Annotated in this window: 47 protein-coding genes and 1 riboswitch (1 of these 48 cut by a window edge); of the genes, 21 read left to right on the forward strand and 26 right to left on the reverse strand. The window is 73.9% G+C overall.

Annotated elements, in window-relative coordinates; all coding sequences use genetic code 11:
• Positions 1-214: 214 nt before the first annotated feature.
• Complete coding sequence (locus ACIPYS_RS16800) at positions 215-1,525, reverse strand: extracellular solute-binding protein (RefSeq protein ID WP_093859289.1); 1,311 nt, start codon at positions 1,523-1,525, stop codon at positions 215-217.
• Positions 1,526-1,845: 320 nt separating this feature from the next.
• Here ACIPYS_RS16800 and ACIPYS_RS16805 point away from each other — a divergent pair, with 320 nt between their 5' ends.
• The 3 genes from ACIPYS_RS16805 to ACIPYS_RS16815 all read left to right on the forward strand — a co-directional run bounded on the left by ACIPYS_RS16805 (position 1,846) and on the right by ACIPYS_RS16815 (position 5,712).
• The gene (locus ACIPYS_RS16805; protein WP_093859290.1) at positions 1,846-2,670 is read left to right on the forward strand and encodes an IclR family transcriptional regulator; all 825 of its coding nucleotides are present in this window, start codon (positions 1,846-1,848) and stop codon (positions 2,668-2,670) included.
• A gap of 249 nt (positions 2,671-2,919) precedes the next feature.
• Positions 2,920-3,651, forward strand: a complete 732-nt coding sequence (locus tag ACIPYS_RS16810; RefSeq protein WP_400746855.1) for an alpha/beta hydrolase family protein — start codon at positions 2,920-2,922, stop codon at positions 3,649-3,651.
• 402 nt (positions 3,652-4,053) lie between these two features.
• Positions 4,054-5,712, forward strand: coding sequence for an alpha/beta hydrolase (locus tag ACIPYS_RS16815; protein WP_400746857.1), 1,659 nt, complete (start codon positions 4,054-4,056; stop codon positions 5,710-5,712).
• A gap of 235 nt (positions 5,713-5,947) precedes the next feature.
• Here the strand turns inward: ACIPYS_RS16815 and ACIPYS_RS16820 are convergent, their stop codons facing one another.
• The 4 genes from ACIPYS_RS16820 to ACIPYS_RS16835 form a co-directional block, all read right to left on the reverse strand.
• On the reverse strand, positions 5,948-10,675 hold the full coding sequence (locus tag ACIPYS_RS16820) for a caspase family protein (protein WP_400746859.1): 4,728 nt from the start codon (positions 10,673-10,675) through the stop codon (positions 5,948-5,950).
• A 137-nt stretch (positions 10,676-10,812) separates the two neighbouring features.
• A complete protein-coding gene (locus ACIPYS_RS16825) occupies positions 10,813-11,175 on the reverse strand; it encodes a hypothetical protein (protein ID WP_400746861.1) in 363 nt (120 codons plus the stop codon).
• On the reverse strand, positions 11,172-11,726 hold the full coding sequence (locus ACIPYS_RS16830; protein WP_400746862.1) for a universal stress protein: 555 nt from the start codon (positions 11,724-11,726) through the stop codon (positions 11,172-11,174). The genes ACIPYS_RS16825 and ACIPYS_RS16830 overlap by 4 nt, the downstream gene beginning before the upstream one ends.
• A 151-nt stretch (positions 11,727-11,877) precedes the next feature.
• Entirely contained in the window at positions 11,878-12,609 is a 732-nt protein-coding gene (locus ACIPYS_RS16835; protein WP_400746864.1) for a TetR/AcrR family transcriptional regulator, read from the reverse strand.
• Between the two features lie 220 nt (positions 12,610-12,829).
• Here ACIPYS_RS16835 and ACIPYS_RS16840 point away from each other — a divergent pair, with 220 nt between their 5' ends.
• A complete protein-coding gene (locus ACIPYS_RS16840) occupies positions 12,830-13,618 on the forward strand; it encodes a substrate-binding domain-containing protein (protein WP_400746866.1) in 789 nt (262 codons plus the stop codon).
• A 64-nt stretch (positions 13,619-13,682) separates the two neighbouring features.
• Here the strand turns inward: ACIPYS_RS16840 and ACIPYS_RS16845 are convergent, their stop codons facing one another.
• Genes ACIPYS_RS16845 through nirB form a run of 3 tightly spaced genes read right to left on the reverse strand, consistent with a single transcriptional unit; the run spans position 13,683 to position 18,036 of the window.
• Positions 13,683-15,050: a nitrate/nitrite transporter gene (locus ACIPYS_RS16845; RefSeq protein ID WP_093859297.1), complete on the reverse strand. Its 1,368-nt coding sequence runs from the start codon at positions 15,048-15,050 to the stop codon at positions 13,683-13,685.
• On the reverse strand, positions 15,047-15,421 hold the full coding sequence (nirD, locus tag ACIPYS_RS16850) for a nitrite reductase small subunit NirD (RefSeq protein ID WP_093859298.1): 375 nt from the start codon (positions 15,419-15,421) through the stop codon (positions 15,047-15,049). Before nirD ends, ACIPYS_RS16845 begins: the two co-directional genes overlap by 4 nt.
• Complete coding sequence (nirB, locus tag ACIPYS_RS16855) at positions 15,418-18,036, reverse strand: nitrite reductase large subunit NirB (protein WP_400746868.1); 2,619 nt, start codon at positions 18,034-18,036, stop codon at positions 15,418-15,420. The genes nirD and nirB overlap by 4 nt, the downstream gene beginning before the upstream one ends.
• A 460-nt stretch (positions 18,037-18,496) precedes the next feature.
• Here nirB and ACIPYS_RS16860 point away from each other — a divergent pair, with 460 nt between their 5' ends.
• Both ACIPYS_RS16860 and ACIPYS_RS16865 read left to right on the forward strand, forming a co-directional pair.
• Entirely contained in the window at positions 18,497-19,642 is a 1,146-nt protein-coding gene (locus tag ACIPYS_RS16860; protein ID WP_093859300.1) for a uroporphyrinogen-III synthase, read from the forward strand.
• A 116-nt stretch (positions 19,643-19,758) separates the two neighbouring features.
• Positions 19,759-20,514 (forward strand): sirohydrochlorin chelatase, encoded by a 756-nt coding sequence (locus ACIPYS_RS16865; protein ID WP_173862012.1) that lies wholly within the window; start codon positions 19,759-19,761, stop codon positions 20,512-20,514.
• 16 nt (positions 20,515-20,530) lie between these two features.
• Here ACIPYS_RS16865 and ACIPYS_RS16870 read toward each other — a convergent pair whose 3' ends face one another.
• Positions 20,531-21,019, reverse strand: coding sequence for a hypothetical protein (locus ACIPYS_RS16870; RefSeq protein ID WP_400746871.1), 489 nt, complete (start codon positions 21,017-21,019; stop codon positions 20,531-20,533).
• Between ACIPYS_RS16870 and ACIPYS_RS16875 the strand changes: the two genes are divergently transcribed.
• The 4 genes from ACIPYS_RS16875 (at position 21,000) to ACIPYS_RS16890 (ending at position 25,322) form a co-directional block, all read left to right on the forward strand.
• Entirely contained in the window at positions 21,000-21,368 is a 369-nt protein-coding gene (locus ACIPYS_RS16875; protein ID WP_400746873.1) for a hypothetical protein, read from the forward strand. The two genes, ACIPYS_RS16870 and ACIPYS_RS16875, sit on opposite strands and share 20 nt — an antisense overlap.
• A complete protein-coding gene (locus ACIPYS_RS16880) occupies positions 21,365-22,927 on the forward strand; it encodes a carboxyl transferase domain-containing protein (RefSeq protein WP_400746875.1) in 1,563 nt (520 codons plus the stop codon). Before ACIPYS_RS16875 ends, ACIPYS_RS16880 begins: the two co-directional genes overlap by 4 nt.
• 525 nt (positions 22,928-23,452) lie before the next feature.
• A complete protein-coding gene (locus ACIPYS_RS16885) occupies positions 23,453-23,827 on the forward strand; it encodes a transglycosylase SLT domain-containing protein (protein WP_400746877.1) in 375 nt (124 codons plus the stop codon).
• A gap of 274 nt (positions 23,828-24,101) precedes the next feature.
• On the forward strand, positions 24,102-25,322 hold the full coding sequence (locus tag ACIPYS_RS16890; RefSeq protein ID WP_400746879.1) for an ROK family protein: 1,221 nt from the start codon (positions 24,102-24,104) through the stop codon (positions 25,320-25,322).
• A gap of 383 nt (positions 25,323-25,705) precedes the next feature.
• Here ACIPYS_RS16890 and ACIPYS_RS16895 read toward each other — a convergent pair whose 3' ends face one another.
• Positions 25,706-26,170 (reverse strand): HD domain-containing protein, encoded by a 465-nt coding sequence (locus tag ACIPYS_RS16895; RefSeq protein WP_173862013.1) that lies wholly within the window; start codon positions 26,168-26,170, stop codon positions 25,706-25,708.
• Between the two features lie 184 nt (positions 26,171-26,354).
• Here ACIPYS_RS16895 and ACIPYS_RS16900 point away from each other — a divergent pair, with 184 nt between their 5' ends.
• On the forward strand, positions 26,355-27,281 hold the full coding sequence (locus tag ACIPYS_RS16900; RefSeq protein ID WP_400746882.1) for an AEC family transporter: 927 nt from the start codon (positions 26,355-26,357) through the stop codon (positions 27,279-27,281).
• A gap of 9 nt (positions 27,282-27,290) precedes the next feature.
• Here ACIPYS_RS16900 and ACIPYS_RS16905 read toward each other — a convergent pair whose 3' ends face one another.
• On the reverse strand, positions 27,291-27,746 hold the full coding sequence (locus ACIPYS_RS16905) for a MarR family winged helix-turn-helix transcriptional regulator (protein ID WP_093859305.1): 456 nt from the start codon (positions 27,744-27,746) through the stop codon (positions 27,291-27,293).
• Positions 27,747-28,255: 509 nt separating this feature from the next.
• Here ACIPYS_RS16905 and ACIPYS_RS16910 point away from each other — a divergent pair.
• On the forward strand, positions 28,256-28,951 hold the full coding sequence (locus tag ACIPYS_RS16910; protein WP_093859306.1) for an alpha/beta fold hydrolase: 696 nt from the start codon (positions 28,256-28,258) through the stop codon (positions 28,949-28,951).
• Between the two features lie 49 nt (positions 28,952-29,000).
• On the opposite strand, the gene ACIPYS_RS16915 is transcribed toward ACIPYS_RS16910, so the two are convergent.
• Complete coding sequence (locus tag ACIPYS_RS16915; RefSeq protein ID WP_093859307.1) at positions 29,001-29,264, reverse strand: dsRBD fold-containing protein; 264 nt, start codon at positions 29,262-29,264, stop codon at positions 29,001-29,003.
• Positions 29,265-29,574: 310 nt separating this feature from the next.
• On the opposite strand from ACIPYS_RS16915, the gene ACIPYS_RS16920 reads away from it, so the two are divergent.
• Together ACIPYS_RS16920 and ACIPYS_RS16925 are read left to right on the forward strand one after the other, a co-directional pair.
• Positions 29,575-30,558 (forward strand): DMT family transporter, encoded by a 984-nt coding sequence (locus tag ACIPYS_RS16920; RefSeq protein ID WP_400746885.1) that lies wholly within the window; start codon positions 29,575-29,577, stop codon positions 30,556-30,558.
• Positions 30,559-30,616: 58 nt separating this feature from the next.
• Complete coding sequence (locus ACIPYS_RS16925) at positions 30,617-31,282, forward strand: DUF6629 family protein (RefSeq protein WP_400746887.1); 666 nt, start codon at positions 30,617-30,619, stop codon at positions 31,280-31,282.
• Positions 31,283-31,363: 81 nt separating this feature from the next.
• Here the strand turns inward: ACIPYS_RS16925 and ACIPYS_RS16930 are convergent, their stop codons facing one another.
• The 3 genes from ACIPYS_RS16930 to ACIPYS_RS16940 all read right to left on the reverse strand — a co-directional run bounded on the left by ACIPYS_RS16930 (position 31,364) and on the right by ACIPYS_RS16940 (position 34,580).
• On the reverse strand, positions 31,364-32,797 hold the full coding sequence (locus ACIPYS_RS16930; protein WP_400746889.1) for an MFS transporter: 1,434 nt from the start codon (positions 32,795-32,797) through the stop codon (positions 31,364-31,366).
• Entirely contained in the window at positions 32,794-33,423 is a 630-nt protein-coding gene (locus ACIPYS_RS16935) for a transcriptional regulator (protein WP_093859309.1), read from the reverse strand. The genes ACIPYS_RS16930 and ACIPYS_RS16935 overlap by 4 nt, the downstream gene beginning before the upstream one ends.
• A 125-nt stretch (positions 33,424-33,548) precedes the next feature.
• The gene (locus ACIPYS_RS16940; RefSeq protein ID WP_400746891.1) at positions 33,549-34,580 is read right to left on the reverse strand and encodes a hypothetical protein; all 1,032 of its coding nucleotides are present in this window, start codon (positions 34,578-34,580) and stop codon (positions 33,549-33,551) included.
• Positions 34,581-34,907: 327 nt separating this feature from the next.
• On the opposite strand from ACIPYS_RS16940, the gene polX reads away from it, so the two are divergent.
• Positions 34,908-36,638: a DNA polymerase/3'-5' exonuclease PolX gene (gene polX, locus ACIPYS_RS16945; RefSeq protein ID WP_400746893.1), complete on the forward strand. Its 1,731-nt coding sequence runs from the start codon at positions 34,908-34,910 to the stop codon at positions 36,636-36,638.
• 855 nt (positions 36,639-37,493) lie between these two features.
• The gene (locus ACIPYS_RS16950; RefSeq protein ID WP_093859313.1) at positions 37,494-38,288 is read left to right on the forward strand and encodes a (2Fe-2S)-binding protein; all 795 of its coding nucleotides are present in this window, start codon (positions 37,494-37,496) and stop codon (positions 38,286-38,288) included.
• 90 nt (positions 38,289-38,378) lie between these two features.
• Here the strand turns inward: ACIPYS_RS16950 and ACIPYS_RS16955 are convergent, their stop codons facing one another.
• From ACIPYS_RS16955 to ACIPYS_RS16980, 6 genes are all read right to left on the reverse strand, one after another.
• Complete coding sequence (locus tag ACIPYS_RS16955; RefSeq protein WP_400746895.1) at positions 38,379-39,302, reverse strand: hypothetical protein; 924 nt, start codon at positions 39,300-39,302, stop codon at positions 38,379-38,381.
• A gap of 376 nt (positions 39,303-39,678) precedes the next feature.
• The gene (locus tag ACIPYS_RS16960) at positions 39,679-40,848 is read right to left on the reverse strand and encodes a hypothetical protein (protein WP_400746897.1); all 1,170 of its coding nucleotides are present in this window, start codon (positions 40,846-40,848) and stop codon (positions 39,679-39,681) included.
• A gap of 162 nt (positions 40,849-41,010) precedes the next feature.
• Positions 41,011-42,651 (reverse strand): alpha-amylase family glycosyl hydrolase, encoded by a 1,641-nt coding sequence (locus ACIPYS_RS16965; protein ID WP_400746899.1) that lies wholly within the window; start codon positions 42,649-42,651, stop codon positions 41,011-41,013.
• Between the two features lie 390 nt (positions 42,652-43,041).
• Entirely contained in the window at positions 43,042-43,668 is a 627-nt protein-coding gene (locus ACIPYS_RS16970; RefSeq protein WP_093859317.1) for a bifunctional 4-hydroxy-2-oxoglutarate aldolase/2-dehydro-3-deoxy-phosphogluconate aldolase, read from the reverse strand.
• A gap of 298 nt (positions 43,669-43,966) precedes the next feature.
• On the reverse strand, positions 43,967-45,748 hold the full coding sequence (locus tag ACIPYS_RS16975) for an amidohydrolase family protein (RefSeq protein ID WP_400746902.1): 1,782 nt from the start codon (positions 45,746-45,748) through the stop codon (positions 43,967-43,969).
• Entirely contained in the window at positions 45,748-47,157 is a 1,410-nt protein-coding gene (locus tag ACIPYS_RS16980; RefSeq protein ID WP_400746904.1) for an amino acid deaminase, read from the reverse strand. The genes ACIPYS_RS16975 and ACIPYS_RS16980 overlap by 1 nt, the downstream gene beginning before the upstream one ends.
• 356 nt (positions 47,158-47,513) lie before the next feature.
• Here ACIPYS_RS16980 and ACIPYS_RS16985 point away from each other — a divergent pair, with 356 nt between their 5' ends.
• The 4 genes from ACIPYS_RS16985 (at position 47,514) to ACIPYS_RS17000 (ending at position 50,950) form a co-directional block, all read left to right on the forward strand.
• Complete coding sequence (locus ACIPYS_RS16985) at positions 47,514-48,728, forward strand: sugar kinase (RefSeq protein WP_400746906.1); 1,215 nt, start codon at positions 47,514-47,516, stop codon at positions 48,726-48,728.
• The gene (locus ACIPYS_RS16990; RefSeq protein WP_093859320.1) at positions 48,725-49,474 is read left to right on the forward strand and encodes an IclR family transcriptional regulator; all 750 of its coding nucleotides are present in this window, start codon (positions 48,725-48,727) and stop codon (positions 49,472-49,474) included. The genes ACIPYS_RS16985 and ACIPYS_RS16990 overlap by 4 nt, the downstream gene beginning before the upstream one ends.
• Before the next feature lie 158 nt (positions 49,475-49,632).
• Positions 49,633-50,049, forward strand: a complete 417-nt coding sequence (locus ACIPYS_RS16995; RefSeq protein WP_266273182.1) for a RidA family protein — start codon at positions 49,633-49,635, stop codon at positions 50,047-50,049.
• 178 nt (positions 50,050-50,227) lie between these two features.
• Positions 50,228-50,950, forward strand: coding sequence for a DUF2470 domain-containing protein (locus ACIPYS_RS17000; protein WP_400746909.1), 723 nt, complete (start codon positions 50,228-50,230; stop codon positions 50,948-50,950).
• A 280-nt stretch (positions 50,951-51,230) separates the two neighbouring features.
• Here the strand turns inward: ACIPYS_RS17000 and ACIPYS_RS17005 are convergent, their stop codons facing one another.
• A complete protein-coding gene (locus ACIPYS_RS17005; protein WP_400746911.1) occupies positions 51,231-52,268 on the reverse strand; it encodes a peptidoglycan DD-metalloendopeptidase family protein in 1,038 nt (345 codons plus the stop codon).
• Between the two features lie 3 nt (positions 52,269-52,271).
• A riboswitch (cyclic di-AMP (ydaO/yuaA leader) is annotated at positions 52,272-52,435 on the reverse strand.
• A gap of 311 nt (positions 52,436-52,746) precedes the next feature.
• Here ACIPYS_RS17005 and ACIPYS_RS17010 point away from each other — a divergent pair.
• Complete coding sequence (locus tag ACIPYS_RS17010; RefSeq protein ID WP_231978374.1) at positions 52,747-54,249, forward strand: MFS transporter; 1,503 nt, start codon at positions 52,747-52,749, stop codon at positions 54,247-54,249.
• 129 nt (positions 54,250-54,378) lie between these two features.
• Here ACIPYS_RS17010 and purB read toward each other — a convergent pair whose 3' ends face one another.
• The 4 genes from purB to ACIPYS_RS17030 all read right to left on the reverse strand — a co-directional run.
• Positions 54,379-55,818, reverse strand: a complete 1,440-nt coding sequence (gene purB, locus ACIPYS_RS17015) for an adenylosuccinate lyase (RefSeq protein ID WP_400746912.1) — start codon at positions 55,816-55,818, stop codon at positions 54,379-54,381.
• A gap of 164 nt (positions 55,819-55,982) precedes the next feature.
• A complete protein-coding gene (locus ACIPYS_RS17020; protein ID WP_093859325.1) occupies positions 55,983-56,426 on the reverse strand; it encodes a MarR family winged helix-turn-helix transcriptional regulator in 444 nt (147 codons plus the stop codon).
• A 129-nt stretch (positions 56,427-56,555) separates the two neighbouring features.
• The gene (locus ACIPYS_RS17025; protein WP_045943322.1) at positions 56,556-56,972 is read right to left on the reverse strand and encodes a DUF3037 domain-containing protein; all 417 of its coding nucleotides are present in this window, start codon (positions 56,970-56,972) and stop codon (positions 56,556-56,558) included.
• Positions 56,969-57,081, reverse strand: partial view of a HipA family kinase gene (locus ACIPYS_RS17030; RefSeq protein ID WP_400746913.1) — the 3' end only. Its footprint extends 643 nt past the window's final position; 113 of the gene's 756 nt are visible here — the last part of the coding sequence; its start codon lies beyond the right edge, outside the window; the stop codon is at positions 56,969-56,971. Before ACIPYS_RS17030 ends, ACIPYS_RS17025 begins: the two co-directional genes overlap by 4 nt.

Below are 57,081 nucleotides of genomic sequence, written 5' to 3' on the forward strand. Positions count from 1 at the left end.
TTTCTTGGTGTGTTTTGGGTTGGGCCCCCCGCGGTTAATATCCCCCGGGGGCCGGCCCCCGCCCCCCGGGGGGGGGCGGGGGGGGCGCGGGGGGGGGGCGCCCCCCCCGCGGCGCCCCGGCGCCGCCCGCTCGGGGAGGGCGGCGCCGCCGGGGCGGTCGTGGTGGGTGCGGACACGAGCGGGACCTGCTCTCTGGATTCCCCGGGGGGCGGGCTCAGCGGGCGGCGAAGGCCGAGGTGATCTGCGTGGCGGCGTCGCCCGAGGCCTTCGCCACGTCCGCCTTGCCGGTGACGACCTGCTGGAGCATGGTCGGGATGACGGCCTGCGCGTCGATCTGCGCCCAGGCCTGGTCCAGCGGGACGAAGCGGGTGCCGGCCGCGATGGTGTCGGTGAACGGCTTCAGGAAGGCGTCCTTGGCCGCGACCTTGGCGTTGACCGACTTCAGGGTCGGCAGGTTGCCCATCGCGTCGTACATCTGCTCCTGGTAGCCGGGGCTCGCCAGCAGCTGGGCGAACTGCACGGCCAGGGTGCGGTGCTTGGCCGCCTTCATCACGCCGAGGTTGTTGCCGCCGGCGAAGGCCGGGGCGATGGTGCCGGCCTTGCTCCCGGGCAGCGGGACGACGGCGTACTTGTCCTTGGCCGCACCCGCGTCCACCTTGCTGCGGCTGGAGTTGGGCAGGATCGCCATGGCGGCCTTGCCGGCCGCGAACAGGTCGACGGTCTTGCCGCCGGTGAGGTCGGCGCACTGCTGCGCCGGGCAGCCGGCCTCGTCGAACAGGTCGGTGTAGCGCTTCACCCCGGCCTGCGAGGCGGCCGAGTTGATCGCCGCCTTGAACTTGTCGCCGTCCTTGGCGGCGATGTCGCCGCCCGCGTCCCAGACGAAGGGCAGCGCGCCGAAGGTGTACTTGCCGCCGATCGCGATGCCGAAGGTGTCGGAGTGCGCGGCGTGGATCTTCCGGGTGGCGGCGACCAGTTCGTCGTAGGAGGTCGGCGCGGCCAGTCCGGCCTCGGTGAACAGGTCGGTGCGGTAGTACAGCGCGCGCACGCCGACCCACCACGGGAGGCCGTAGGTCTTGCCGTCGAGCACGGAGGTCTTGGCGATCGCCGGGTCCAGGTCGCCCTTGTCCGCCCACTTGTCGAGGTCGGCGCCGATCTCGGCGAGACCGCCGGCCGCGACGTAGCCGGGCAGGTCGGTGTTCCCGAACTCGACCAGGTCCGGGGCGCTGCTGGGATCGTTGAACGCGCCCTTCATCTTGGCGGCGCGGGCCGAGGCGTCGGTGTCGATGTAGCTGACGTTGACGGTGACGCCCTGGTGGGCCGACTGGAACTCGGAGACCGCCTTGGCGACCACCGCCTCCTTGGCAGCGTTGCCGGCCTCGTTGTAGAGCCAGACCTGCAGGGTGCCGGTCTTGTCGTCGGCGGCCTTCTCGCCGGCCGGGACGGCGGTGCCGGGCGAACAGGCCGCGGCGGCGAGACAGGTGGCGGCGAGGACGGCGGCCGCGGTGGTCCGTCTGACGATGCGCATGGGTGGGAAGCCTCCCCTCCCGACAGCTGCCGCCGGGACGCGCCGTCGCGGACGGGCACGTCGCAGCAGGCCCTGACCGGGGCCGATGGTGGATGTGGGGGTGGTGACGCGGGTGGGTACGGCAGTGCGGCCGCTCGTCTGGGCGGCGTCGCCTGCTCGATGCCAGGGACGTTAGGCGGGGGCGCGGACGCCCAACAAGAGCCGATTCGGGAAGTTTTGCAGTGCACAACGCTGTATCGAAAAAGCGGCCCGCATGCCCGTAGGGGGTACGGTTCGACAACCGCCGCAGTCGGACGGCGGAACGAGAGGGGAACGGACCGATGACGGAGCAGACCGCCGCCACCACCGGGAAACCGCGGAAGGCGGCGGGCGAGCGCAACCAGTCCTCGTCGCTGCGCCGCGCACTGTCCGTCCTCGGCTACGTCCGCGACCACGGCGACGGGCGCGGCGTCCCGCTCGCCCAGCTCGCCGAGGCGCTCGACCTCAACAAGTCGACCGTGCTGCGGCTGACCGGCCCGCTGCTCGACGAGCACCTGCTCGACCGCGACCGGGAGACCGGCTGGTTCCGGCTCGGCCACGGCTCGCTCCGGCTCGGCCAGGCCTACCTCTCCACCCTCGACCTGCGCAGCGTCGCCGCCGAGCACCTGCGCCGCCTCCAGCGCGAGGCCGGCGAGACCGTCCACCTGACCGTCTGGCAGGCGCCCGGCATCGTCTACCTGGACAAGGTCGAGGACGAGACCAACGTCCGGATGGCCTCCCGGGTCGGCAGCCGGGCCCCCGCCTACTGCACCGCCACCGGAAAGGCGATCCTGGCCTGGCTCCCCGAGGAGGCGGTCACCGAGGTGGTCGCGGCCGGGCTGCGTCCGGTCACCGCCTGGACCATCTCCGACGAGCCCCGCCTGCGCGCCGACCTCGCCCGCATCCGCGCCCGCGGCTACTCCATCGACGACCGCGAGAACGAGCCCGAGGTCCGCTGCGTGGCCGCCCCGATCTTCGACCACACCGGAGAGGTCACCGCCGCCCTCTCGGTCTCCGGCCTCACCTCCCGGATGACCGCCGCCCGGGTCCGCGCCCTCGGCCCGGTGGTCGCCCAGGTAGGCCTGCGGATCTCCCGCGAACTCGGCTCCGACCGTCCGGTCGGGTGACGCGGGCGGGCCCGCAACGGCCTCAGGGCTCCGTCTCCGGCTCCGGGAAACGCGAACGGGCCCGGTACCTGCTTCAGGTACCGGGCCCGTTCGACCGTGGAGCGCCAGGCCCGGGTCGCACGGACTCTCCCCGCTGAAAGCGGGACGTGCTCTGGTAGCACCGCTGACGCCTGACGAGAGATCATTCCCTCGCGACAGGAAGAACAGTACCAGTCCGGAACACCCGCCCGAACCGCAGGAGAACCACCCATGTCCGTCACCACCCCGGCCGAGACCGTCGAGTACGCCCCCGGCCGGTTCCTGGACGTCCACCGACCCCCGGCCGGCCCCGACGGGCCCCGGCCCGTGCTCCTCCTCTGGCACGGGAAGGCACCCGACTCGCGGTTCGAACTCGCCCCGCTCGCCCGGGAGGCGGCGGCGCACGGCCTGCTGGTGCTCACCCCGGACTGGCGCTCCGACGCGGCGGACAGCGGCCGCGCCGATCTGCTGGCCTCACTGGAGTACACCCACCGGCACGCCGTCGACCACGGCGGCGACACCGCGCTCGGCCTCGTCCTGGCCGGCTGGTCGATGTCCGGCCGGGAGGCGATAGCCGTCGCCACCCGGCGCGACCTGCCCGAGGACCGCCGCCCCACCGCGGCCGTCGGCATCGCCTCCAGCTACGCCCGCCCGGCGGTCACCACCGGCGAGGCACCCCTCACCGCCCTCGCCGACCGCCCCTCCCCCGTCCCGCTGTTCCTGGTCCACGGCACCGGGGACGACCTCGTCCCCGCCGACACCACCCGGGCCCTGGACACCGCGCTGCTGACACCGGCGGCCGAGTTCCTCCAGCCCGACACCGACCACGCGGGCGTCGTCCTGACCGAGTACGACCCGGCCCTCGGGCACTGCGTCGCCGCCCGCGCACCGCACGCCGTCGAGGCCGGTCGCGCAACCGCCGCCCTGCTGGCCCGCGCCGCCGGACTCCCGGTCCGCGCCTGACGGGCACGGGCCCGGCGCCTTCCCGGGAGCCGGGCCCGGCACGGGGTACCGGGCAACGGGTACCGGGCAGCGGGCAGATGCGCGGCCGGGCCGCCGGGCCACTGGAAAACGCGAACGGCCCGGTACCTGAGGAGGTACCGGGCCGTTCGACCGTGGAGCGCCAGGCCCGGGTTGCACGGACTCTCCCCACTGAAAGTGGGACGTGCTCTGGTAGCACCGCTGACGCCTGACGAGGGATTCTGTTTCGTTCGTTTCCCTCGCGACAGGAAGAACACTACCAGCTCGGAGCAGGTGCGCCGGACCACGAACGGCCACCGCCACCGAACCACCGGGCCGTCACAGCTTCATAACGTCATGTCAGCTGAGTGGATGTGACATTGCACATATCACATCATGCTCACCATGAGAAAAGTCATCACCTTACTGTCCGCCGCCACCGCCATCGCCGTGCTCGGCGGCGCCGCCGCCGTCGGCGTCGAACCCGGGGCCGACGGGCTCGACGACCGGAGCGTGCTGTCCGACACCGGACAGGGCACCCTCGCCTGGAGCTCCTGCGAGGACCCGGCCACGCCGGCACTGCAGTGCGCGATGCTCGAAGTCCCGGTGGACTACTCCGCCCCGCGCGGCCGCAAGATCAGGATCAAGCTGAACCGGCTCCCGGCCACCGCGCCCAAGGACAAGCGCCAGGGCCCGATCCTGCTCAACCCCGGCGGCCCCGGGAACTCCGGCCTCTGGATGCCCGCCTTCATCGCCGGACAGATCCCGGCCGACGTCGCCTCCACCTACGACTGGATCGGCTTCGACCCGCGCGGCACCAACGGCAGCGAACCCCACGTCGTCTGCGACCCCGACTACTTCGACGCCGAACGCCCCGACTACCGGCCGGACCAGGGCACCGCGAAGGCCTGGCTGAAGAAGGCCGCCGGCTACGCCTCCGACTGCGCGGCCGACTGGTCCTGGCTGCTCCCCCACATGACCACCGTCGACAACGCCCGCGACATGGACAGCATCCGGCGGGCACTCGGCGAGCCGAAGATCAACTTCTACGGCGGTTCCTGGGGCACCTCACTGGGCTCCACCTACGGACAGCTCTTTCCGTCCCGGGTGCGCCGGATGGTGCTCGACAGCATCGTCGGCCCGACCACCACCTGGTACGAGCACAACAAGCTCCAGGACAAGGAGCACCAGCGCCGTTTCGAGGCGTTCACCGCCTGGACCGCCAAGGCCGACTCCGTCTACCACCTCGGCACCGACCCCGCCGACATCCAGCGCGCCTACGACCAGGTCGAGGCCGCCCTGCGGACCGAGCCGGTGGACGCCGCCCCGGCCGTGGGGAAGATCGGCCCGGCCGAGTTCGAGGACACCTTCTACGGCGGCGGCTACAACTTCCTCCGCTGGCCCCGGATGGCCACCGTGCTCTCCGCATTCGTCACCCAGCACGACACCCGGCCGCTCGCCATCGCCTACAACCGCTACGCGGCCCCCGGCGCCGACGACGGCTCCTTCCCCGCGTACAACGCCGTCCAGTGCACCGAGAACGCCTGGCCGCGCGACTGGGAGTACTGGAAGAAGGACCAGGCCGGGGTCGACGCCGTCGCGCCCTTCTACACCTACAACAACATGTGGTACAACGCCGCCTGCATGTTCTGGCCCTACGAGGGCAACCGGGCCGGCCGGCTGAAGATCACCGGCAAGGGCCTGCCGCCCGTGCTGCTCTTCCAGTCCACCGAGGACGGCGCGACCCCCTACGAGGGCGGACTCGCCATGCGCGACGCGCTGCCCAGCGCCAAGCTCGTCGTCCAGGACGGCGGCAGCTTCCACGAGATCCTGTTCCACGGCAACGCCTGCCTCGACGACACCTTCACCGCCTACCTCCGCGACGGCAGCCTGCCGAACGGCAAGGGCCGGATCGCCAAGACCTGCGCCCCCGGCGCCGAGCCCGACCCGGTCTACGTGACCCCGCCCCCGGCCGCCAAGTCCCTTTCCGGCACGACGGGTCCGACCGATGCGGCACCGCTCGCCCCGACCGACCCCGAGGCCGTCCGCGGCGTGCTCCGCTGATCCTGGGGGAGGAACGCGAACGGGCCCGGTACCTGAAGAGGTACCGGGCCCGTCCGACCGTGGAGCGCCAGGCCCGGGTTGCACGGACTCTCCCCACTGAAAGTGGGACGTGCTCTGGTAGCACCGCTGACGCCTGACGAGGGATTCTGCTTCGTTCGTTTCCCTCGCGACAGGAAGAACACTACCAGGTCGGAACGGGTGTCCGAACCACGGGGAAAGGGCGGGTGACTGGGGGTCACTCGTAGACGACGTCGCCGGCGAGCGTGAAGCCGAGGTCCTGGAGGCGGCGGGCAGTGTCGGCCGGGGAGTGCCCGCGCGCAGTCGCCCGGAGCACCTCCGCCAGCGTGAGGGGCCGGTCGGGACCGGGCCCGACACCGTCCTCCGCCCGCTCGAAGTACTCGGCTCCGTGCGCCGCGACCGTCCCTGGCGGCAGCGGATGGCCCAGCACCTCCAATCGTTCAGCGACTTCCCGGGGTTCCCTTTCGAGATCGTGGGCAGCGGCCAGTACATGCCAGATCCCTGCTCGCCGACCGGGCACCAGCCACGGTGCCTGACCGTCCCGCTGCGCACTGAGCATCAGCAGATCGCCGAACTCGACCGAACCGGACAGGACGGCACCATTGAGCAGTCGGTGGCCGTATCGCATCAACCGGGTAGCGACGTCTTCCGGCGATCGGCGCAGCTTCGCCGCAGCTGCGAGGACGTGTCCGATCGGAACCGGCCTGTCCACCGACAACCAAGGGCGACGCCAGTCAAGGTTCGTGCTGAGAACCAGACGGTCGTCAGTGTGCACCTGATCCGGCGGCACAGCACCCTCGGGCAGGAAGTGTCCCAACAACCCCAGCCGTGCGACTACTTCGGTCGGCGAACAGTTCAGCTCCTCCGCGCACCAGAGGACATGGCCCATCGACACGCTCGCGCCGACCGTGGTCAACTCGGGCTCGTCCTCCTCTTCGTTGTGAATGGCACCACGAAGGAGCACGGTTTCCCGGTAGCCGAAGACCATCGGGATTCGCACCCCGTCCGCCACCGCATGGCCGAGTTGCCGCAGTCTGGCCACAACCTCCGTCGACTCGAGGTCGAGCTGCTTCACAGCCTCCATCACATGCCAGGCCGACACCGCCTCACCGTTTCCCAGAAACGGCCCTTCAGCCATGAGATAGCGACTCAGAAGCTCGTAGTCGTTCTTCTGAAGGGAATCCGGCACAGCCGTTCCATCGAACAAGTGACCCAGTCGGGCGAGACTTTCGATCACGTCATGAGGGCTGCCGCCCGTACTGTCAGCCGCCGCCAGTACCTGCCACAGGGGAGAAGGCATTCCCGGGCTCAACCACTCGGGCTCCTGGCCCGGCTCGAGCAACAACAGGCTACTGGCAACGGGAGGTACCGGAAGCACCAGGTGCTCCGTCGAGCTGACGCCGAGCGCTTCGATTCGCCCCACCACGGTCTCCGGCGTCCGGTCCAACCTCTCGGCAGCAAAGAGGACATGCCCGAGCGGCACGGGCTCCAGGGGATCCAGCCAGGGCGGCCCACCGTCGACACGTCGACTGAGGACCGCAAGATCATCTGCGTCCACCTGGTCCGGCACCCGTTGTCCGTCCCGAAGGGCATATCCCAGCTCTGCCAACCTGGCGACCACATCCCTCGGTCGGTGACCGACCCGCCGAGCGACCCAGAGCACGTGCCCCAGGGGCACGGGTACCGCCGGATCGAGCAGACTGCCACCGTCGTCGAATCCGAACCGCTCACGGCGAGGCTCCCCGCCGTTCGACCGCAACAGAAAGTCGTCGGTAGGCCGGGCGAGAACGGGCCTGGTCCCGTGTGCCCCGGTCACGCCGGGAACGCCACCGGCCGCAGTCCAGGAGAGCATCCGCCAATTCACCACGTGCTCCGACGCCCTGGACGAACCGCTCGGGACGGGCCAGGTCCGCTGTTCGCCGCGTTCCTCCAAGAGTCGGGAGTCCCGGGGGAAGCAGCCGACGACGGTGATGTCCACCTCGTACCCGCACACCGACCACGGCCGGTACCGGTGGGAGACCGCCGCTTCCAGGATCGCATCGGCGAGCAGCGAGTGGTGTTCCACCAGAGCGGAGAGCCACTCGTGGTGGAGCATCGTGCAGCCGTCACGCAGCAGTGCCGGGATCTGCTCGTGCAGCAACCGGAGCGCATGGGCCCGGTCGTAACCAAGGGTCCGGGTGCGGTCGACGGTCAGCCTGGGCGCCCGTGTACCGCTCAGGTCGATCACGGCGCCGTAGAACCGCAGACCCGCCCAGAGCCCGTCGGCCAGGATGCCGCCCCAGGCACCGGTCCACCACACGTCGGCGCGGTCCGTGGCAGCGACCCTCACGTCCTTCCCCCGCACCGCGGTGTCGGCGTACGGATCCTCCGCGCCGAGCGGCGCGAACGGCGACAGCACGCCCGCCTCCCACTCCAGCCGCTCCTCCCCGTCCTCCGCCGTCACGTCGTACGGGGCGATCCACAGCAGCCGCCCCAGCAGCCCGGTGCACGACGGCGCCGTCCCCGGGTTCCGCAGGTGCAGCCGGACGACGGTGCCGGCGTCGTGGCCCCGGCCCAGGTTGCGGATGCGGAAGACCGAGCCCGGGCCGGCGATGTCCACCTGGAGGCGGTCGCCGGGGTGGCCGTCGCGGTCCAGGCGGCAGGTGGTGACGGAGATGTCGTCGGCCATCATGAAGTAGCTCAGCACCCCGATGCCGAAGCGGCTGTTGGGGTGGAACTCGATGCCCTCGGCCCGCCAGGCGGCCTGCTCGTCGAGGAACTCGGGCAGGTCGGCGAAGCGCATGCCCGCGTAGGAGAACACCTCGCGCAGCTCGCGCTCGCCCATGCCGATGCCGTTGTCCCGGCACTCCAGGTAGGCCTGGCCGCGCTCGTCCACGCCCCGGCGGAAGTCGATCCGGCCCGACCACCCGGGCAGGTGCGGGTCGCGGCGGCGGAGGTAGGTGGTGCGGGCGTCCCGGTAGCGGCAGGCGTCGAGGGCGTTCTGGTACAGCTCGCGGATCGCCAGCGCCTGGTCGCCGTAGAGCTGCTCCCCCATCAGGAGTTCCTGGATCCGGTCGTCCGCGAGCCGGAACCGCAGGTCGGTGGACTCGTAGATGGGTCGCCCCCGTTCGTCCGCGGCGGCGTGGACCTGGTCGGCGGTCGCGTGGACGGGCAGGTCCTGGAGCGGGGCGAGCTGGGGGTCGCCGCCGGCGTGGAGGTCGATCACGCCGAGCAGGGTGTCCAGCGCGGCGGCGTGCCGGCGGAGCGCCAGACCGACCGCGGGGTGGTGGCAGGCGGCGGTGAGCACCCTGGTCCGGCCGCGCGGGTCCCAGCGGGCGCCCCGGATCGTCCCGTGCAGTTCGGCGAGGTCGACCGCGTACGAGATGCCGAGGTGTTCGACCACGACGTCCGGCAGCCGCAGCGGGTCGACGGCCAGGTGGTGCGCGACCGCGAGCAGCGCGCCGAGCAGTTCCTCCCGGACGTACTGCTCCGCCTCGGTGGCGCCGGCCAGTTGGCGGACCGGGCGGATCGCGGTGGTGTCGTAGGAGGTCCGGAGCGAACGCAGCAGGCTCGGGAGGGCGTCCAGGGCGAACAGTTCGGCGACCAGGTCCCGGTCTCCGGATGCCGTGAGGTGCTCGGTGAGCGCGCCGACCGGTCCACCCAGGGCGGTCAGGACGCTCTCGTGGTGGCCGCCCGGTCTGCCCGCCAGCCACTGGCGGAACAGCCACCAGGCGATGCCCGCCGCCCCCGCCGGGTCGCCGCCGCGCTCGGCCTGCGCGGCGCGCCGGACCAGCCGCGCGCGGCCCGTGACGAACTGCTCGTAGCCGGCCCGGAGCGGGGAGGGGGCGGCGGCCGGTGCCAGATCGGTGGGCCGCACGGCCATGGCCTCGACCGCGACCCGGTTGGCGCACGCCACGTGGGCGAACGGCGCGGCCACCAGCAGCGCCGCCTCGGCCGGGGCGAGCGCCAGCTTCTCGGCGTTGAGCACCTTGGACAGCAGCCAGCCCAGTCGGCCCGACATCCGCTCGGCGAGGTCGGTCGGCCGCCACGGGTCGTCGGCGAGGGCCCGGTCGTCGGCGGCCGCCGAGGCGGCGAGCCGCTCGACGAGGGCCGTCACGGCCGTGCGCATCGCCTCGGCGCCGGGGCCGTCCGCCACCTGCCGCCAGACCGGGTGCTCCCGGGCCCGGACCACCCAGGGATGCTCCCCCGCCGCGCCGGCGAGCTCGCGGTCGGGCCGCTCGAACAGGACGAAGCCGTCGAGGTCCCCCTCGGCGCGGACCCTGACCCGCTGGCGCGGGCACTCGTGTTCGCTCGTGAGCGCGTCCACGGCCGTCTGGAGCTGCTCCTGGAGGTCGGCGAGGGTGCTCGGACCGGTCTCGCTCGCCACCACGGTGCTGAGCGCCCGTGAGAAGAGGCTGAACGTGGTCCCGCCCGCCGTGGCGTAGCGGGCGCGTTCGCCGGGCGAGCAGGCGTAGACGTGGCAGTAGTGCCGCCTCCCGACCCGGCGGACCTTCGCCTCGGACCAGCCGACGGCGTTGCCCGGCGCCATCTCGCGCATCACGATGCCCTCGCGGCAGGCGTCGACGAGCACGGCCACGTCGCCGGCCAGGCTCTGTTCGACGTACGGGGCGAAGTCGAGCGCCAGGCACTTGCCGCGGAAGTCCCGGGCGCTGGTGAGCGCTCCCTTGGGGACCAGGTAGTCCGTGCCGTCGTGGTGGATGCCGTGGCCGCTGAGGTAGACCAGCAGCGTCTGACCGGCAGCGGCCCGCTGGAAGAAGGTCTCGACGGCGGCGTCGATGCCCTCCCGGTCCGTCTCGTCCGGCTCGTGGACGACCACCTCGTAGCCGGCCGAGGACAGTGCCTCCTCCAGTTCGGCGAGGTCGTCCCGGACGAACGGGAGGTCGGTGATGTGCTCGTCACGGTACTTCGGCACGCCGATCAGCAGTGCCCGGAAGGATCCCTTCATCGTCCGCTCGTCGTCCGCCCCGGCACGTGGATCGTCACGACCGCATGCTTCGCCTGCTCGAACAACGCGTTCCCCATCCCCAGCGGCTGTCAGCGAGACGACACATCATAGGTCGCCCGCCCCTGGCCGTCGGGGCGTCATGCGGCGAGGTCGTAGCGGCCCCCGGGGCGCGGGGCGCGCGGCGCAGCGAGGAGGGCCGCGACCAGGGCGGCCGCGGTGAGGAGGAGGACGTGCGCGGCCTCGGCGGCCGGGGCGGAGAGGTCGAGGGCACCGTGCCGGTGTTCGACGAAACCGTTGTGGAAGAGCCAGGCCGCCGGGCCGATCAGCGGGGCGGCGGAGGGCCGGGAGCGGCCGCCGACGGCGGCGCAGAGGGCGGCGTAGGCGGCGAGCGCGACCCAGGTCGGGCGGAGCTCACCGAGGACGGCGAGGGCGGGCAGCAGGACGGCGGAGGCGGTGAGGGCGAGCGCGGCCGACATCGAGGGGGCGAGGCGGGCGGTCACACCGTCACCGTGAGCCGGGTCCGGGGGTGGCGCTCCATGGCCTCCAGTTCGCGCTGGAGCGGTGGTTTCGGCACGGCCAGCACCGGGCAGGCGGCGTGCCGCACGCAGTAGGCGGTGATCGACGGACGCAGGGTGCGGGCGAGCAGGCCGCGGGGGCCGGCGCCCAGGACGAGCAGGTCGTCCGGCCGGTCGGCGCAGTGGACCAGGGCCTGCCCGGTCTCGCCGCGGACGGCGACGCTGCGCAGCCGGACGCCCGGCCGGGTGCCGCCGAAGGCCTGGTCGAGGGCCTCGCGCAGCCGGGTCGCGGCCGCGTCGCGGCAGGCGGAGAGCAGCGGCGGGCAGGGTGCGCGGCGGTAACCGAACTCGCCGCCGACCGGGGTCCAGCAGTGCACCGCGAGCACCTCGGCGTCGAGCCGACGGGCCTCGGCGACGGCGCGGTGCAGGGCGGCGAGGCTGCCGAGCGAGCCGCTGACGCCGACCACGATCCGGCCGCGGCCGTCGTCCTCCGGCGCCCCCGACCCGCTGGGGAGGGTTGTCGGCTGGTCCGCCATGGCGCTGTCCGTCCTTCCGTAGCGGTCACCGGTCGTTGGTGGCCGGTGCCGTCGGTGCCAGCCAAGCCCGGTGGAGGGGGGAGGGGCGGTTCGTTGACGGAGCTCTGACGCGGGCGGGGCCGGTCCGTACGGGTTCCTGACGCGGGGGCGGTCAAGCGGTGGGTGGCGCCTCCGCCCGCGCGTCGGCCGCCCAGAGTTCGGCGAACATCCGGTCCAACCGCTCCTCGCCGACCGGCGGGACGGGCAGCGGGTGGGCGGCCCGGACGCGGAAGCCGTCGAGCAGCAGCGCGAGGTGGCGGCGCCACAGGTCGGGGCGCAGCTCGGTGGCCACCGGCAGGGACCGGCAGAGCGCGCCGAACACGAACAGCAGGTCCGTGGTGGTGACATCCGCCCGCATGGTGCCCTGCTCCTGCGCGCGGGCGACCAGCGAGCCGACCGTCGCGGCGTTGCGCCGGCTGGTGCCGAGCAGCCCGGGGGCGGTCAGGACGGACCGGGTGACCAGGTCGTTGATCCCCCGGTCGGCGGCGACCAGTTCGAGGATCCGCTCGAAGTAGCACTCGATCGCGCTCCAGGCGTCCTCGGCGGCCAGCGCCTCGGCCCCGGCCTCGGCGACCAGGCTCGCGGCGTTCGCGAAGACCTCGCCGACCAGGGCCTGGCGGGTCGGGAAGTGCCGGTAGAGGGTGGCGTTGCCGACGCCCGCCTCCTTGGCGATCCGGTCGAGCGGGACGTCCAGCCCGTGCCGCGCGAACAGGTCGCGGGCGGTGGCGAGCAGGAGGTCGCGGTTGCGCCGCGCGTCGAGCCGCAGCCGCGCGGGGGGACGGGTACCACCACCGGGACCGCCGGAACCACCGGGACCGCCGAGACCCGTCCTGCTCACTGCCATGCCCCGACCCTAACAACGCGGGAGGGGGCCGCCCGCCCCGCCCCGGCCGGGTGGCCCGGACATCACCGGAGGAAGAACAAGTGGTGGCGGGGGGACCGAAGGACCGGGCCCGACCTGCGACGACGCCGGGCCTCCCAGGGTGCTGGGGGCTTTCCGGTGCCGCAGGGACAGCCCCAGGATGCCGGGGACCGCACCGTCCCCCGACCGGGAGTCCACACCCGTGCTTCGCCTCGCCGCCCGGGCCGCCCCGGCCCTCGCCCTAACCTCCGCCCTGGCCCTTGCCGTCACCACCCCCGCCCTCGCCGATCCGCCGCAGCCGGCCGCCACCGACATCGTCGGGGTGGGCTCGGGGATCTCCGAGGCCCTGCTCAACCAGATCTCCACCGACTACAACGCCGCGCTGGCCGCCGCCGGAGACACCACCTCACCCCGGCTGTACAGCTGGGACTCGACAGGGAACCGGCAGATCACGCCCAAGGCCGGGGCGGACACGATCGTCCGGCCCGACCGGAGCAACGCCGGCGTCCTCTCCCTGAACTCCACCACCAGCCGCACGGTCGACTTCGCCCGCAGCGCCCGCTTGCCGCAGCCCTCCGACCTCACCTCCGACGTGTTCGTGGGCATGGCCAAGGACGCGATCAGCTGGGCCGCCCCTTCCGACGGGTACGCGCCGGCCAACCTGACCACCGCGCAGCTGTCCGACATCTACAACTGCCACAAGACCAACTGGCGGCAGATCGACCCGGCGCTGCCCGACGCCCCCATCGTCCCGGTGCTGGCCGGCAACCTCGTCGTGAGCCAGTACGGCGTCGACGGCGCCCCGACGGACTCGTCCGGCTTCTTCCTCAAGGCCATCAACTACCCGCCGCCGTCCCGCAGTCCCCACTGGGACCGCTCCTGCGTCCGGATCGTCGAGCGCGGTGAGCAGGGCGGCGACGCCGTCCTGCACGACCCCGGCGCCCTCGTGCCCTTCTCCGTCGGAGGCTGCGGCTGGACCACGCACAGCTGAGACACGGCACCGGCCCCGGGCACGAGGTCCGTGCCCGGGGCCGGGGGTGCGTCCGGCGTCCCGCTCAGCGCCGGGCGCCCGGCCGGAGCCAGACCGCCCAGGTGAGGGCGGAGCAGCACAGGTAGGCGACGAGGAAGGCCAGATAGGCGTCGTCGCCGGTGCCGGTACTGAGGAAGGACTGCCGGAAGGCCAGGTTGACCAGTACCCCGCCGAAGGCGCCGATCGCCCCGGCCAGGCCGATCAGGGCGGCGGTGCGGCGGCGGGCGGTCGCCTCGGCGGCGGCCGGGTCGGCGCCGTCGGCGACGGCGAGGCGGGCCCGGCCCTCGTAGTGGGCGGGGATCATCTTGTAGGTCGAGCCGTTGCCGATGCCGCTGAGGACGAAGAGCGCGATGAACCCGGCGAGGAAGAGCGGCAGCGAGCCGGCCCGGGAGGCGGCCAGGACGACGGCGGTGCCGGCGCCCATCGCGACGAAGGTGACCAGCGTGACCCAGGGACCGCCCCAGCGGTCGGCGAGCCGGCCGCCGACGGGCCGCAGCAGGGAGCCGAGCAGCGGGCCCAGGAAGGTGAGTGCGGCCGCCTTGACCGGGGTGTCGAAGCGGTCGTGGAACTGCACCTGGAGCACCTGGCCGAACGCGAACCCGAAGCCGATGAACGAGCCGAAGGTGCCGATGTACAGGACGGAGACGGCCCAGCCGTAGGGGTCCCGGGCGACCTCGCGCAGCGAGCGGTCGGCGGGCGCGCCGGGCTCCCTGGACGGGGTCGGCAGGTTGTCCATCCGGCCCCACGCGAGCGCGGCGGCGGCCAGGATCAGCGGCAGGTAGATCAGCGGCAGCAGCCGGGGGTGGGCGGCGCCGGCGGTGGCGAGCACCAGCAGGCCGAGCAGCTGCACGGCGGGGACGCCGAGGTTGCCGCCGCCGGCGTTGATGCCGAGGGCCCAGCCCTTGAGGCGGTGCGGGTAGAAGGAGTTGATGTTGGCCATCGAGGAGGCGAAGTTGCCGCCGCCGACACCGGCGACGCAGGCCACCGCGAGCAGCGTGCCGTAGGAGACGCCGGGGGTGAGGACGAGCGCCGCCAGACCGGCCGGGACCAGCAGCAGCAGGGCGCTGACCACCGTCCAGGTACGGCCGCCGAACCGGGCGACGGCATAGGTGTACGGGAGCCGGAGCAGGCCGCCGAGCGCGGTGGGCAGGGCGGTCAGGGTGAACTTCCCGGCCGCGTCGATGTGGTACTGCGGGCCGAGGAAGAGCACCAGGACGGACCACAGGCTCCACACCGAGAAGCCTATGTGCTCCGAGAGCACGGAGAGGATCAGGTTGCGGCGGGCGGTGCGGGCACCGGTGCGCTCCCAGAACTCGCGGTCCTCCGGGTCCCAGTGGGTGAGGGTGCGGGTGCCGGCCGTCCGGGCCGGGCGGGTGCCGAGGGCGGTGGTCATGCCCGTTCCTCCTTCCGGGATCCGGTCGCCGCGGCGCGGACCGGCCACCGGCGGAGCACCGCGGGGGTGCCGTCGGGGGCGGTGTCCTCGTCCAGGCAGCGGCCGTCGGTGAGGTCGAAGGTCTGCTTGTACATCGGCGAGGCGAGCGTCGGCCGGCCCGCGCGGCTGCCGAGCAGGCCGCGGGAGAGCACGTGCGCGCCGCTGAACGGGTCGCGGTTGTCGACGGCGTAGAGCGCGCCGGAGCGGTCGAGGAACAGGGCCACCTGGGTGTCGGCGGGGGGCAGCAGGACGGCGACGCCGCGGCCCGGTTGCAGGTCGTCGAGCCTGCAGACGGGCTGCCAGCGGGTGCCGTCGTGGATCTCCACGGTCACTTGGCGAGCACCTCCAGTCGGGGTCCGGCCACGAGGACCGGGGCGGGGGCGGGGAGGACGTGGCCGTCCTCGTCGGGGCGGGCGGGGCGGATCTGGCCGCGTTCGGGGACGAAGGTGACGGCCGGGTCGGGAGTGCCTGGAGCGTTGACGAAGGAGGCGAAGCGGCGGAGCCGGTCCGGGTCGGCCAGCGTAGCGGCCCACTCGTCCTGGTAGGAATCGATGTGGCGGGCCATCAGGGCGTCGAGTTCGGCCGCGATGCCGAGCGCGTCGTCCAGGACGACCGCGCGCAGGTGGTCCAGACCACCGTCGAGCCGCTCCAGCCAGACCGAGGTGCGCTCCAGCCGGTCGGCGGTCCGGATGTAGAACATCAGGTAGCGGTCGACGGTGCGGATCAGCGTCTCGCGGTCCAGGTCGGCGGCGAGCAGGTCGGCGTGCCGGGGCGTCGTCCCGCCGTTGCCGCCGACGTAGAGGTTCCAGCCGGTGGAGGTGGCGATGACGCCGAAGTCCTTGCTCTGCGCCTCGGCGCACTCGCGGGCGCAGCCGGAGACCGCCGACTTGAGCTTGTGCGGGGAGCGCAACCCCCGGTAGCGAAGCTCGAGTTCGATGGCGAGGCCGACCGAGTCCTGGACGCCGTAGCGGCACCAGGTCTCGCCCACGCAGGACTTCACGGTGCGCAGCGCCTTGCCGTAGGCGTGCCCGGACTCGAATCCGGCGTCCACCAGCCTGGCCCAGATGGCGGGGAGCTGGTCGACGCCGGCGCCGAACAGGTCGATCCGCTGGCCACCGGTGATCTTGGTGTAGAGGCCGAAGTCGCGGGCCACCTCGCCGATGGCGATCAGGCCGTCCGGGGTGATCTCGCCACCGGGCACCCGGGGCACCACCGAATAGGAGCCGTTGCGCTGGAGGTTGGCCAGGAAGTGGTCGTTGGAGTCCTGGAGGGCGGCCTGTTCGCCGTCCAGGATGTGACCGTTGGAGAGGCTGGCCAGGATCGAGGCGACGGTCGGCTTGCAGATGTCGCAGCCCTCGCCGGTGCCGTGCCGGTCGACCAGCGCGGAGAACGTGCTGATGCCGGTGACCAGGACGATCTCGTACAGCTCGGCGCGGCTCTGCCGGAAGTGCTCGCACAGGCCGGTCCCCACCTCGGCCCCCGCGGCGGCGAGTTCCTCGGTCACGACGGTGCCGAGCTGCTTGAGGCAGCTGCCGCAGCCGGTGCCCGCCCGGGTGCACTTCTTGACCTCGGCGACGCTGCCCGCGTCCTGCTCCCGGACGGCGGCCCGCACGGCGCCCTGGGTGACGTTGTGGCAGGAGCAGAGCACCGCGTCGTCGGGCAGCGCGATCGGGCCGACGGCGGCGGACCCGGCGGGCAGCACCAGCTGTTCGGGCGGGACGGTGAGCGGCCGGCCGGCCGTCGCCAAGGGGCGCAGGGTGCCGTAGGCGTCGGTGTCGCCGACCAGCACGCCGCCGAGCAGGGCCCCGTCGGCGCCGATCACCAGCTTGCGGTAGACGCCCAGCCGGCCGTCGCTGTAGAGCACGTCGAGGGCGCCCTCGGCGGTGCCGTGCGGGTCGCCGAAGCTGGCGACGTCGACACCGAGCAGCTTGAGCTTGGTCGAGGTGTCGGCGCCGGAGAAGCCGGGGCCGGGGCGGCCGGCGAGTTCGCGGGCCGCCGTCTCGGCCATCTGGTAGCCGGGGGCGACCAGTCCGTAGACCCGGCCGTCGGCGGCCTGGGCGCACTCGCCGATGGCGAGGACGGCCGGGTCCTCGGTGCGGCAGCGCTCGTCGACGACGATGCCGCCGCGCGGGCCGACCGCCAGGCCGCAGTCCCGGGCGAGCCCGTCCCGGGGGCGGACGCCGGCCGAGAACACCACCAGGTCGGCGGCGAGTTCGCGGCCGTCGGAGAGGAGCAGGCCGCGCACCGCGCCGTCCGGACCGGTGGCGACCCCGCTCGCGGCGGCCGCGGTGTGGACGGTGACGCCGAGCTCCTCGATCTTGCGGCGGAGCAGTTCGCCGCCGCCCTCGTCGACCTGGACGGCCATCAGGCGCGGGGCGAACTCGACCACATGGGTGGTGAGTCCCATCGCTCGCAGCGCGCCTGCCGCCTCCAGGCCGAGCAGGCCGCCGCCGACCACGATGCCGGTGCCGCCGCCCGCCACCACGGCCCTCGTCGCATCGGCGCGGATCGCGTCGAGGTCCTCGACGGTCCGGTAGACGTGGCAGCCGGCGGCGTCCCGGCCGGGCACGGGCGGCACGAACGGGGCCGAGCCGGTGGCCAGCACCAGTTCGTCGTACCGCAGCCGGGCGCCGGAGCGGGTGGTGACGGTGCGGGCGGCGCGGTCGATGGCGGTGACCGGGTCGCCGAGGCGCAGCTCGATGCCGTGCTCGGCCAGGAAGCCGGGCGGGCAGAGCGTGAGGTCCTCGGGTGTGCGGCCCTCGAAGAGGGAGCTGAGGTGGACGCGGTCGTAGGCGGGGCGGGGCTCCTCGGCGAGCACGGTGACCCGCCGTCGCCGGGCGCCGGGCTGCTCGGTCCAGGCCTCCAGGAAGCGCTGGCCGACCATACCGTGGCCGACCAGGACGAGGTCCAGCGGCGGCTCGGCCGGCTCGGCCGTGTGCGACGTCATGCGTGACTCCTCGGGTGGTGCGGGGGCTGGGTGCCGGGTGGGACGGGGTGGGGGCGGCCGGGGTGGCCGGGGCCGGCGGGGGCCGGCGGGGTGGGGGCGCCGGTGGAGTCGGGGCCGGTGGAGTGGGGGCCGGTGGAGTGGGGGGTACGGAGTGGGGCCGGAAGCGGAGGCGGAGGCGGAAGCGGAGGCGGAAGCGGAGGCGGAAGCGGAGGCGGAGGCGGAGGCGGCCGGGGTTCGGCGGTCCCGCTCCCCGGTGCCCCGGGACCGTGCCGAGAAATTTCGCCGGTGGTCGTTTCGCCTCCGGGTCCGCCGTGTTGCGCCCGCGGTACGCCTCGCTCACACCCGGTACCGTCCGACGTGCGGCTCCTGACATGCCCCGTAACGGGAACGGCTGCTTCGCTAACGCCGGGGAGACGGGCGGGCAATCAGCCCGTAACGAGAGCCCCGCACCCTTTCGGCCATGGCAACAACCACCCTCACCGGACCGCGCCCCACCCCGCGGCCCGGGCCCCTCACCGGCTTCACCATCGGGGTGACCGCCGCCCGCCGCCGGGACGAGCTGACCGCGCTGCTCACCCGGCGCGGCGCCCAGGTCGTCGAGGCACCGGTGCTGCGGATCATGCCGCTCGCCGACGACCTCGCCCTGCGCCGGGCCACCGAGTCCTGCCTGACCGGGCCGCTCGACTACGTGGTGGCCACCACCGGCGTCGGCTGGCGCGGCTGGATGAGCGCCGCCGAGGGCTGGGGCCGGGGTGCCGCCCTCGCCGAGGCGTGCCGGCGGGCCGTCGTCCTCACCCGCGGCCCCAAGGCCACCGGCGCCGTCCGGGCCAGCGGCCTCGGCGAGGGCTTCTCCCCCGGCTCCGAGGCCACCGACGAACTGCTGACCTGGCTGCTCGCCCGCCCGCTGACCGGCCGGCGGATCGCCGTCCAGGAACACGGGGTGCGGCTCGACGACTTCGCGGCCGCGCTGCGCGAACGCGGCGCCGAGGTGATCTCCGTGCCCGTCTACCGCTGGGCCCCTCCGGACGACCCGGCCCCGGTGCGGCGGCTGGTCGAACAGACCGTCCGCCGGCAGGTCCACGCCCTCGCGTTCACCAGCGCCCCCGCGGTCACCGCGTTCGTCGAGACGGCCGCCGCCGACGGCCTGCGCGACGCGCTGCTGGACGCGCTGCGCGGGGACGTCCTGCCGGTCTGCGTCGGCGCGCTCTGCGCCCGGCCGTTCGCCGACCTCGGTCTGCCCGCGGAGTTCCCCGAGCGCGGCCGCCTGGGCTCGCTGGTGCGGCTGCTCGCGGAGACCCTGCCGAGCCGGGGCCGCCGCGAACTCGACCTGGGGAGCGTCCGGTTGACCCTCCAGGGGAACGCCGCCCTGGTCGACGGGGACAGCCGCCTGCTCAGCCCGCGCGGCGCCGCCGTGCTGCGCGCGCTCGCCGAACGCCCCGGGCACGTGCTCAGCCGCGCCGACCTGCTGCGCACGGCCTGGCCGGACGCCGCCGCCGACGAACACGCCGTCGAGGCGGCGGTCGGGCGGCTGCGGGCGGCACTCGGGCCGCACGGGAAGCTGATCCGCACCGTGCCCAAGCGCGGCTACCGGTTGGCGGTGGCCTGATGGGGGCGGGGTCGGCGGGGGAAGGGGTGGCGGAGCGCCGCTCGGCGGGGGAAGAGGCGGCAGGGCGTCGGCCTGCGGGGGAAGAGGCGGCGAGGGTCCGGCCTGCGGGGGAAGAGGTGGCGGAACGCCGGCCTGCGGGGGCGGGGCGTCGACCGGCCGGGAGTCGGCCGGTCCTGCTCGCGGTCGCGCACGGCAGCCGCTCCGCCGCCGGAGTGGCCGCGAACCGGGCACTGCTGCGCCGGGTCCGGGTGCTGCGCCCGGGCCTCGACGTCCGCTGCTGCTTCCTGGACCTCGCCCGGCCCGCCCTGCCCGAGGCGCTCGCCGCGCTGGACGGGCGGGCGGCGGTGCTGGTCCCGCTGCTGCTCGGGGGTGGCTACCACCTGCGGGTCGACCTGCCCGGGGCGCTCGCCGCCGCCGGGCTGGCCCGCCTTCCGCTCGCCCGGGCTCTCGGCCCCCACCCACTGCTGGCCGCAGCGCTCGCCGAGCGCCTCACCGCGGCCGGTCGCCCGGCCGGTGCCGGGCCGGTGGTCCTCGCGGCGGCCGGCTCCTCCGACCCGGGCGCCAACGCCGACACCGCGCGGACCGCCGAGCTGCTCGCCGACCGCCTCGGCGACGGCAGCCCGGTCGTCCCCGCCTACCTGTCCGCCGCCCGCCCGACCCCCCGGGAGGCGGTCGCCGCCCTGCACGCCGCCGGCCACCGCCACGTCGCCGTCGCCACCCATCTGCTCGCCCCCGGTTTCTTCGCCGACCGGGCCGCCGCCACCGGCGCCCGCTGGACGAGCGCCCCGCTCGGCACCCACGAGGCGCTCGCCCGACTGGTCGCCCTGCGCTACGACCAGGCCCGGACCGAATCGCTCGCCGCCGCCCGTTGACCGTCGGACCCGACCGTCAGGCGCGCCGCCGCCGGTGGTACGCGTACGTCAGCGCAAGGATCAGCGGCCCCCAGAGCACGAACAGCCCGCTCACCACCGCGGCCAGCGCCCGCCACCAGCCGTCGACGAACCCGACGTCCTGGAAACCCGCGAGCTCGAAGGTGGTGAGCACCCACTGCGCGGTCAGCACCGTGAACGCACCGCCCGCCACCGCCCCGGCGGCGACCACGACCCGCGCGGGCACCCGCTCGCCCCACGGCCGGACCAGCCCGGCGCAGAGCAGCGCGAAGGCCTCGGAGAGCAGGCTCAACGCGAGGACGTAGGGCACCGTCACCCAGAGCGGGAGCTCCTCGCGCGGCATGTCCATCCCCATCTGGAACCCGAACCCGAACGGCAGCCGCCACAGGCACACCGGCAGGGCGAGCAGGGGCAGCGCCCGTGCGGTGCGCAGCGCCCAGACGGGGACGGGTCGTTCGGCGGCCCGGGTGGTCGCGCTCGTAGTCACCTCGCTCGTGGTCGGTGCGCTCGTGGTCGGTGCGCTCGCACTCGCGGTCGTCGCGGTCGTCGCGCTCGTGGTCGGTGCACTCGCGCTCGCGGTCGTCGCGATCGTGGTCATGTCCGTCGTGGTCGTCGCGCTCGTGGTCATGCCTCCACCCTCCGCCCGCACCGCGCTCCCCGGGATCGTGCGCGGGCCCGATCCCCCTCCCCCGCCCGGGGGAGGCCCGTCGCCCGGGCTCCCCCTGGCTGTCGACCTCCTCACACCCGGCGCACAATCCCCCACCGCGCTCCCGCCGCCCCCTAAGGTGATCTTCCTCGGCGCGGACGCGGACCGGACGATGGGGTGGAGCAGATGAGCATGTCCCTCACGGCACATCAGCTGATCGGGCTGCTGGTCGACCCCGGCTCCTTCGTGAGCTGGGACGATCCGGTGACCACCGAACCCCGCGACGCCGAGTACCGGGCGAGCCTGACCCGCGCCCGGGAGCGCACCGGTATCGACGAAGCGGTCGTCACCGGCATCGGTCGGATCGGTGGCGGACAAGCAGCCCTGATCGCCTCCGAGTTCGGCTTCCTCGGCGGGTCGATCGGGGTGGCCACGGCCGAACGGATCACCCGGGCCGTCGAACAGGCCACCGCTGCCCGGCTCCCGCTGATCGCCCTCCCGGTCTCCGGCGGCACCCGGATGCAGGAGGGGTCGGCGGCATTCCTGTGCATGCTGCGGATCACCGCCGCCGTCCAGGCCCACCGGGCGGCCGGGCTCCCCTACCTCACCTATCTGCGCAACCCCACCATGGGCGGGGTGTTCGCGTCCTGGGGCACCCTCGGCCACCTGGTTCTCGCCGAGCCGGCGGCGCGGCTGGGCTTCCTCGGCCCGCGCGTGTACGAGGAACTGCGGGGCGTGCAGCTTCCGCCCGACGTGCAGCGCGCCGAGACGCTGGCCGAACGCGGACTGGTGGACGCGGTGGTCGCGCCCGAGGAACTGCGCGAGGTCCTGCGCCGCTCCCTGTCCGTCCTCACCCGCCGCGCGCTGCCCTCCCCCGCCGTTGTTCCTCGGTTCCCGGGCTCCGCCACCGCTACCGCCTCTGCCTCTGCCACCGCCTCTGCCACCGCCCCGGCCGAACGTCCCGGCGCCGCCGCCGAACGCCCCGACGCCTGGGAGGCCGTCCTCCGCACCCGTCACCCCGACCGCCCCGGCACCCGCGAACTGCTGCGCCGCACCACCGAGGAGCTCGTCCTCCTCGACGCCCCCGGCGGCCGCGACGGAGCCCTCGTCCGGGCTCTCGCGGTGCTGGACGGCCAACCCGCCGTGGTCGTCGGCCAGCAGCGCCGGGCCGGTGCCCAGGAACGCCCCTTCACCGCCGCCGACCTGCGCTCCGTCCGCCGCACCGCCCGGTTCGCCGAACAGCTCGGCCTCCCGCTCGTCACCGTCGTCGACACGGCGGGCGCCGAACTCTCCGCCCAGGCGGAGCTCGACGGCGTGGCCGTGGAGATCGCCCACTGCCTCACCACCCTCCTCTCCCTGCGAACCCCCGTTCTCGCCGTCCTCCTGGGCCAGGGATCCGGCGGCGGCGCACTGGCGCTGCTTCCTGCCGACCACGTCCTCGCCGCCGGCAACGCCTGGCTCGCACCACTCCCCCCGGAGGGCGCGTCCGCGATCGTCCACCGCGACGGCTCCCACGCCCCCGAACTCGCCCGCGCGCAGGGCATCGGCGCCCACGACCTCGCCGCCGTCGGCCTGGTCGACACCGTGATCCCCGAGCTTCCCGACGCCGCCGACGAGCCCGCCGCCTTCTGCGCCCGCCTCGGTCACGCCGTCTCCACCGCCCTCGCGACCCTCACGGCCACCCCCGCGTCCGACCGCCTCACCGCCCGCACCATCCGCCACCGCCGCCTGGGCGACCTCGTCACCTGACGACGGGGACCGGGCTCCGAGCTTGTCGGGCCTCGGGGGATGCCGGGCTACGGGGATGCCGGGCTTCGCCCCGTGCTCCTGTGGTGCCGGTCTCAGATCAACGGCGACGTGGTGTGCCGACGGCGCGGCCCTGGGTGACGGGGGCGGCGTTCAAACGGTGAGTGCGCTCACAGGGAATCCGTCGGCACGACGGCCGGTAGTGCTCACGGCCGGTGCGGCGCGGGCACCGAATCCGCGCAGGTCAGGGCCGCCCGTCGGCGGCCTTCGAATCGACGGCACGCGAGACCGCTACGACGGGGCGTCGTAGCGGAGGGGTCTTGGCGGTGGCCGATCCCGTCTGTCAACAATGGCTCTCGTCGCCAGCCGTACCCGGTACCTGTCCCACCGGAGTACGGCTCTTCACGAACTACTGCCGGTGCGCGCCCCGCGACCGTTACGGCCCCTGTCCGGCCACGGTCCGGGCGGGGCGAGCACCGGCCCAACCTGATTGAGGTCTTGTTCTTCATGCCCGCTTTCAAGCTTCGTATGCGTACCTCGGCCGCTCTTCTTGCCGGTGCCGCCGGTCTGACCGCGATCGGCGCGGGTGTCATGCCCGCCACCGCGTCCGCGGCGACCGCCTCGCCGCAGGCCATCGCCGCGCAGATCGTGCCGGCGAACCAGCTCTCCTCGTTCAGCCAGATCATCGCCCACGAGTCCAGCTGGAACGTGACCGCGACCAACCCGAGCTCGGGTGCGTACGGCCTGGCGCAGGCGCTGCCGGGTTCCAAGATGGCCACCCACGGCTCCGACTGGAAGACCAACGCCACCACCCAGATCCGCTGGGCGCTGGACTACATGAACAGCCGCTACGGCAGCCCGAACGCCGCCTGGACCTTCTGGCAGAACCACCACTGGTACTAAGCCGACCCGAGGAATCCTCCACGGCGACGGCATCCGGACCAACTGTCCCCCCTCACCCCGGGGTCGGACAGGGACCACCGGGGTGACCGGGGCCCGGCCGCGCGCGATCCGCGCGGCCGGGCCCTCGGCCGTTCCCGCGGTTCCCGCTTCCCTGCCCGCCGGTCGCGTGTCCGCCCGCCCTGTCGTACCCAGCGGATATATTCGGGCCGAGACGAAGTCCCGCCATCGTTCGGGCCGTGCCCGGTCCCGCCCCGCCCCGTTCGAGGAGCACCCGGTGCCCAAGCCCCCGCGCCCGGCGACCGCCACCACCCGGACCGTGGCGCAGGTCAACCAGACCGTGCTGCTGGAGGTGCTGCGCCGCAACGGCTCGCTCTCCCGGCAACGGCTGGCGACCGAGAGCGGACTGTCCACCGCGACCGTGCACCGTCTGGTCGAGGCCCTGCGCACGGCCGGGCTGGTCGTCGTGGAGCCCGAGCGCGCGCCGTCCAGCGGCGGCCGCCCGCCACAGCTGATCCGCTACAACGCCGGGGCGCAGACCGTCCTGGCCGTGGCACTGCGACCGCGCCGCGTCGTCGGTGTGGTCACGGACCTGCACGGCACGGTGCTGCACGAGGCCGAACGGCAGTGGGCGCCGGCGCTGGGCCCCGACCGCACCCGTGAACCGTCCGCCGAGGAACTCACCGGACCGCTGCTGGCGCTCGTGGACGGCCTGAACCGCTGGGCCGCGCGGCACGCGGGCACACCGCGCGCCCTGGTGGTCGGGGTGCCCGGTGCGGTCCGGGACCGGGGCACCGGGCTGGTGGAGTTCGCACCGGCGCTGGACTGGCCCGGGCTGCGGTTGCGCGCCCCGCTCCAGGAGCGGCTGGGCGTGCCGGTGGCGGTCGAGAGCAATGTCGATCTGGTCGCGCTGGCCGTCCAGCACACCGAGGCCGGCGCGGGTGCGAGCGACCTCGTCGCCGTGACGGTCGGGATCGAGGTCGGCGCCGGGATCGTGCTCGGCGGCCGGCTGCACCGGGGACGGCTGGGCTCGGCCGGCGCCCTCGGCCACCTGATGACCGACTGCCGGGCCCTGGAGCGTCCGGCGGGGCGCACCGGCGACACCCAGGCGAGGCTCGGTGACCGGGCCGTCGACCTGCGGATCACCGAGGCCGGACTGGCCGTGTCCGGGAGTTCGACCGAGCGGGTCGCCGAACTGTTCCGGCTGGCCCGGGCGGGGGTGCCGGCGGCGGTGCGCCTGGTGGACGAGTTCACCGACGACCTGGCCCTGCTGGTGGCGCGGACCGTCAGCGTCCTCGGCCCCGAACTCGTGGCCCTGGGCGGGCGACTGCTGCGCGAGAGCGGTGGCGGGATGCTGCCCGCGATCGAGTCCCGCCTCCAGGGCCGGGTGCCGGTTCTGCCGCAGCTGATGACGATCCCGGCCGGCGCCACCGAACTGGCCGGCGCCATCGCGGCCGCCGTCCGGCTCGCCGACGGGGCCACGTTCATCACGCGCTGAGCCGCGGCGCCGAGCCGGGGCGCTGAGCCAGGGCGCCGAGCCGGGGCGGTGCCTCCTGTCCCTGCCCCTGTCCCGACTGCTTCCTCCCGCTGTTCCCTCCGGCCGGCCGGTCAGGACCGCCATGAGGCCGGGGCGTTGTGTGGTCACGTCGCACCGTCGGTTCCGGACCGTTCGTTCCACCGCGTGCCACCACGGTCCGCCCGGACGAACGGCTACCGGCGGTTCCTGTCGTACCAAGAAATACTCACGACCACCGGGCCGGGTGTTCGCCGGGGCCGGCTACGACTGTGCGGCCGTCCCGCTCGCGGCAGCCGCCCTGGCACGGGGCACCCACGACCGCGCCTCGCCCCGCCTTCGCCGCCCCGGCCCGCCCCGGCCCGGTGTCAGCCGGACTCCGCCGCCAGGCCCAGCAGTTCACGGGTGCGGCGGTACTTGGCGGCCAGCCTGGCGGCGGTCGCCGGGTCCAGGCTCGCCAGTCGGGCCGGGTCGGAGTTGTGCGCGAGGTCGGCCTGCTTGACGACCAGGGCACCCGGCGTGGCGAGAATGCGTGCGGTGTACTCCTCCAGCGGCTCGCCGGGGCGCTTGGTGAGCGCGTCCACGATGGCCTTGGTGGCGTCGCTCAGCGCGGCACCGGCCAGCCACTCGCGGGTCAGCGCGTCGTCCTCGACGGCGTCGTGCAGCCAGCCGGCCGCGATCTGCTCGGCGCTGCCGCCCCGTGCCGCCACCCCGTGGGCGACCGCCGCCAGGTGTTCGGTGTAGGGGTGACCGTTCTTGTCGGTCTGTCCCGCGTGCGCGTTCCGGGCGATCCGCTCGACCTCGGCCAGGCTCAGGTGGTCCACACCGCCCATCGTAGGCACCCGGCCCGCCCGGCCGCACGGGGGCCTGCCCACCGACGGCGTCCGGGCGGCTGATTGACTTCCGAGGTCCCACCACCAGGGCGGCACGGACCACGGCCGTCCGCCCGACCACCATGCCGACGACCGCTCCGACGATCACGCCGACGACCGCGCCGACCACAGCGCCGAGGAAGCCATGCCGAGTCTGCACCCGCTCCTGTCCGGTTTCGCCCCGATCTGGGCCCTGACCGGTGTCGGTTACGTCCTCGGCCGCAGCAGACTGCTCGGCGACCAGGCCGAGCAGGTGCTGAACCGGTTCGTCTTCCACGCGGCCATGCCCGCCGCACTGTTCCTGATGATCGCCCGTACGCCGCTGGACCGGTTCGCCAACTCCTCCATGCTGGCGTTCACCGCGAGCACCGTGGTGGCGGGCGGGCTCGGACTGTTCGCCTCTTACCGGCTGTTCGGCCGGGCGCTGCCGGAACGGACGCTCGGCGGAATGGCCGCCGGGTACGTCAACTCGGCCAACCTCGGCATACCGGTGGCCGTCCAGGTACTCGGCGACGCCTCGTTCGTCGGCCCGGTGGTGCTGTTCCAGATCCTGGTGGTCACCCCCGCGGTACTGACCGTGCTCGACTCCGGCCGGGCGGGTCTGCGGGCGGCGCTCACCCTGCCGCTGCGCAATCCGATCCTGCTCGCGGTGGCCTTCGGCGCCCTGCTCTCGGCGACCGGCTGGCGGCCGCCGGCCGAGCTGAATCGATCCTGCGAACTGCTGGGCGGGGCGGCGGTACCGACCGCCCTGGTGGCGCTCGGCCTGTCGATCTGCCACCCGCCCGCGGTCACCGGCGCCTCCCGCTACCTGGAGGTCGGGACGGCGGTCGCGATCAAGAACGTCGTCCAACCGCTGACGGCCTGGGCGGTCGGCGCCCTCGTGCTGGACCTGCCGCCCCACCAACTGCTCACCGTGGTCCTGTTCTCGGCCCTGCCCACGGCGCAGAACGTCTTCACCTACGCCCGCGAGTACGACCACGGCGCCGTGTTCGCACGGGACTCCGTCCTCGCCTCGACGCTCGTCTCGATGGCCACCCTGTCGCTGGTCGCCTGGGCGCTCGGCCCGGCGTAGTCGCTCCCGCTACTCCGCCCTGGCCGCGGCCACCACCCCGGTCATCGCCACCAGGAACCTTCGCGCCACGGCGAGTTCCGTCTCCCCGAAGGCGCCCATCGCGGCCATCAGATCGGCGACCAGACCGCCGAAGAACGCTTCGCCCAGCTCGATCGCACGCTCCTCCACCAGTAACCGGACCTTGCGGCGGTCCTCCTCGTCTCGCTCGCGCCGGATCAGCCCCGACCGCTCCAGCCGATCGACCAGCCCCGTCGTCCCGGCCGAGTTCAACCCCAACGCCGCACCGAGCCGCCCCGGAGTCACCACCGCCCCGGCCCGCTCGGCGTCCAGCAGATGGATGAGCCCCCGCAGATCCGTCGGATGCAAGCCGTTCCGTGCGGCGAACTCGGTACCGAACAGGTCGAGTTCGGACGTCAGCCCACGCAGCAGTCGGATCAGCTGTGTCGGCGTCTGCGACGGCTCCACCTCATCGCCCCTTCCCCGGAGTCCCTGAACACGCCCAGAACCCCACCCCTACCCCCACCCACCCCGGCCGACGCCCTCCATCACCCGGCCACCCGGCACGACCAGCCCGACCTCGGCGTCCCGCCTTCCCCGCTCCGGTCCGCCTCGGCCACCGGTCCGGCCCGAGCAGCGGATCACGATGGTCCACGTGATGCGCCGAAGGGGCCGCCCCGGCCGACGCGACGCGGCGCCCGGGGCGGCGCCACGAGAGCGCCGCACCGGGCGAACCGTCCACTGGGCCACCACGAAGCCCGGCGACCTCCCCGACGGCGGCAGCCACAAGAGCCTGGCCCGCCGGACGGCCCGCAGAACCCGCGCCGACGCGGACCGCTCCTACGTGCCCCGCGCCTCCGAAGCGTCCCGGTGTCCGGGTCCGTCGAGGCGCGCGCCGGGCGGGTGGCTGTGGCCACCGCCGGGAAGGGGAGCGAGCATGGTCGGCGGAAGCCGTCGGGGTCGACACGGAGGTGGCGATGAGGGTCGTGTTCGTGCACGGGGCGTGCGTGCGGGACGGGTCGTGGTGGTGGCGCCGAACCGCCGAACTGTTGCGGGAACGCGGGGTGCCGAGCGCGGCCCCGGAACTGCCGAGCTGCGGCGAGACGGGCCTCCCTGCCGGCGCCGGCGGGCCCGGGCTGCCCGAGGACGTGGCGGCGGTACGACGAGTACTGCGGGCCGACGACGGGCCGACCGTCGTGGTCGCCCACAGCTACGGCGGAATCGTCACCGCGGAGGCCGCCGCGGGGGTCGGCTCCGTGCGCCATCTGCTGCTGGTCTCCAGCTACCTGCCCGAGGTCGGGCAGAGCCTGTCCGACTTCGGGGACGACGGCCCCGCCCCTTTCCTGGACGTCGACCCCGGCACCGGGACCTTCGGCGTCCGGCCCGAGCTGCTCGTGGACACCTTCCTCCAGGACTGCGGTCCGGAGGACCGGACAGGGGCGGCGGACCACCTCGCCCGGCAGAGCGCGCACGTGACGACACAACCGGTCGGCGCGGCCGCCTGGCAACAGGTGCCCTCGACCTACCTCGTGTGCGCCCAGGACCGGGGCACCCCGCCGCGCCTGCAACGCGACTTCGCCCGCCGGGCCGGCAGCGTCGTCGAACTCGACGCCGGCCACCACCCGTTCCTGTCACGCCCCGAGGCGGTCCGGGACCTGCTGCTGAGCCTGTGACCGCGGCCCGGCCCGGCGTCGTTCACCCGACCGGGCCAGCGGCCCTCGCTCAATAGATCAGGTACCCGGGCCGGTGCCCTTCGTCGTCGATCTCCCCGGTCGCCTGAGCCCGTAGCTTTCGCGAAAGTGCCTCCAGGGCCCGGGAGGCCGCGACCTCCTCGCCGATCCTGGCGAGCGGGCGGTCCTCCGCACTCTTGGTCGACTCCCCGTGCGCCGTGAGACCCGGCGCACGGGCGCCCGTCAGCCTCGCCTGGCATCCGGTGTGAACACCGTCCTCCTCGAAGCTCAGCTCCACATCCCACTGGTTGTGCATGCCACACCTCCTGGCGCCGGCGCACGTCGCGCCCGCTCGGGCCGGTCCGGGCAGTGCTCCCGCGGCGGCCGCTCACACCAGCGTGCGCCCGTCGGCACGGCAGCGGCAAGCGGGCCCGGGCGGGACAGCACCCGGCGCCACGCCCGGGGCGTTCCGGGGGTCGGTACCCCACCCCGGCGGTAGGCTGGCCACAGCGCGTCAATGCCGCGAAAACCCTGCTCCGGAACACCGGAACCCGCCTCGGCGCACCCCGTCGAGGCCCCGGAGCCCGGCGGTGCGGCGCGGTCGGCAACCATCGGGCGGTCCATCCGTGGCGGTCTTCCTCCTGGCTTTGAGTGCCGCCTGCTTCCTGGGCCTCGGATTCGTCCTCCAGCAGCACGCGGCGCAGCGGGCCCCGCGTGCCGACCTGCTGCACTGGCGTCTGCTGCTGGACCTGCTGCGGATGCCGGAGTGGCTGCTCGGCACCGGGTTCATGGTCATCGGGTTGATCCTCTCCGCGCTCGCCCTCAACCAGGGCGAGGTCTCGCTGGTCGAACCCCTTCTCGCGACCAACCTCATCTTCGCGATGGCACTCGCCAGAGTGCTCACCCGCCAGACGCTCGGACGCTCCGGCTGGGCGGGGGTGGTGCTGCTGGCGCTCGGCGTGACCGTGTTCATCGTGGCCGGCCGCCCCACCGGCGGAGGCCCGCCGGCGAGCGAACTGCGGCACTGGCTGGTGATCGGAACGGTGGTCGGGCTGACTCTGCTGCTGGTCTCGTTCGCCCGCCGACTGCCGTTGTTCGAGGAGGCGACCCTGCTCGCGCTGGCCGCGGGTCTGCTCTACGGACTCCAGGACGCGCTCACCCGCACCACCACCCAGCGGCTCGACCACGAGGGACTGGACGCCGTCCTGCGCAGTTGGCAACCGTATGCCGTCGTCGCGGCCGGTGTGGTCGGCCTGCTGCTGGTCCAGAGCGCGTTCGAGGCCGCACCGCTGCGAATGTCCCTTCCCGCACTGACGGCCGCGCAGCCGATCTCCGGCATCGCCTGCGCGGTCGGCTTCCTCGGCGACCGTCTCCGGGTGACCCCGGGCGCACTGGCCTGGGAGGTGATCGGTCTGATCGCCATCGTGATCGGTGTCGTGGTGATCGGCCGCCACCCCGCTCTGCCGGGCACCACCGGCACCGGTGGCACTGGTGGCACCTCCGGCACTGGCACCGACGACGGTCCGGAGCCGGCAGCTCCGACCGACCGACCGCCTGAGACCTCCACCGGCGATGTCCCCGGTACCGGCGGTCCCGCCGACACCGGCTGATCGCCCGCCGTCCCCCGGACGTTGACCGACCGCCCCATCGCCGACCACCGGAGACCCCATGTGCTGGAGTGCCCAGGCGGACCTCGTCGTCGGCGGCGCCGTGACCGCGGTCGGCGTGCTCTGCCTCGTACGTGCCCACCGCGCCGGCCGACCCGAGCGCCTGCCGCTCGCCGCTCTCCCGCTCGTCCTCGGGGTGCACCAGCTGATCGAGGCCGCGGTCTGGGCGGGCACCGACGGCGACCTGCCGCCCGCAGCGGCCGCCTGGGCCCGCACCGCCTGGGCGGTGATCGCCCTGCCCCTGCTCCCGCTCCTGGTCCCGATCGGCGTCCGCTGCGCCGCCCGGGTCGACCGTCCTCGTCAGCGGCTGCTGACCGGGTGCGTGGTCCTCGGCCTCCTCGTCGCCGTGCCCTTGGCCCACACCGTCGCCACCCGTCCCGTCGGCGCCACCGCCCATGCCCACACCCTCGACTACCGCCTCGGTGCGCCGTACCCCGCGCTCCTCCTCGCCGGCTACCTCCTCGCCACCGTCGGCTCGCTCCTCCTCAGCGGAGACCGCCTCCTCCGCCGTCTCGGCCTGCTGACCGGAATCGGCGCCCTGGTCTGTGCCCTCCTCTGGCAGCTCGCTTTCGTCTCGACCTGGTGTGCCCTCGCCGCCCTCACCTCCGTCCTGCTTCTCCGGTGGACGGCCTCACCACCTCCCTCTTCTCGCCTCCGGAGCCCGTAGCCGCCTCGTCCGACACCGACTCCGGTCGCCGGCCGGGATGTCCGGCGTTCCGGTGGCTGTCGCCGCCCGGTCCCGCGGTGGTCAGCCGAGCACCGGGGCCGTCGGGCCCGGGACCTTCTGCTCCGGGGAGCTGCTCACGTCCGGGACCGCCGCCGGGGCACGGCCACGCTTGCGGTCCATCTCCCGCCACTCGGGCCGCAGGCCGGACAGGGTGGTGGTGGCGATGTACAGACCGCCGCACGTGAGCAGCACCGGTATGAGCCCCACCATGGACACGGCCGCACCCGCGAGCAGGCCGCCCACCGGGATACCCGCCCAGGCGAGCGAGTCGCCCAGCGCGTTGACCCGGCCCAACAGGTGACGGGGCACCCGCTCGAGCTGGACGGCACCGAGGATCGGATTGAGGAAGCCGCCGCCGAAACCACTGACCGCGAAGACCACGACCACCAGTGCCATCGGCGCGTCCATGGTGAGGACGAGGAAGCGCGGGGCACCGACGAGCAGGAAGCCGACGAAGAAAACTGTCCGGCGCGGCAGACGGTGCGCCACCACCGCCGCGATCAGGCTGCCGGCCACCGCCGCGATGCCCCAGGCACTCCCGGTCAGACCGATCGCCGCCGGGCCGCCACCCGATTCCTGCGCCCAGACGGGCACCAGCACGCTGAGGAACGCCGCGTCCAGCAGGTTGGTCACCGCGACCGTCACGATGACGGTCAGCAGCAGTGGCTCACCCCGCAGGAAGGTGAATCCCTCCCGGAACATGCGCCAGTAGCCGACCTGCTCGTCCCCGTCGACGGCGTCGGCCCGGCCTTCCGCCGGCGCGGCCGGCCCGGACGCCTCCTGCACTGCGGCCGAGCGCCCCATCCCCCGGGGAAGCGCGACGGCGATCACCAGTGAGCCGAGTGCGAAGGCGACCGCGTTGACCGTCAGACCGGCCATCGGGCCGAGCAGGGCGATCAGCCCGCCGCCCACCGCCGGACCGATCGTGGTGGCCAGCCGCTCCGTGACCCCGGACAGACCGGTGGCCCGCTCCATCGGGATCCGGCCCCGGTCGGCCGCCTCGGCGACCATCACCTCCTTGGCGAGGTCCCCCGGGCCGCGAGCGGCGCCGATCACGGCGACCATGACCAGCAGGAGCCAGAACGGCAGCAGGCCGAGCGCGTGCAGCAGCGGGACCAGGCCCGCCGCGGCGGCGCTCACCGCGTCCGTCGTCCAGGAGACGACGCGCGGACCGAGCCGGTCGATCACCGGGCCGGTGAACGCCTTGACGAGCACGTAGGGAGCCAGCTCGACGAACGCGACGACTCCGGTCATCGTGGCACTGCCGGTCGTGGCCAGCACGAACCACGGCAGGGCGATCGCCGATACCCGGGTGCCGGTCAGCGAGACGGCCATCGCCGTCAGCACCCCGGCCAGCGGCCGGAAGCTGCGGGCACCGGCGGCCGGACCGTCGGCGGCAGAGGACGTCGACCCGGGCGACGGCACCCGGGGCGGGGTCGCGGCCTCGGTGCTCATGACTGCTCCTCCGACGCGTCGTCGACGGTGGCCTGCGGCTCGGGAAGCACCTGGACGACCACGGCCACCCGGTCCGTTCCCTCGGGGACGGAGCTCCCCGGGGCTATGCGACGGTAGCGGGCGAACACCTCCGACATCTCCGTGGCCAGGGCCCGGGCCTCCTCCGGGGTCAGCTGGAACACCATGTCGCTGAAGTCCACCGCCTGCCGCCACTCCGGCGTCATCGTCTCGTAGGCGTTGAGTGCCGTCTGCGCCATCAGGGTGTGGGCCGCGACGATCGACCGCAGGTAACCGAGCGCCGCCTCCGGATCGTCGTCGGCCAGGCGGCTGTCCGTCCACCAGGTCACCTGGTGGACGGCCTTCCACCAACGGTCCCTGGCGTTGCCGCGTTCGGTGTCCTCGGCGACGAAGCCGGACGCCGCGAGCTGACGGAGGTGGTAGCTGGTCGCTCCCGAGTTCAGCCCCAGCTGCTCGGCCAGCTTGGTGGCGGTGGACGGGCCGTTCTTCCGGAGCAGCCCGATCAGCTGCACCCGTACCGGGTGGGCCAGGGCCCGCAGGCCCTTGGCATCGATCACGACATCGGTCTGCGGGTCCGGACTGTGCGGCCACCTGCGGTCATCGGTCATGGCAACACGATAGAACCGCAAAGGGTTCTTCGCAAAGGGTTTTTGCGAAGAACCCTTTGCGGTTCGAACAGGGGTCTCGCGCCGCCGCCGGACCGGCCGCCCACGGGCCCGGCGCGGGCCGGGGCTCAGTCCCGCGCGACGGCCAGCACCAGCACCACCGTGAGCCCGCCGCCGGCCGTCTGCTCCACTCTCAGCCGCCCCCCGGCCGCACGCACCAGCGCCGATATTGACGGCCCGACCGGCTCCGGCCTGCCCTTCCCCCGCCGGGGGACGGTCGTGTCCCCGGCGCCGCCGGTGGCCCAGCCGCTCCCCCCGCCACTGCCCGGGCCACCGGAGCCGCCGCCCGGTGCCCAGCCGGCGCCGGGAATCCCCGGCTCGCCGTACATCCCGGCGAGCAGCCACTGGCGGGCCTCGGGCGGCTCCGACGTCCCCCGGTCAACCACCCTCAGCTCCACCCGGGCGGGTTCCGCGGTCCACGCCGCCGCCCCGCCGATCGCTCCCCCGGTGGGCGATCCCCCGCTGAACGCCCCCTTGCCCAACGCCCCTTTGCCCAGCGCCCCCTTGCCCGGCGAGCCCCTCCCGGAAGTCCCCCGGCCGAACATCCCTCCCGGCCCCACCCCGCCCCTGGCGCCGAGCAGGCCTTCCGGCCCCGGCAACGGATCGGCCCGGACCAGCACCCTGGCCCCCGCCGGACTCCGACGGATCGCGTGATCGACCAGCCCCGCCAGGGCCGCCTCCAGTCGGGGGGCGTCCGCGATCACGACCGGCAGCCCGACCGGAAGGCGCACCACCACCGAGGCTCCCCGGCCACCGCCCCGCAGCACCCGTCCGACCACCTCGGCCACCTGCACGTGCCGCGCGTCGGGGACACAGCCGGCGGCCCGGTCGATCCAGCGCAGTCGCTCCAACTCGGGCCGCGACAGGAGCTGCGGCCCGGCCATGCCGCCGCCCGCGGACCGGCCCGGAGTCCCGGCACCCACCGTCCCGATCGGCGCGGCGAGCATCGACGCCTGCCGGTCCGGCTCGGGCCGGCCACCCCCGCCCACGCCCTTGAGCAACCGCGCGCCCGCCAGCGCCCCGGACCGCCCGAGCGGGCCGAGCCCGCCCAGCGCCCGGGCGCCCGTCGCGACGTAGCCCCAGAGCTTCCCGCCTGCCATCGCCCTGCCCTTCGTCCCTCGCGGACCCGGTCCACCACCGTGTGACGGACCGGTGCGAGCCGCATCCCCGGCCCTGCGCCAAGCCTGCGCCCCCGCCGCCCGGGTGACAATCCGGCCCCGGTGCCACACCAACCGCTGCTACCCCGCCGACCAGCGGGGCCGCCCTCCGGCAATCGGCGGGAGCACCGAACCGGCGCGCGTCGAACTGCACGCGCCCCCACCCCGGACGCCGACCCCTTCCGCACGCTGCCACGGCCGCCCCCGCACCCTCCGGCGGACGGCCGCGGACACCCGGCCCGATCCGGCCGGCGAACCTAGACTGACCCCATGGCCCGGCTCAACGACAAGGTCAGGGACCTGCTGCAGGAGTACGCCGACCTGATCTCGATCACCGGCGGCGACGCCTTCCGCGCCCGCGCCTACGAGAAGGCCGCCCGAGCGGTCGGCGGCCACCCCGTGGACATCGACGGCATGGACGCGAAGGGTCTCCAGCAGATCCCCGGGGTCGGCAGGTCCACCGCCGAGAAGATCGCCGAATACCTCACCGGTGGGCGGATCGAGGCCCTGGAGGCGCTCCGGGCCGAGATCCCGGCCGGAGTGCGCGCGATGATGTCCGTCCCCGGCGTGGGACCGAAGCGCGCGCTCGCGCTCCACCGCGACCTCGGCATCGCCTCCGTCGACGAACTCGCCGAGGCGATCCGCGCCGACCGGCTGAGCGAGGTCCCAGGCCTGGGCGAACGCAGCGGCGAGAAGATCCTGCACGGGATCGAACTGATCCGGCAGTCCGGCGGCCGGACCCTGCTGGACGCCGCCACGGCACTGGCCGACCGGATCGTCGCGGCACTGGCCGCCGTACCGGGGTGCACCCGCTGCGCGTACGCGGGTTCCCTGCGCCGGATGCGCGAGACGGTCGGCGACATCGACGTCCTGGCCACCGCCGAGGACTCGGCGCCCCTGATGGCCTCGCTCACGGCGCTCCCCTTCACGGCCGACGTCATCGGAAGCGGACCGACCAAGACCTCGATCCGCACCACGGACGGGATCCAGGTCGACCTGCGGGTGGTCCCGAAGGAGGACTGGGGTGCGGCCCTGGTCTACTTCACCGGCTCGAAGGCGCACAACATCAGGCTCCGGACGATGGCGGTACGGGCCGGCCTGAAGCTCTCCGAGTACGGGCTCTTCGACGCCGCGAGCGGCGAGAAGATCGTGTCGGCGACCGAGGACGAGGTGTACGCCGCGCTCGGCCTGCCCTGGATCGCGCCGCCTCTGCGCGAGGACCGGGGTGAGATCGAGGCGGCCCTGCGCGGTGAGTTGCCTGAGCTGGTCACCGAGGCGGACCTCCGCGGCGACCTGCACACCCACACCGACCTGACCGACGGGCTGGCCACCCTGGAGGAGATGATCGACACCGCGGCCGCCCGCGGCTACACCTACTACGCGGTCACCGACCATGCCCCGGACCTGGTGATGCAGCGGATGACGGACGAGAAGATGCTCGCCCAGCGGGAGCAGCTGCGCGCGCTGGCCGGGCGGCACCGGCGGATGCGGCTGCTGCACGGCACCGAGTTGAACATCGGACCGGACGGCAGGGTGGACTGGCCGGCCGAGTTCCTGTCCGGTTTCGACGTGTGCGTGGCGTCCGTCCACTCCCACTTCGGCGCGGACCGGGACGCCCAGACCCGTCGGCTGATCCGCGCCTGCGAGAACCCGCACGTGCACATCATCGGCCACCTCACCACCCGCCGGATCGGCCGGCGCGGGCCGATCGACGTCGACCTGGACGCCGTCTTCGCCGCTGCCGCCCGGACCGGAACCGCGATCGAGATCAACAGCTCGCCCCAGCGGCTCGATCTGCGGGACGAGGACGTGCTCCGGGCCAAGCGCCACGGCGTGAAGTTCTCGATCGACAGCGACGCGCACGCCACCCCCCATCTCGCCTACCCCAGGTACGGGATCGGCACCGCCCAGCGCGCCTGGCTCGGCACCGAGGACGTGATCAACACCTGGCCGTGGCAGCGCCTCAAGCGGTTCCTCCGCAAGGACGCGCTCCGCAGCTGAGCGTCCGACCGGAGTGGCCGGGGTGGCCGGGGTGGCTGACGCGGGGGCGTGCGACCAGAGCCGGAAATATGTCCGATTGATGGGAATTTTTTCCGAATATCCCTGGTGCGACGGCCTCCCGAGGCGCATCATGGTGGTGGACCTGCGAGGTAGCCGAGGAGGTTCGACCGCAGGAGGCAGTGGCGACAGATCGAGACGGATCAGGGTCTGCCGCTGGTACCTCGGTCGACGATCGAACTGCACAGGCCGGAGGACGGGACGTCCGGAGGCCACCCCCACCTCGCGGGTTCCGCATGTCCGGCCGGACCCCTCACCGGCCGGACATTCCGCTGTCGGCCCTCCGGCGCTGCGGCCCACGCCCGCGCCCGAGATCCAGGCCGCCGGCCACCGGCCACCGGCTTGGGCCAACTCCACTCAAAGCGAGACGAATTCGCTGCGAGCAAGGTCAAACTCCCTCGATCGAGGGAGGTACGGGACGCAGGAGAGGGGGATGTTACTCCGTGACCGAACAGAGAGTCGGACCGGCTCCGCCGGCTCCGAGGAGGGACATCCCCATGCACTTCCGCACCAGCACCACCGCCGCACCGGCCGACTCCCACCTGCCTTCGGGGTGCCCGTCCGGAACCACCGGGGCGCGGTACCGTTCATCCGGACCGACGCCGACACCTTCCCGGCCGGTTCACCGGGCCGACCCGCCGCGGCGCGCCGGTGCCGTCACCGTCCGCCCCAGCTCGCCGCACGGATCCGGAGAACCAGCCCGATGCCGACCCTCGACCGTCCGCGCTCCGGCCCCGTCCAGGCACTCCTCGCCCCGGCCTCCCCCGCCGGCCCCACCACGGCGACGGTCGGCCGCCGATGAGCGTCGCCTCCGGCCTCGACCGGCTCACCGCCGTCGGCCCGTACTTCGCGCTGGACACGGCCGGGGCGCCCGGTGAAGCTCCGCCTCCGGGCTTCCGACCGCTTCGAGATCTCTACGCCCCGGGCCGCGAGGGCCTGTTGGCAGGCCGGATCCGGGACGTCGGCCGGAGACTCGGCACGGCCGAGGCACGGGTCGCGGCCTCGATCCTGCACCTGGGCCTGGCCGCCAGGTTCTGCTCGGTGGGCCTCGGCGCCGCCGTACTGGTCGGCGACGTGCCCGACCTGACTCCCGATGAAGCGTGGGTCCGCGTCCCCGAACAGGGGCCGATCGACCTCTGGGCTCCCTACCGGCCCACGTCGACGGCAGGGCCCGGTTCCGCGCAGGCGCGCACGTCGGCCGATCCGGGTCGGCTCGCCGACCGCCTCCGCCGGGCCGTTGTCGAGGGGCAGTTGGCGGAGCTGGCGACTGCCGTCCGCTCCACGGTCCCGCTCTCCGACGGGCTGCTCCGGGGAAACGTGGCCTCCGCTCTGGCAGGCGCCCTGCGCGTGCTGGACGCCCACATCGCGCAGGCGGCTCCCGACAGCCTGTCCGTGGATCCGGGACTGGCCCGGACCCTGGTCGCCCGCGTACTCGACCGACCGCCCCTGGCCGGCACCGGAACCCTGACCGTCGGCGGCGCTCGGGCCGGTACCGGGTTCCGACGCACCAGTTGCTGCCTCTACTACCGGGTCGGTCCGCAGGCCGGCGTCTGCGGCGACTGCTGCTTCACCAGTCCACCGCGCCGCTCCTGAACCGCGCCGCCCCCGACCGAGAGCCGAAATGAGCCAGGGCCGGTCCGGACGCCCGACCGCCCGACGGCACCGCCCGCAGTCCCGGGCGCTCTACCGCTCCAGGGTCGCGGCCAGCAGATTGGGGTCGGTCCTCGAGTAGAAGGCCGCGCTGGCCACGTAGACGCGGTCACCCCGGATCCCGACCGAGGTCGGGTTGGAGAGACCGTCCGAGGCATCGAGAACGGTGTGCCGGGTTCCGTCACCGTGGAGGTAGACGGCCTCACTGGAGGTGTTGAGCGCCGCGATCAACTCGTCACCGGTCCCGACGAAGGCGAAGTCGTCGAGCCCCGCGAGCCCGTCGGCACGAACCTCGACCGGACCCGCGGAGCCGTCCTGGCCGATCGGGATCCGCAGCAGCGAGCCGGTGTCGGTGTTGCCGACCCAGACGGCGCCGCGGTGGACCTTCAGGCCGTTGGCGCCGAAAGCCCCGGTGGGCCTGAGGCGGGCGTCGTCGGACCAGACCACCGGGGCGCCGCCGGCCGTCGGCACCACCCGGACCAGCCCGAGCGCCGAGTCGGCCGAGTACAGCACACCGGCGCGCTCGTCCAGAGCGAGTCCGTTGGGCAGGCTGTTCGCGGGGAGGGCGGCGATGCGCTCCGGCCCGCCACCGGGGCAGATCCTCCAGATACCGGTGAGGTCCTCGGTACCGGTGGCGTAGGCGAAGTAGAGCGTGCCGTCGTGGGCGCGGGCCAGGCCGGAGACTGCGGCGGCACCGACGACCGGAGTCACGGGGTGTGCCGGTGCGGGCATGTCGGCCAGGACGGCGGGCCGGCCGGCCCGGTCGAGGTGGACGACCTGGCGGGCGAAGGAGAGGGTGAGGTCAACCGAGCCGTCGGGTTCGACGGCGATGTTCTCGGGCTGGCGGCCCTGGGACAGATCGAAGTGGGCGACGATCCGGGGCTGCGAGAGCGGTGGCGCGACGGCGAGCGCCGGCGTCGCGGCGAGCAGCACCACGGCGACAGCGGTGACCGGCACTGCTCCCAGCACCCGGTCGGTGAGGGCGGCACGGGGAGGACGGGCGACGGAGGACGCCGGGGCCGCACAAGAGCCCTGTTGTGTCGAGCACTTACGGGCACGGCGGAAGGAGCGAGGCACAGTGGTACTCCCCTGGGGCGGCGAACGGACGGGGCGGCGCCCCCGTCGGCAGAGCACGCCCGATCCTGCCATCCGGGAGGCAGCGGGCTGTGCCGCCACGCAGATCACGCGCTCCACCGCACCGGGTCGTCGGCGCGCGCCTCGACGACTGGGGCCCGCAACCGGCTTGTCCAGGGCCGGTTGCGGGCCGCCGATCCCCACCCGGGATCGATGCCCCTGTCACCGGGTGAAGTTCTCGCACGAAGTTGACGGACAATCAGATCGCGGCCGCCGACTCCTCGATTTCCTCCTCGATTTCCCCCTCCGCTCCAGCCCGCTCCCCCGGCACCCCGGCTCCCGGCGCCACACCGGTCCGACCGACCGGACCGACCCGACCACCGACACCCCCGGCAGCCCCGGCAGCCCCCGCACCGACCGCGGTCGACGTCGCCGCCCGGCCGCGCCGCTCGTACCGCGCGGCTCCGAGCACGAGCACGCCGGCCGCCGCCAACCACAGCACCAACGTCAGGAGATGTCCCCCGAACCCGGCGCCGCCGTCGAAGTAGAGCAGACTGCGGGCGCCCTCCAGGAAGCCCGCACCGGCCCAGAAGGAGTGCAGACCGCCGAAGAAGCCGTTCTGGAGCTCCGGCCGGTAGACACCGCCGGAACTGGTGAAGTTCAGCATCACGAACAGCACCATCATCGCCAGCGTGGTCCACCGCTTGAGGAAGGTGTGCAGACCCGTACCGATCCCGATCACCCCGGCCGAGTAGAGCCAACCGAGCGCCCAGACCCCGGCCAGGTCGTGGTCGACCACATGGAAGACGGGTCCTGCGGTGAGAATCCCGATCACGCTCACCGCCAGGGACACGGCCAGTCCGACCAGCACCCGGATCCGCATGGCCAGAGCCGCGCCCGCCGCACCGATCACCGCGACACTGCCGTAGGAACCGATGCTGAGCGCGACCAGCAGGAAGAACAGACCTTGACCGGTGGGGTCGCCCTCGCTCGGGGTGGTGAGGTCCGTGACCGCCAGGGGGACGCCCTGCTGTGCGGCCACCCGCTGGAAGACCTTCTCGGCCGCCATCGCCGAGGTGTCCGAGTTGGCCTTGGCGACCAGCAGTTCGGGGTGGCTCGCATCGGGGAGGAAGGCGCCGACCAGGTCCCGGTCCAGCAGTTCCTGTTCGGCGGCGGCCCGGTCCGGCAGCGTCGTGACGTCCAGCGCCTCGCCCGCCCGGCCCTGCACCGCCCCGGCCAGCGCCCGCACCTCCGGGGCGACGCCCACGACCGCGACCTTCAGGTGGTGCGGCTCGGGCTGATGGAAGGCGCCCTGGTAGGCCAGCGCCATACCGAGGCACATCAGCAGCGGGGTGAGGAGGTGGAACGCCAGGTGCTTGAGCGGGTGTCCTGCGGCGGGCGCGACGGCTGTGGTCCGGGGTGTGCTCATGAAGTTCGGTCCGTCCTCCGGCGGTCGCCAGCGAAGATGGCAGGGAAAGATGGTAAATGCAACTATCTGGATGCAGTGTACAACCACCTCGGGGGCGAGCCGAAGCCCGCCCCCGATCAGCCCACGCCCCGCAGGGCGGCAGCGCCACCGGCGCCGGGCGCGTCACCCCAGGTCGAAGACCCCGTACGAGAACCCGTCCGCCCGCAGCTCGCCCGCCGCTCCGATCCGCACACCCTGGACGTCCAGCGGGATGATCCCGCCCGGCCGACCCGCCCGATCGGCCCGGCCCGCCCCGGCCGCACCGACGCCGTCCAACAGCCCGTCGAGCGGGAGGACCGCCGGTTCCCGCCGCGGGTTGATCACCACCAGGTACCGTCCGGCCCGGGTGTACACCAGGGGGTAACCCGCATACCGGACCTCCACCGAGCCCCGGGCCCCGAGCCCCGGATGCTTGCGGCGCAGCGAGATCAGCCGTCGCACGGTGTGCAGCAACGAGGTCGGGTCGGCCCGCTGGGTGGCGACGTCCGGCCGGTGCGGCTCCGGATCCACCGGGAGGTAGAGCTTTCGCGCCGGGGCGGTCGAGAAGCCCGCGTTCGGACCGGGCGCCCACTGCATGGGTGTGCGCGAGCCCGCCCGGTTGTACGTCGGGCCGAGCACGCTGCCCTCGACATCGGCGAGGTCCGGCACGTAGCGCATGCCGATCTCGTCGCCGTAGTACACCGCGGGAAGGGTGGGCCAGGTCAGCACCAGGGCGAAGGCCGGGGCGAGTTGCTCGGCGGTGCGCGGGCCGGTCGCGAGCCGGGAGAAGTCGTGGTTGGCGGTGGGAAGCGCGATGTGCCCGGCACCCTCCGTCAGTTGGGCCGCCGAGCGCCAGGCATCCAGGAACGCTCGGGGCGTGCCGCGCCCCTCGGCCTCGAAGTAGCACGGGCCCTGCTTCCAGAACTCCTCCACCGTCCCGGCGTTGTTGTTCCAGAGCGAACGCAGCGGCAGGCCGTGGTCCGCGCCGCCGAACTGGAGCAGGAAGTCTGCGTGGAAGCCCGCGGCGACGGCGGCCGCCGGGTCGCCCCATTCGGCGAACAGGGCGGCCTGCGGGTGGTCGCGGTCGAGCCAGTCACGCAGCTCGGTCCAGAGCTTGCCCGTCTCGGCGAAGCCGGGGTCGTCCTTGACCAGCGAGGACGCCATGTCGACCCGGAAGCCCGCCAGCCCCAGACCGAGCCAGTGCGCCATGATCCGGCGCAGCGCGGCGCGGTTGGCGCGCGGCCCCTCGGCGTCGACGGGCTGGCGCCAGGGCTCTTCGGGATCCTCGCGCCCGTAGCCGAAGTTGAGTGCCGGCTGGCACTCGAAGAAGTTGGGCCGGTACCACCCGGTCCGGCCGCCCGGGGAGGCGACGAAGCCGTCCACCGGCCGGTCGGACCAGATGTAGCGGTGGTCGGACGGATCCTCGGCCGAGGACAGGAACCAGGGGTGCTGGTCGGACGTGTGGCCGGCGACCAGGTCCAGCAGGATCCGGATGCCCTTGCGGCGTGCCGCCTCGACCAGGGCGGCGAGGTCGTCGGCCGTGCCGTAGCGCGGGGCGGGCGTGAGGTAGTCGGTGACGTCGTAGCCCGCGTCGCGGAAGGGCGAGGCGAAGCACGGGTTCAGCCAGACCGTGTTCACGCCCAGCCAGGCGAGGTGGTCGAGGTGGTCGGTGATGCCCGCGAAGTCGCCGATGCCGTCGCCGTCGGAGTCGGCGAAGGTCTGGGGGTAGATCTGGTACAGCACGGCGTCGGTCAGCCAGTCGGGGCCGGGGCGGGTCGAGGTCATGGGTGGGATCCTCCTGCCGGGTGCCGGGGGGCTACCGATTCTCGTCGAATCCCCGTCGCCCCAACAGTCCGGCTCGGCCACTCCCGGACCGGTGCGGGACTCCTGGAAGGAGCCCCCGGCCGTGCTGCGCGCCCTCCCGAGCCCCTCCCACTCCTTCACGCCCCACGGTCGGCAGCCGCCAGGTCGGGCATGCCGCCGCACCCGACGCCGCGCATCGGCCACGGCGCGCACCGAGCGCACCACGCACCACGCACCACGGGGCGCGCATCACACCCGGCGCATCACACCCCGCGCATCACACCCGCGCATCACGTCCGGACCGACCGCGCGCGGGGCGGCAGCACTCGTCGCCGCCCCGCGAACGGAAACTCGCCGCGCCGGCCTCCCTCGCTACCGGGACGCACAGGCCTCCGTGAACGCCCGGGCCCGGCGGGTGATCTCCGCCCACTCCCCTGCTGCGACGGCCTCCGGCGGCACCACGTCCGTCCCGGCGCAGACGGCGAGTGCTCCGTGCGCCAGGAACTCCGCCGCGTTGCCCGCGTTGACACCCCCGGAGGCGACCAGCGGGACATCGGGGTACGGACCCCGCAGATCCTTGAAGTAGCCGGGACCGAACGCCCGGGCCGGGAAGATCTTCACCGCCGCGGCACCGAGGTCCACCGCCTGGGCGACCTCGGTCGCGGTGAGGGCGCCGAGGATCACCGGGACTCCTGCCGCGTGCGCGACATCCGCCACCTCGGGTCGCAAGCCGGGCGTGACGAGGAAGGACGCCCCGGCAGCGAGCCCCTGCTCGGCCTGCTGGGAGGTCAGCACCGTCCCGACCCCGACCCGGTGGCCGGCCTGCGCCGCCCGGTGCAGGTGGGTCGTCACATCGGGTGTGGTGAAGGTGAACTCGGTCCAGGTGATACCGCCGGCGGCGAGCGCGGCGCAGAGCGCGGCGGCGTCCGGTATCCGCGGCGCACGGACGACCGCGACCACCGGCGAGGCGGCGAGCGCTGCCCGCGCCGCTGCCGCCATGGCGGCAGCGGAGGGCCCGCGGCTCCCGGAGGCCGGGCTCCCGGCGCTCGGACCCGCCGGCTCCCGGTCCACCCAGCCTGCTTCGACCGACCTCGGACCGACTGAACTCGAATTCACGGCGTTCGCTTCCATTCCACTCGGACATTCCACTCGGATTCGCCTGGCACCCTGATTCACCAGGCACCTGATCAACGGGAACCGGCCCCAGCAGCACCGGTCCCACCGTCACACCCACAGCCGCACCCGCACCCGCACCCGCACCGACCACCGGCGCGACCGACTCCACAGCGCACGGCCGTCATACCGCCTCCGCCCCGCGCCCGGTCCGGCGCAGCGCCCGACCGGGCCGCGCGCCGGTGGTACGGCCCTGTTCCACCACGGCCACACCGTTCACATAGACGTGTTCCACACCGACGGCGGGCCGCCGCGGCTGCTCGAACGTCGCGGCGTCCTGGACCTGCTCGGGGTCGAAGAGGACCAGGTCGGCGTGGAATCCGGGGGCGATCCGCCCACGCCGGTGGAGCCGCAGCCGGGCCGCGGGCCGACCGGTCATCCGGGCGACCGCTTCTTCCAGCGTGAGCACGCCGGACTCGCGGACGTAGCGGGCCAGGTAGCGGGGGAAGGTGCCCCAGGCCCGCGGGTGCGGGCGCGCACCGACCAACAGCCCGTCGCTGCCGACGGTGTGCACGCGGTGACGCATGATCGCCCGGACGTTCGCCTCGTGGCCGACGTGCTGGAGGATGGTGGTGGCCAACTCGTCGCGGAGCAGCAGGTCGAGGAAGACCTCCGTGCCGCTCCGTCCCTGCTCCGCCGCGAGTTCGGCGACGGTCCGGCCGACCGAGTCGGCGAGTCCGGGGGCCCGGACGCCGGAGAGCTGGATGGTGCTCCAGTCGGTGACCACGCCGTGGCAGCCGTCGCTGCCCTTCTCCTCCACCTCGTACCGGATCCGCTCGCGTGCGACCGGGTCGCCGAGTCGCGCCAGGGTGGCCTGCGGTCCGCCCTCGGTGGCCCAACTGGGCAGCAGGGCAGCCAGGGTGGTGGATCCCGGCAGATAGGGGTAGCTGTCCAGGGAGAGGTCCACACCGTCGTCCAGGGCCCGGTCGAGCAGGGCCAGCAGCTCACCGGCACGGCCCTCGTTGACGCCGAAGTTCATGGTGGCGTGGGTGAGGTGGAGCGGGCAGCCGGACCGCCTGGCGATCTCGACCATCTCCGCGTAGCCCTCCAACGCACCAGCCCCGTAAGAGCGTTGGTGGGGGGCGTGGAAGCCGCCGAAGCCCGCGACGACCCGGCAGAGTTCGACCAGTTCGGCCGTTCCGGCGTACATCCCCGGCGTGTACGTCAGACCGCTCGACATCCCGACCGCACCCTCGATCAGACCCTGCGCCAACAGCTCGCGCATCCGGTCCAGTTCGGCGGCGCTCGGAGCCCGGTTGTCCCACCCCATGGCGAGCATGCGCAGCGAGCCGTGCGGCACCAGGTAGCAGGCGTTGACGGCGGGGCCGGTCCGGTCCAGCCGGTCCAGGTAGCCGCCGACGGTGCGCCAGTCCCAGTCGAGGTCGTCCGGATCGCCGTTCCAGCCAGCGATCTGGCGGCGGAGCGCGGGCAGGGTGGTGTCGTCGACCGGCGCGTAGGAGAGGCCGTCCTGGCCGAGGACCTCGCAGGTCACGCCCTGGGTGACCTTGGCCGGGTGCTCCGGTTCGCGGAGCAGGGCGAGGTCGGAGTGGGCGTGCATGTCGATGAACCCGGGAGCCAGGACCAGCCCGTCCGCGTCGATCGTCCGCACCGCACCACCACCGGACCGACCCGCACGGCCACCGCCACCGCCACTGGCACCGGCACCGGCACCGCCACTGGCACCGGCACCGGCACCACCCGACCGCCCCGACCGCCCCGACCGCCCCGACGCCACGGTCCCGCCCGACGCAACCGAACCGCCCCGCGCCGCCGAACCGCCCGGCGCCCCGACCTCGACGATCACCCCGCCGGCGATCCGGACGTCCGCCCGGAATCGTCCCGCCCCCGTGCCGTCCACCACCGTGGCGCCACGGAACAGCACGTTCCCACCACCCGCGGCGCTCATCAGAAGAACGTCCTGACCAGCCCGGTCACCTTCGGCTCGGCCGCCGAGGCGTCGTCCAGCACCGGGATCAGCGTCCACTTGTCGAAGGCGGTGCACGGGTGCGAGATACCGAGCCGCAGCACGGCACCGACCGGTGCGAGGTCGCCCGCGTCCCGGAGGAACGCGTGCTGGTCGTTGAGCGCGGTGATCCGCGCGGCCGTGCCCGTCAACTCCGCCCCGCCCCTGACCAGATGCGGCTCCGGCAGGCCCTCGTCGAACGGCAGGTCGCGCTTGCCCGCGTCCAGCAGCGCCAACTGCTTCTCCGGCCGGGACACCACTCGCGCCCACCCGTGCAGTGCGCCGCGCAGCGCCCCGCCACGACCGGCGGCCGGATCCCCCGCTCCCCGGGCGAGCGGCGAGATCCCGCGGTAGAAGCCGTCGTCGTGCGCCAGGTACGCACCCGACCGCAGTACCACGAGGGCCTCCGACAACGCTCCCAACTCCTCGGCCACCAGGTCGAAGTAGGCGCTGCCGCCGGCGGTGACCACCGGCGCGGACCCCTCGGCGTACCGCCCGGCCAGCCGCCCGTGCAACTCGGCCAGCGACCGAAGGTACCCGCGCACCGTGCCGAGCCCGCCCTCGCTCGCGTCGTGCGCCAGCGCCCCCTCGTACCCGCCGATGCCGGCGAGCCGGAGGGTCGGCGCACGGCGGACGGCATCCGCGATCTCCACTGCCCCGTCGACGGTGCGCGCGCCGGTACGCCCGCCGGGGCCACCGAGTTCGACCAGCACCTCGACGGCGCGCTCGGCACCGGCCGCGCTCAGTGCCTCGTCCATCAGCCGGACGCTCTGCACCGAGTCGACCCAGCAGGCAAAGGCGAAGTCGGCGTCGGCGGCGAGCTCTCCCGCCAGCCAGCGCAGGCCCGCCGGGTCGAGCAGGGAGTTGGCGAGCAGCAGCCGCCGCACACCGAAGGCGCGGGCGACCCGGAGCTGCGGCAGGTTGGCGAGGGTGATGCCGTGGCTGCCCGCGTCCAGCTGCGCCTGCCAGAGCGCGGGGGCCATGGTGGTCTTGCCGTGCGGGGCGAGCGCCACGCCGGCGTCCGCGCACCAGCGGGCCATGGTGCGCAGGTTGTGGTCGAGCGCGCGCCCGTCGAGCGTGAGCAGCGGGGTGCCGAGGTCCGCCAGGGTGGGTCCGGTGGCCAGGTACTGGCGGACGGTCAGACCGTCGGCGGCCGGCGGCAGCGCCTTGAACCGCCAGTCGAGCGCCTCCTCGGCGAGTGCGGCCACCGCAGCGGCATCGATACCGCCACCACCACCGCCGCCACCGGGCCCGCCGACGCCGAGACCGCCACCACCGGGACGGTCACCACCGCTACCGCCGTTCCCGCTACCGCTGCCGTCGCCGCCACTGCTCGCGAAGGTCTGGTACACCGTCTTCCTCCATCTGCCATGTTGCAACATGCGCAATGAGGGTTGCACATGCTGGCAGCACGGTTCTAGCATCGGCGCCGGACGAAGGTCAACGACAGCCGCCCGCCGCACGCGGGTCAGCCAGGCTCGCCGCAGCACCCCCACCCCGGCAGGCCGCAGTACTCCGAGGAGCCCAGCAGATGCCACGCCAGGACGCCGCCGCGAGCGAGGCCACCCCGTCGCCCGGCGATCCGACGGCCGAACCGCCCCGCACACCGGCCGCCCCGACGCCGGAGCCGGAGCCGGCACCGCCCCGGGCACCGGCACCCACCGCACCCCCGGCGCCCACCACTTCCCCGACACCCCCACCGCCCCCCGTGCCCCCCACACCCCTGGCCGTCTGCGTGGGCGAATCGATGGCCGTGCTCCTCCCCGACCGCGCGGGCCCGCTGGAGTCCGTGGAGAACTTCCGGCTCGCCGTCGGCGGCGCCGAGTCCAACGTCGCCGGTGCCCTGGCCGCCCTGGGCGTGCCGAGCGCCTGGATCAGCCGGGTCGGCGACGACGGCTTCGGCCGCCGCCTCCTCGGCGAACTGACCGCCCGCGGGGTGGACGTCTCCGCCGTCGCCGTCGACCCGCACCGCCCGACCGGCGTCTACCTCAAGGAGGTCGGCGGAACCACCGGCGACCGCCACGACCTGGGCCCGGGGCGGAGCCGGTTGCACTACCACCGGCGCGGCTCGGCGGCGGCCGCCCTCTCCCCCGCACTGCTGGACGACCCGGCCGCCGCCCGCCTGCTGGCCGGGGCCCGGCTGCTCCACCTGTCCGGCATCACCGCCGCGCTCTCCGACGACTGCCTCGCGCTGCTCCGCACGCTGCTGGCGGAGCGCCGCTCCGACCGACTGGTCAGCTTCGACCTCAACTGGCGTCCGGCGCTCTGGCGCGACCGCGACCTCTCGGTGCTGCCGCCCCTGCTGGACGCGGCCGACCTGCTCCTGCTCGGCGCGGACGAGGCCGAGGCCGCCTTCGGCACCGGGGACCCGCACGCGCTGCGCCGCCTCTTCCCGTCGCCGGCCACCGTCGTGGTCAAGGACGAGGCCCGGCTGGTCACCGCGATCGGGCGCGACGGCACCACCGTCGCCGAACCGGCCCTGACGGTCGAGGTGGTCGAGGCGACCGGAGCGGGCGACGCCTTCGCGGCCGGCTACCTGGCCGGCACCGTTCGTGGACTCGACCAGCGGCGCCGCCTGCGGCTGGGCCATCTGAGCGCCGCCTGCGCGCTGACGACCCACGGGGACCAGGCCGAACTGCCGCCCGCCCCGGTGGTCGGCGCCCTGCTCGACGCCTCACCCGAGGCCTGGGCGGCCACCCGGGTGTCGGCGGATGGCATCGTGTCCCCTGTGCTCCCCGGAGCGCTCACCAGCACGTACGCCGCCCCCGACGACCCGCCGCCCCTCCCGCCGACCGCCTCCCGCACCACCGCTTCCCGCACCACCGCGTCCGCCTCCCCCACCGACCGCTCCGCGCCCGTCGTACCGGGGGGCGGTGCCCCCGACCCTCGACCGGCCGCCACCCCGGCCCTTGGAGCGCCATGAGCCAGACCGTCACCCGCGCCCTGCGCATCCTCGCCGAACTCGGCGAGGGCGAGCGCTCCCTCGACCAGTTGGCCGAGGTGCTCGGTGTGCACAAGACGACCGTGCTCCGACTGCTGCAGAGCCTCGAGGAGGAACGGTTCGTCTACCGCGACGCCGGATACCGCTACCACCTGGGCGCCGGCCTGTTCGCGCTCTCGGGGCTCGCCCTGGAACAGCGCGGGGTCCGCCGGATCGCCGCACCGTACCTCGCCGAACTCAACGCCGGCACCGGCCAGACCGTGCACCTGGCCGCGTACGAGGGTGGCGAGGTGGTCTACATCGACAAGTACGACTCCCGGCACCCGGTGCGGATGTACTCGCGGATCGGCCTCCGGGCCGCGCTGCACAGCGCCGCGGTGTCCAAGGTGCTGCTCGCCGACCTGCCCGCGCCCGAACGGCGGCGGGTGGTGGCCGGCATCGACTTCACCCCGCACACCGCGCGCACCCTCACCACGCCCGAGGCGCTGCTGGCCGAGCTGGAGAAGGTCGCTGCCCAGGGCTGGGCGCAGGACCACGCCGAGCACGAGTCGTTCATCAACTGCGTGGCCGCGCCGATCCGCGACGCCAGCGGCCGAGTGGTCGCCGCCGCCTCGATCTCCGTCCCGGACGTCGTGCTCCCCTACGAGCAGGTGCTGGAGCTGCTGCCCCAACTGCTCGCCACCGCACGGGCGATCTCCGCCGACTGCGGCCAGCCCCCGCGCCACTGACCACCCCGTACCTGCCGCACCCCGCACCCCGCCGCACCCCCGACCACCCCGCACCCCGCACCCCGCACCCCGCACCACCAAGCCCGAAGGCCCGAAAGCCCCGAAGCACGCACCACAGCACCACAGCACCACCCACCCCACCGAGGAAGCGAGCACGCATGAGCGTCCAGAACGACAAGACCGAGATCCGTACCGACGGCGCCCCCGCCCCGGCCTGGATGTTCTCCCAGGGCGTCCGCAAGGGCCCGATCCTCCAGGTGTCCGGCCAGGGCCCGCAGGACCCCGCCACCGGCGAGTACCTCCACCACGGCGACGTGAAGGCACAGACCCGCCGCACCCTGGAGAACGTCAAGGCGATCGTCGAGGCGGGCGGCGCGACCGTCGAGGACGTGGTGATGTTCCGCGTGTACCTCACCAAGCGCGCCGACTTCCCGCTGATGAACGAGGTCTACGCCGAGTTCATCGAGGAGAACATCCCGCCGGGCGGCGTGAAGCCCTGCCGGACCACGATCTTCTGCGAGCTCCCGCAGGAGCCGATGCTGGTCGAGATCGACGCCCAGGCGGTCGTCGCCTGACCCGCGCGCACCGCCCGCACCGCAAGGGCCCCGGCCCCGGCACACAAGCCGGGTCGGGGCCCTTCGCGCATGGCCGGTTCCGCCCCACCCCGACGACACCTTGCCCTCTCCCCCTCCAATGATTAGGTTAGGCTCACCTAACTACAAGGTCAGCTCGTCCGCCGGAGGTCCCGATCCCATGAGTCCGCACCCGCAGCACGATGCCGAGATTCCCGAGCCCACCGCCGCCGAACGCATCGGCAGCCTGCTGACCGCCACCTCCTCGGTGGTCATCCGCGCCGGCGGCGAGCAGCACGAACTCTCCACCCCCGTCTCGGTGCACGGCTCCCGGCTGCGGCTGCGCGCGCCGCTCGACTCCCCGGTGACCTCCGCCGCCGCCCGCGAGCAGGACGGCCTCGCCGTCGTGCTCGACCTCACCGACATCGCCCCGGTGGCCGTGCGCGACCGGGTGCGCGGGCGGCTCACCCTGGCCGGCCGGCTCCACCTCGCCCACCTCGCCGACGACGGCCTCAGCGTGCACCTGCGCCTGGACGTCGCGCACGCCGTGCTCTCGACCCCGTACGGCACCACCGCGATCACCGGCGCCGACCTCGCGGCGGCCGCCCCCGACCCGCTGGCCCGCTACGAGGCCGGACTGCTCACCCACCTGGCCGACGACCACCCCGACGCGCTCGCCGTGCTCACCCGGCTGCTCGACCCGGCGCTGCTCGCCGACCGCCCCGAGGTCCGCCCGCTCGCGCTCGACCGGTACGGCCTGGTGCTCCGCCTGGACCACCCGCACGGCCACCGTGACGTCCGCCTGGTCTTCATCGAACCGGCCCGCGACGCGGACGAGTTCGGCCACCGGGTGCACCAACTGCTGTCCGCCGCCGAGCAGGAGCCGGCCACCCACCGGTCCTGAACCCGGCGGATGCACGAACCAGCCCGCCCGCCAGCGAAACTGACCCCATATCGGTTATCACCGCCCCGCTCCTCCCCACCCTCGAACCCCGCCACAACGACGGCCGGCCCGGCCCACGAGAGAGTTCTCGTGAGCCGGGCCGGCCGGCAGGACGGGCGTGTCCCGCGCCCGTCAATCCACTCGGGTGCGGCGTCCACCCGGTCCAGCGGTCACCCGACATGACCATTCCGGGAGGTCGTTTCGCCCCGCACCCGGCGGTGGCAGATGATCCGACCGAAGGTCAGATCGCGACGCCGTGCGCCCGCAGGTAGGCGATCGGGTCGATGTCCGAGCCGTACTCCGAACCGGTGCGGATCTCGAAGTGCAGGTGCGGGCCGGTCACGTTGCCGGTCGCACCGGAGAGGCCGATCTGCTGGCCGGCGGTGACGGTCTGACCGATCGAGACGCCGATCGAGGACAGGTGCGCGTACTCGGCGTACTTGCCGTCGGCGAGCTTGATCTCGACCTCGTTGCCGTAGGCGCCGCCGTTGCCGGCCTTCACCACGGTGCCGGCCGCGACGGCGCGCAGCGGGGTGCCGGTGGCAGCGACGAAGTCGGCGCCGGTGTGGTGGCCGGAGGCCCACATCGAGCCGGCCACACCGTAGGCGGTGCCGAGCTTCGGGTTGGCCAGCGGGGCGAAGAAGCCGGAGGTGGCGGCGGCCGGGGCCGGAGCGGCCGGCTTCGCGACCGGGGCGACGACGGCCTGAACGGCCGGCTTGGCGGCGGGCTTGGCGGCCGGAGCGGCCGGCTTCTCGGCCGGAGCGGTCGGCTTGGCCGGCTTCGCCGAGTCCTGCGAGGCCTGCGCCTTGGCGGCGGGGGCGGCCGGCTTGGCGGCCTCGGCCGGAGCGGCCGGCTTGGCGGCCTCGGCGGCCTTGGCGCCGAGCGCGAGCTGCTGACCCGGGAAGATGAGGTTCGGGTTGGCACCGATGACCGAGCGGTTGTGCTCGAACAGCGCCTTCCAGCCACCCTCGACGTTCTTCGCGTCGGCGATCTTCGACAGGGTGTCCCCACCGACGACCTTGTAGTCGGCCGGAGCGGCCTCGGCGGCGGGAGCGGCCGGGGCAGCCGGGGCGTTCTCGGCAGCGGCCGGGGCGGCGTCGACGCTGGCGGCGCCGGTCCAGGTGCTGCTCTGGTGCGTGTGCCCGGCGGCCGGGGCCTCGTGGGCCTGGGCGGTGACGGTGGTCACCAGCGGGAGGGCGAACGCGGCGCCGGTGACGGCGGTGGCGATGCCGATGCGGACGGCGCGGGGCATGGCGATACGACGAGCCTGTGCGGGCATGGAAGCTGTCCTCTCCGACGCCTGCGAGGTGAGCTGTCGGGTTCGGGCTGGAGTTGCCCGGCCGCAGAGAAATGCGGCTTCACCCCAAGCCGGACCGTCAATTCGGGTCCGGCGACTTACCTGTGGGTCCCCCGCTCCTGCCGTACAGAGTTCGTTGCGAACCACCGGGCAGCGGCAGGACTAGGCGTTCCACCCGGTGGCCACCCGGGCTGACGCCGGGCGGTCGCTGAACTAAAACCCATCCGTTCGGGTGAAGCAATGTCGATCTCCGGAACCCGGGACCAAAGTCCGGAACACCGTGACGCTCCGCATGAAAGGCATGCACAGTAAGCGCACAATCCATTCACCGAGTGCACGTGATCCGCCACCCTGCGCCGATGTCGTCATCAGTGCGCACACGATCACTCACGGAACGGACATCTCCGACACACCCCCGGTGACCCTTGTCACGTCGGCCCCACGAGCCCCACCATGGGCCGTGACCACCACCGATGCCGGCACCCTGCGGTTGGGCACCGCACAGGGACGCTGGGTACTTCTGGCGACCGTGCTCGGCTCCAGCATGGCGATGCTCGACGGAACCGTCGTGAACGTCGCACTGCCCCGGATCGGCACCGATCTCGACGCCCGGCTCGACGCCCTGCAATGGACGCTGAACGCCTATCTGCTCACCCTGGCGGGCCTGATCCTGCTCGGTGGCGCGCTCGGCGACCGGTACGGGCGGCGCCGGATCTTCCTGCTGGGCGTCGTCTGGTTCGCCGTCGCCTCGGCCGCCTGCGCCGCCGCGCCGACCATCGAGGTGCTGATCGCGGCCCGTGCCGTGCAGGGCATCGGCGGGGCGCTGCTCACCCCCGGCTCGCTGGCGATGCTCCAGGCGGTGTTCCGTCCGGACGACCGCTCGGCGGCGGTCGGCCTCTGGTCCGGCCTCGGCGGGGTGTCGGCGGCGGTGGGCCCGTTCCTCGGCGGCTGGCTGGTGGACGGCCCGGGCTGGCGCTGGATCTTCCTGCTGAACCTGCCGCTGGCCGCGACGGTGATCGCGGTCGCGGCCCGGCACGTCCCGGAGAGCCGGGACGAGAGCTCGACCGGGCGCTTCGACGTGCTCGGCGCGGTCCTGGCCGCCCTCGCGCTCGGCTCGATCACCTATGCGCTGACCGCCGCCGGGAGCGGTCTCTCCGCCACCGTCTGGGTCACCGGCACGGCCGGGCTCCTGCTCGGCGCCGCCTTCGTCCTGGTCGAGCGCCGCACCCCGGAGCCGATGCTGCCGCTGGGACTGTTCTCCTCACGGCTGTTCACCGCCGTCAACCTGGTCACCCTCGCCGTGTACGCGGCGTTCAGCGGAGTCTTCTTCCTGCTGGTCGTGCAGCTGCAGATCGTCTCCGGCTTCTCCCCGCTGGTCTCCGGACTCGCCCTGGTGCCGATCACCGTGATCATGCTGGCGCTCTCCGCCCGGGCGGGGCGGCTGGGCAAGCGGATCGGCCCGCGGCTGCCGCTCACCGTCGGCCCGCTGCTGTGCGCGGCGGGCGTGCTGCTGATGCTGCGGATCGGGCCCGACGCCTCCTACTGGACGGACGTACTGCCCGCCGTCGCGGTGATGGGGAGCGGGATGGTGCTGCTGGTGGCACCGCTGACCGCGACCGTGCTGGCGGCGGTCGAGGTGCGGCACGCGGGCATCGCGAGCGGGGTCAACAACGCCGCGGCCCGGGCGGCCGGTCTGCTGGCGGTCGCCGCGCTGCCCTCGCTCGCGGGTCTGAGCGGCGACGCCTACCAGGTGCCCTCGGCGGTCGACTCCGCCTTCCGCACCGCGATGCTGATCTGCGCCGGGCTGCTCGTGGCGGGCGGACTCACGGCTCTGGCCACCGTCCACGGCAACGTCCTGGCCCCGGAGGACCACCACCCGGTGGCCGAACCGGACTGCCGCTACGCCTGCGGCACCAACGCCCCGCCGCTCGACCCCGGCCACTCGGCCCCGGAACAGGGCTGAGCCCCGTCGGCGGAAGCCCGGACCCCCGAACAGGGCTGGACCCCGCCGGCGGAAGCCCGGACCCCCGAACACGCCGAGGGCCCCGCCGCCCGAACGGCGACGGGGCCCGGTGACCGGGGTGGACAACCGTCAGAGGATGTCGCCCGGCGCGTACTTGGCGGCCTCCGGGTACGCGGCCGCGACGGCCTCGACCTGGCGGACGACCTCGGCGACCTGGGCACCGGCCGCACCGGTGAAGGACAGCCGGTCGGCCAGCAGCGCGTCCAGCCCGGCCCGGTCCAGCGGGATCCGGTCGTCGTTCGCCAGCCGGTCCAGCAGCTCGTTCTCCCGGGCGCCGGCGCGCATCGCGAGCGCGGAGGCGACGGCGTGCTCCTTGATCACCTCGTGCCCGGTCTCCCGGCCGACGCCCGCGCGCACCGCGCCCATCAGCACCTTGGTGGTGGCCAGGAACGGCAGGTAGCGGTCCAGCTCCGCCTCGACCACGGCGGGGAAGGCGCCGAACTCGTCGAGGACGGTCAGGAAGGTCTCCAGCAGGCCGTCGAACGCGAAGAAGGCGTCCGGCAGCGCGACCCGGCGGACCACCGAGCAGGAGACGTCACCCTCGTTCCACTGGTCGCCGGCCAGCTCGCCGGTCATCGACGCGTAGCCGCGCAGGATCACGGCGAGGCCGTTGACGCGCTCGCAGGAGCGGGTGTTCATCTTGTGCGGCATCGCGGAGGAGCCGACCTGGCCCTCCTTGAAGCCCTCGGTCACGAGCTCGTGACCGGCCATCAGACGGATGGTCTTGGCCAGGCTGGACGGCGCGGCGGCCAGCTGGACGAGGGCGGTCAGCACCTCGAAGTCCAGCGAGCGCGGGTAGACCTGGCCGACACTGACCAGCACGTTGTCGAAGCCCAGGTGGCCGGCGACCCGGCGCTCCAGCTCGGCGAGCTTCTCGGTGTCGCCGCCGAGCAGGTCCAGCATGTCCTGGGCGGTGCCGACCGGGCCCTTGATCCCGCGCAGCGGGTAGCGGGCGATCAGCTCCTCCAGCCTGCGGAAGGCGACCAGCAGCTCGTCCGCGATCGACGCGAAGCGCTTGCCGAGGGTGGTGGCCTGCGCGGCCACGTTGTGCGAGCGGCCGGCCATGACCAGCTCGGCGTGCTCGGCGGAGAGCCGGCCCAGGCGGACCAGCACGGCGACCGTGCGGTCGCGCACGTGCTCGAGGGACTGCCGGATCTGCAGCTGCTCGACGTTCTCGGTCAGGTCCCGGGAGGTCATGCCCTTGTGGATCTGCTCGTGGCCGGCGAGGTCGCTGAACTCCTCGATCCGGGCCTTCACATCGTGCCGGGTGACCCGCTCACGGGCGGCGATGGACGCGAGGTCGACCTGGTCGATCACCCGCTCGTAGTCGGCGACGGCGGTGGCGGGCACCTCGACGCCGAGGTCCTGCTGGGCCTTCAGGACGGCGAGCCACAGGTGGCGCTCGAGGACCACCTTGTGCTCGGGGGACCACAGCTGGGCCAGGGTCGCCGAGGCGTACCGGGAGGCCAGGACATTGGGGATCTGGGGCTTCGCGCTCACGCTTCGCAAGCCTAACAGCCGAGGTCAGCCGGACCCGCGCCGGACCGGCCCACCGCGACCGGCGGGCGACCGGCGGGCGATCGGCCCCGCCCCGGGGAGCGGCTGCGGCGACCCGCCGACCGGCTGCCGGTGCCGGTGCCGGTGCCGGCTACCGGTGTCCTCCTGCCGGTGTCCTACTGCCGTCCGCTGAGGACCGGCAGCACCTGGAGGCAGATCGAGTGCAGCGCGCTCCGCTGCTCGTCGCTGAGGGTCTCGAAGGACTGGTGGGTCCGGCTCATCTCGCCGCGGACGAGTGCCAGGATCTCCCGGCCCTGCTCGCTGATGACCACGATCTTGACCCGCCGGTCCCCCGCCGAGGCCTCCCGGCGGGCCAGGCCCAGGGCCTCGAGGCGGTCGACGATCCCGGTCACGTTGGAGGCGTCGCAGCCGAGCCGCCCGGCCAGCGCGCGCATCGGCACCGGCTCCTGGACGGCACCGAGCGCCTTGGCCTGCGAGGAGGAGAGACCGTGCCTGGCGGCGGCGGCCGCGAAGTCCTGGAAGTACGCGGCACCGACGGCGGCCAGCGCCTCCATCAGCTCGGCGTTGGTCGGTACGGTCGTGGTCGCTGTCGAACCCATGAGGTCAGCCTACGACCGAGTGCTTCATTATCTCAAGCTTTGATCACGGCAAAGATCCGGCAGTCAACCGCAGCACCGGTCCCGAAGCCCGGCCCTGGCCCGCCCCGAACCCCGGCTCGAGCCCGTGCCTCAGAGCACCAGCTGGTCGAACAGCCGGCGCAGCTCGGTCTCCGGGTCCGAGGTCAGCCCCGTGTGCACCGGCCCCGGCTGCACCACCGCGCTGCGCGGCGCGGTCAGCCAGCGGAACCGCTGCCCCGGGTTGTCCGACGCCGCCGGACCGGCCTGCGGCCCGCCCTCGCAGACCGCCTCGATCCCCTGCAGCGCCCGCCGCACCCCGGACACGTCGGCCACCGGGTCCAGCGCCAGCAGCCGCGCCTGGTCCAGATGGGTCCGGGCGGCCAGGTGGGCGCTCTGCCGGCAGTACAGCAGCACACCCACGTTGACGCACTCACCGCGCTCCACCCGGGGCACCGCCCGGATCACCGCGTACTCGTAGTCGTGCAGCTCGGCGACGGCCGGCAGGGCCGACCGGATCGGCTCGGTCATACGGACACCTCCGGCAGCCAGTCGCGCGGACCGGCCAGTCGCTCGGTCAACTGGGTGCGGTACGCCGCGCGCACCGCCTCGGGCGTGTCGAAGCCGGGTTCGTCCACCA

The organism is Kitasatospora sp. NPDC089913, assembly GCF_044748625.1.
GTDB lineage: Bacteria > Actinomycetota > Actinomycetes > Streptomycetales > Streptomycetaceae > Kitasatospora.

What these genes read in the sequence shown, in the direction of transcription:
- ACIPYS_RS16800 (WP_093859289.1), bottom strand. Translation starts at nt 1,525, where the DNA reads ATGCGCATCGTCAGACGGACCACCGCGGCCGCCGTCCTCGCCGCCACC.
- ACIPYS_RS16805 (WP_093859290.1), top strand. Translation starts at nt 1,846, where the DNA reads ATGACGGAGCAGACCGCCGCCACCACCGGGAAACCGCGGAAGGCGGCG.
- ACIPYS_RS16810 (WP_400746855.1), top strand. Translation starts at nt 2,920, where the DNA reads ATGTCCGTCACCACCCCGGCCGAGACCGTCGAGTACGCCCCCGGCCGG.
- ACIPYS_RS16815 (WP_400746857.1), top strand. Translation starts at nt 4,054, where the DNA reads ATGAGAAAAGTCATCACCTTACTGTCCGCCGCCACCGCCATCGCCGTG.
- ACIPYS_RS16820 (WP_400746859.1), bottom strand. Translation starts at nt 10,675, where the DNA reads ATGAAGGGATCCTTCCGGGCACTGCTGATCGGCGTGCCGAAGTACCGT.
- ACIPYS_RS16830 (WP_400746862.1), bottom strand. Translation starts at nt 11,726, where the DNA reads ATGGCGGACCAGCCGACAACCCTCCCCAGCGGGTCGGGGGCGCCGGAG.
- ACIPYS_RS16835 (WP_400746864.1), bottom strand. Translation starts at nt 12,609, where the DNA reads ATGGCAGTGAGCAGGACGGGTCTCGGCGGTCCCGGTGGTTCCGGCGGT.
- ACIPYS_RS16845 (WP_093859297.1), bottom strand. Translation starts at nt 15,050, where the DNA reads ATGACCACCGCCCTCGGCACCCGCCCGGCCCGGACGGCCGGCACCCGC.
- nirB (WP_400746868.1), bottom strand. Translation starts at nt 18,036, where the DNA reads ATGACGTCGCACACGGCCGAGCCGGCCGAGCCGCCGCTGGACCTCGTC.
- ACIPYS_RS16860 (WP_093859300.1), top strand. Translation starts at nt 18,497, where the DNA reads ATGGCAACAACCACCCTCACCGGACCGCGCCCCACCCCGCGGCCCGGG.
- ACIPYS_RS16880 (WP_400746875.1), top strand. Translation starts at nt 21,365, where the DNA reads ATGAGCATGTCCCTCACGGCACATCAGCTGATCGGGCTGCTGGTCGAC.
- ACIPYS_RS16885 (WP_400746877.1), top strand. Translation starts at nt 23,453, where the DNA reads ATGCGTACCTCGGCCGCTCTTCTTGCCGGTGCCGCCGGTCTGACCGCG.
- ACIPYS_RS16895 (WP_173862013.1), bottom strand. Translation starts at nt 26,170, where the DNA reads ATGGGCGGTGTGGACCACCTGAGCCTGGCCGAGGTCGAGCGGATCGCC.
- ACIPYS_RS16900 (WP_400746882.1), top strand. Translation starts at nt 26,355, where the DNA reads ATGCCGAGTCTGCACCCGCTCCTGTCCGGTTTCGCCCCGATCTGGGCC.
- ACIPYS_RS16910 (WP_093859306.1), top strand. Translation starts at nt 28,256, where the DNA reads ATGAGGGTCGTGTTCGTGCACGGGGCGTGCGTGCGGGACGGGTCGTGG.
- ACIPYS_RS16915 (WP_093859307.1), bottom strand. Translation starts at nt 29,264, where the DNA reads ATGCACAACCAGTGGGATGTGGAGCTGAGCTTCGAGGAGGACGGTGTT.
- ACIPYS_RS16925 (WP_400746887.1), top strand. Translation starts at nt 30,617, where the DNA reads ATGTGCTGGAGTGCCCAGGCGGACCTCGTCGTCGGCGGCGCCGTGACC.
- ACIPYS_RS16930 (WP_400746889.1), bottom strand. Translation starts at nt 32,797, where the DNA reads ATGAGCACCGAGGCCGCGACCCCGCCCCGGGTGCCGTCGCCCGGGTCG.
- ACIPYS_RS16935 (WP_093859309.1), bottom strand. Translation starts at nt 33,423, where the DNA reads ATGACCGATGACCGCAGGTGGCCGCACAGTCCGGACCCGCAGACCGAT.
- ACIPYS_RS16940 (WP_400746891.1), bottom strand. Translation starts at nt 34,580, where the DNA reads ATGGCAGGCGGGAAGCTCTGGGGCTACGTCGCGACGGGCGCCCGGGCG.
- polX (WP_400746893.1), top strand. Translation starts at nt 34,908, where the DNA reads ATGGCCCGGCTCAACGACAAGGTCAGGGACCTGCTGCAGGAGTACGCC.
- ACIPYS_RS16950 (WP_093859313.1), top strand. Translation starts at nt 37,494, where the DNA reads ATGAGCGTCGCCTCCGGCCTCGACCGGCTCACCGCCGTCGGCCCGTAC.
- ACIPYS_RS16960 (WP_400746897.1), bottom strand. Translation starts at nt 40,848, where the DNA reads ATGAGCACACCCCGGACCACAGCCGTCGCGCCCGCCGCAGGACACCCG.
- ACIPYS_RS16965 (WP_400746899.1), bottom strand. Translation starts at nt 42,651, where the DNA reads ATGACCTCGACCCGCCCCGGCCCCGACTGGCTGACCGACGCCGTGCTG.
- ACIPYS_RS16970 (WP_093859317.1), bottom strand. Translation starts at nt 43,668, where the DNA reads ATGGCGGCAGCGGCGCGGGCAGCGCTCGCCGCCTCGCCGGTGGTCGCG.
- ACIPYS_RS16975 (WP_400746902.1), bottom strand. Translation starts at nt 45,748, where the DNA reads ATGAGCGCCGCGGGTGGTGGGAACGTGCTGTTCCGTGGCGCCACGGTG.
- ACIPYS_RS16990 (WP_093859320.1), top strand. Translation starts at nt 48,725, where the DNA reads ATGAGCCAGACCGTCACCCGCGCCCTGCGCATCCTCGCCGAACTCGGC.
- ACIPYS_RS16995 (WP_266273182.1), top strand. Translation starts at nt 49,633, where the DNA reads ATGAGCGTCCAGAACGACAAGACCGAGATCCGTACCGACGGCGCCCCC.
- ACIPYS_RS17000 (WP_400746909.1), top strand. Translation starts at nt 50,228, where the DNA reads ATGAGTCCGCACCCGCAGCACGATGCCGAGATTCCCGAGCCCACCGCC.
- ACIPYS_RS17005 (WP_400746911.1), bottom strand. Translation starts at nt 52,268, where the DNA reads ATGCCCGCACAGGCTCGTCGTATCGCCATGCCCCGCGCCGTCCGCATC.
- ACIPYS_RS17020 (WP_093859325.1), bottom strand. Translation starts at nt 56,426, where the DNA reads ATGGGTTCGACAGCGACCACGACCGTACCGACCAACGCCGAGCTGATG.
- ACIPYS_RS17025 (WP_045943322.1), bottom strand. Translation starts at nt 56,972, where the DNA reads ATGACCGAGCCGATCCGGTCGGCCCTGCCGGCCGTCGCCGAGCTGCAC.